This window comes from Bacillus sp. HMSC036E02 (assembly GCF_001836235.1).
GTDB lineage: Bacteria > Bacillota > Bacilli > Bacillales > Bacillaceae_G > Bacillus_A > Bacillus_A cereus.
Genome location: NZ_KV827857.1, coordinates 263730 through 305186, shown reverse-complemented (window position 1 = coordinate 305186; position 41457 = coordinate 263730). Strand labels below are relative to the sequence as shown.

The window sequence follows — 41457 nt, the reverse complement described above, 5'->3', positions numbered from 1 at the left end:
AGATCCTAATGGGATTACTTTCGGGTCAACAGCGATCATTTTCATGTTTGGATTCGCAGTTAAATCATGACCCATTGCAGTTAATACACGGCCGCCATATGTGCCACCGTTTTCGCTCGGGTGAGCTGTATATGCTGTAGCTACAACTGTTAACTCACGACCACCAGAAGGTGTGTTAGTTTCAGCAGCTTTTACAGCAGGCTTAGCAGCTGGTTTTGCTTGTGCTGCAGGTGCTTGAGCCTTAGCTGTTGCTTCAGCTTTAGCAGGAGCAGTTGTTTCTTGTTTCTCAATTACAGGTGCTGTACCTGTTAAGAAAGGAACATGAACATAAGCTGTTTTCCCGTTATATTCAAATTGTAACCACTCATTTTGTACTTGGTTCGTTGTTTCGATTACATCGTCTTTCTTCAACTTTCCAAGAACCTCTGAGTTTGTGTTCGCTTCAGCACGTACGTTTAATACGTTAGCTGTTACGTAGTAGATGCTTTTTGTGAACTCTGCACTTACGAATGCGTCTTTACCGTTTAAAGTAACTTTTGACCATCCGTTCTCTGTATTTTGTACATCTATTTTATTACCGTTTAGTAATTTACCGACAACTTTTGATTCCGTAGTAGGGTTTTCGCGTACGTTTAGTACATCTGTTGTTACAACAGTTTCTGCATTAGCAGATGATGTGAAAATCCCAAGACCAAAAACTGCTGCTGTTGCTATACCAATTAATTTTTTCATGATAGCCTCCATTGCGTTTGTTTTCGTGTCCTCATTATAGCAACAGATTTTTTCGGATTTGGGGAAAACACACAATTACAAACCATTCGTAATAAGTCGTTAATATCCTGTAATATAACAAAAAATATAGGAAAGCGTTTTTCATTCTATATGACTCATAGGTTTCTAGTTATATTCAAAATATTTAATACAACATGTTTTTTTCGACGTAAATAAAAATATTACAGGAATGTTACATGATGTTTACTAAACGATTACATTCCTTGAGTATTTTACCGTTTTATGGGTAATATAGTTATATAAACATAAACATTTTGTTTGTGAAGCTATAAACACGTGCTATATACTAGCAAAAAAACCGCATAATTGTTACAAAACGAAAGGGTTGCAAGGAAGAAATTTGCCCTTTTTTACATATGTAACACATCCTTTTTTAGGAAAATACATTCCTATCCGCGTTTTTCTCACACAATTTGACAGCAGTATTTCTAACTTGTAGCTCTTGCAGAGTGAAAAGGTTATACGAAAGGTAAGGCTGTCCATAAGAATTCGAATTGGTGAAGGTGAAAGTAAGAAAATCACCGCAAAATTATAGTTTTCTATCCGATTTTACATATCGGAATTTATGTTATTTACAAAAGCGAAACCTACGAAGGGGGATTTGATGAGGAAACTGACAAAAACATTCATCGTTTCATTAACATTATGTATTGCATTTACAATTTGGGGGATTATTCCCGAATCTATTATTGGAAAAGGTAGTTTAGGAAATGTAACAACCGCAATTCAAACTGCATTAGTTAGTAAGTTCGGCTGGTTTTATATTATTTCCGTTTCTATTATTTTAGGTGTGTCTATCTTTTTAATTGTTTCGAAATACGGTTCTATTCGTTTAGGTAAAGATGATGACGAACCTGATTATAGTTATATGACATGGTTTGCTATGCTATTTAGTGCTGGTATGGGTATCGGCTTAGTTTTTTGGGGCGTTGCTGAACCATTAAACCATTTATACGCACCTCCGTTTGGAGAAGGTGCAACTGAGGAAAGTGCGCGTCTTGCACTGCGTTTTTCATTTTTCCATTGGGGATTACATCCTTGGGGACTATATGCGTTTGTAGCGTTATGTATTGCTTACTTTACCTTTAGAAAAGGAAAAGCAAGTACGATTAGTGCGACAGTAGGTCCGTTATTTAAGGGCGGGGAACACGGGCGTATTGCTCATTCATTTGATGTGTTAGCTGTTTTTGCAACTGTGTTTGGTGTTGCAACGTCATTAGGTCTCGGTGCAAAACAAATTGCGGGTGGTGTTAGTTATTTAACATCTATCCCGAACTCATTAACGACACAGTTAGTTATTATTGCAATCGTAACAGTATTATTTATGTTATCTGCGCAAACAGGTCTGGATAAGGGAATTAAATATTTAAGTAATACGAACATTATTTTTGCGTTTGCACTTATGATTATTGTATTATTTGCGGGTCCAACAAACTTTATTATGAATTACTTCACTTCAACAATCGGTTCTTATATTCAGGAATTACCAAGCATGAGCTTCCGTTTAAGTCCATTAGACGAAGGTGGGAACCAATGGATTCAATCGTGGACAATTTTCTATTGGGCATGGTGGATTGCATGGTCACCGTTCGTAGGTACGTTTATTGCTCGTGTTTCACGAGGACGTACAATTCGTGAGTTTGTAATCGGTGTGTTACTTGTGCCGACCGTAATTGGTGCACTTTGGTTCTCTGTTTTCGGCGGAACAGGTATTCATATGGAGCTGTTTGGTGATGCACATATCTTCGAAAAAGTGAAAGAGATGGGAACAGAAGTAGGATTATTCGCTATGTTCGATCAGATGGGCAGCTTTGGATCAGCTTTATCAGTTTTAGGCATTTTACTTATTGCAACATTCTTTATTACATCTGCAGACTCTGCAACATTCGTTTTAGGGATGTTAACGACACATGGTAGTTTAAACCCACCAAATCGTATTAAAATGATTTGGGGTATCGTTCTAGCCGCGATAGCTTCTACGCTATTATATATTGGCGGATTAGAAGCATTACAAACGGCAGCTATCATTGCAGCATTCCCGTTCGTCTTTGTTATTTTCTTTATGATGGCAGCATTATTTAAAGAGTTACAAAAAGAAGGACGTATGAAGCGTCATTAATAATAGAAGGAAAAGAGCTGATTTCATATCAGCTCTTTTTTTATCCCTCTATTTGCTGAGCAGTAAGAACCCCACCTCAAAATTCAGCAAAAGCAAATAAATCGAGCTGCTTGTAAAAGCCCGATTGGTGATGGCTAATGAAAGTTTCACTTTATATAGAAGGAATTTGAAATGCGGGTAGGGGAAATAAAATACTTTACCATATAAGTAGTATGCCTTTTATACGAAGAAAAAACGATAGGTTTCGACAATATTCGATCCCTTACGAATTCTATTCATATTTTTGACAAAAAATTGTCGGAAATGTGTTGTCACGTTTATATATATGTGCTATATTATTTCCTGTAAGCGATTTCAAATAGTTTTAAAGCGCATTCAAGGGGGACATCTAGAATAATGAAACGTTACGAAAGAAAGTGGAAGCATATTTGTTTGAAACGTGTGGCACATCGTAGTGTCCAAGAAAGCACGGAACCTAAGACTGAAACGCGCAAAGAACAGCAAGAGAAGCAATTGGTTCTACAAAAATAGCAATCACTTTTTCGTATATAAATGAAGGTCGATCGTTCGTTGGGGGATGGACGTGAAATTACTTTCAGCTAAGGGGTATTGTCTGATATATAATTTATACGGCAATAAATAAGCACAGAGCATACGGCGCTCTGTGCTTATTTTTATTATTTATCTTTTTTGAATCGAACTGTTTTATCCCAGCCAATGACTTGTTTCTTGCTCTTTGCACGTAAGTATAAGATTAAGCTACGAATAAATAAGTACGTAAAGAGCTGTGCGTACGTAAAGTACATAATAACGCTAATAAAAATATTAGTCGGTGTAAAGGTTCGTTCGACACTCTGGGCACTAAATAATTGAGAAACATATGTAATATATGCGACATACCACATAAATAGTAGCGGAATGCTATATTGAATTTGGAATATCCCGAGTAGCCCAATTACAAACCAAACGTTCGAAATGATTAGGAATAGCCAAAATACAACATACACTAGAACTTGTTGTAAGGAATGAACAAGCAGCTTTCCTTTAAAGAAACTTAATGATGAGAACATTTTTTCTAAAATATATAAATTTCCTTGGAGCCAACGTGTACGTTGTTTAATAAGAATTTTTAAATGCTCTGGTTCTTGTTCCCAAGTAACTGATTCTGGGACGATTGGTAAGAGATAACCTTTTTGTGTAATTCGTAATGTTAATTCAGCATCTTCTGCAATTGCGTAAGGGTCATAGCCACCAAGCTCTTCTAGTGCGGAGCGACGAAGAAGCATGTTTGTTCCTGTCAGCGAGCCCGTTTGGAATAGTAACCAGCGTCCAGATTGCATAAGGAGCTGGAAGATTTGGAATTCTAGCGAAATCATTCGCGTTAACCAGTTTCTTTTTTCGTTTACTGTACGAACGTGTCCAACAGCTCCAACAGCATCTTCAGTTGTTTCAGCGTGTTCTACAAGCATTCGCAGTGCGTGTGGTTCAGGCTGGTTATCTGCATCGTAAACACAGAAGTACTCACCATCTGAAATACTAAGCCCATAGTTTAGTACACGTGATTTACCCTTCGGTTCACCGGGAGGAACACGAATATGACGAATATGAGCATAAGCTTTGTCGAAATCATCTCCGATTTCAGGTGTTTCATCTTGAGAGTTATCATTTAATAAATAAATAGTTAGCTTTCCTGGATATTCAATCTTTGCCATCGCCTCTAAAGTATCTTTAATAACGACGCCTTCATTATGGGCAGGTATGAAAATATCGACGCTCGGATAATGTTCTAGCGTACGATCTTTTCGTTTACTATTTCGGTGAATTAAGCCCGCGATTGTTAAGAAAGAGTAGTAAACGAGTAAGCCAGAGAATAGAAAAGCCGTAAAAATAAGTACATATTTAATTGAAAATGTGATACTAATCCAAAAAACGAGTACGCAAAACAGAAGGAATAAAAGAAGTATAACGAGAGTCATCATAACAGTGTCTGTCCTTTGTTTCCAATTTGCTCGCGTGAAATTTTTATATCTTTGATTGCTTCAGCAGCAAGCCATTGCTCCATTTTTGGTTTTAGGCGGTTCATTACAATGTCAGCACCAGCTTCATTTGTGTTTTGTAATAAAATAACTAGCGTATTATTATCATATTCAGCAGCAAGGTCAAAATCATTCCTTACCGTTTCAACTAATAAAGAAGCTACACGGTCCATAACACTTTCCTTTGTATATTTACTAAAGGAAGTGAAATCAAAGTAAACAATAATGCCTGTTTCATTACGACGATTCATTGCAGTCGTTAATAACGCTTGGCGTCTCTCGAATTCTTGTCTTGTTAGTAATTTGGATTCTCCAATATATTGTTCCAATGTTCTCACACGCTCAGTTAAAGCTTTATTTTCATGAATCACTTTTTTCAATAGGTGAGTTGTTATATATACAATGAAGAAGTTAGCTGCCATCAGGAAGTGGGTAATCATATATTGCCATTGATCTGATGTACTCCATAAGTGAAGCCATGCTTGATAGAACAAATAAAATACGGAAATAATGGTTCCTAGTATGAAGAAAATAAATGCTGTTTTGTCAGCTAAAAATAAGAATAGTACATTTACGATTACGTATATTAGTGTAAAAATGAGAGCATGCTCATATTTCGTCACATGTACAGTAGTAAAATAAAATACAATTTGTAAAATCCACATAGAGAGGATTTTATAGAACTTATCTTTCACAAAACTTTCCTCCTTAAAGCTATTTCATCAATAGATACTTGTAGTATGCGCAATTATTAAGAAATTGACCATGTCGTTAAACTCTTTTGAAGGGTAACAACAAGTAGTATCTCTATTTTCATAAGAAAAATAAAAAGACTTAAACATTATTGTATCATAATGTGCCTATATTTAGGATAAATTGATTAATAGATACATAAAAGACGTTTGGATTGCATGAAAAAAGTCTCCTCTTGTAGAAAGAGAAGACTCTATATAAGTTTATAGGAACATCATACCTGCAACTGCTGCGTTTAAGAAGTTCGCTAATGTACCAGCGATAACTGCTTTAATCCCTAATTGTGCAATTTGTTTACGGCGAGTAGGAGCTAACGTTCCTGTTACACCTAATTGAATTGCGATAGAAGAGAAGTTTGCAAATCCACAGATTGCAAATGTTAAAATTAGATTTGTTTTGTCAGAGAACTCTGCCATGTGTGGTCCTAAGTTTGCGTATGCAACGAATTCGTTGATTGCAAGTTTTTGACCGATAAAGCTTGCTGCTTGTATCGCTTCACCAGGAGAAACCCCGATTAAGATTGCGAATGGTGATAATAAGTAACCAAAGATTAAATCAAGGCTAAGTTTAATATCGAACAGAGAACCAACCCATCCTAATAATCCATTTAATAAAGCGATTAATGCGATGAAAGCCATTAACATTGCTGCTACGTTAATAACAAGTTGCATACCTTCAGATGCGCCGCGTGCAGCTGCATCAATAACATTTGCGTCTTCACGTTCTGTAGAAAGTTCAACGTTATTATCTACTTTTTCTGTCTCTGGCATGATTAGTTTCGCAATTAATAAGCTCGATGGAGCCGCCATAATTGCAGCTGCTAATAAGTGCTCTAACGGAATACCCATTGCTGCATAACCGACAAGAACGGATCCAGCAACAGCTGTCATACCGCTTACCATAATAGTGAAGAATTCACTATTTGTTAAGCGTGCTAAGTAAGGTTTAATTAAAATTGGAGCTTCAGTTTGTCCTAAAAATACAGTCGTTACTGAGTTTAGGCTTTCTGCTTTAGAAGTTCCAAGAAGTTTACTTAATGCACCACCAACGATGCTAACAAATTTCTGCATAATACCGAAATAATATAAGATTGCTACTAATGAACTAATAAATACGATTGGAAGTAGTGCTTGAATAAAGAATACAAATCCCCAAGGTCCCTTTGCGTTGACTAAATCCCCAGTAACGAACTTAATTCCCTCGTAAGAAAAATTAATTAATCCTTGAACACCGTCAGCAGCGTGTTTTAAACCTGCTTTACCAGCGTCCCATCGTAATACGATAAATGAAAATGACATTTGTAATGCTAGCGCAATTAAAATTGTGCGCCAATTAATAGCTTTGCGGTTGGAAGATAGTAAGAAAGCAATTGCTAATACTCCAATCACGCCGCCAATTCCCCATAAAAGATTCATGCAGTGTATGCTCCTTCCTCATAGTAAAAACAGTGTATAAACCAGTTGTCTATACGTTTGCGAATATAACATCTTTAGTAACTTATCATAATGGACATCGGAGGTCAAACGTCTAATGAAAAGTTTAAATAAAAAGAAAATTCTTCAAAAAAACACATATAAAATAAATAGACATGAAATAGGTTATGTTTTTTATGAAAATATATACATTATGATAACGTTATGCATTGTTTTTGTAGAATAAAGTGTATGAAATGGAAGAATGGATACATTATTTTTGTAGAGAGAAGGTAGGAGAAAGGGAGTAATATGTTGAACTCATAGCAAAAAAAGCCTTCTAGTAAACTAGAAGGCTTTGAAACTATTAATTAAGGTGCTTTCGTGTATCCTAAGAAGTGGCTCTTCCAATAAGAGTTACTTAATGAAGCGATCGCGACACCTTTATCTCCAGCTTGGATAAATGATCCGCCCCCAAGGTAAATACCCATGTGAGAAGGACCAGATTTATAAGTGTTTTGGAAATAAATTAAGTCACCAGGTTGTGGACTTGAAGTTTTTGGTAGGCTACTCCAATATCCTGCAACACTTTGGCGGCTAATGTTATGACCAAATTTCTTAAATACGTGGTAGATGTAGCCACTGCAGTCTACACCGTTAGCAGAAGTTCCGCCCCAAACGTACGGTACACCTTGCATTGATTTTGCATATGCAAGTACGGAAGAACTGTCGCCGCTATTGTTGCCTGTATTATTATTGTTGCTATTGTTTTGATTGTTATTTTGGTTATTGTTAGGCTTATTATCTACTGCGCCTCCAACTGGTGTTTTAGACAGGTAACGTGTTCCGATATAACCAGTTTGACCGTTGTAGTTAATTTTGCTCCATCCAGAGTTTTCAGAGATTACTTGAACCTTCTGTCCTTGTGGAAGTGCGCCTATGATTCTATAATTTGTACCTTCGCCGCTACGTACATTTAGTGCAGAAGCATTAATGTAGTAGTCGCCAATTGCACCTTGGTTAGGTTTTTCGGGTTGTTTTGGTTGCTCAGGAGTAGTAGTGCCACCTTTAACGAATTTTACAAATTCGCTACTAACAAAGCCTGTTTTTCCTTGGTAATTTACTTTAAACCAACCGTTTTCAGATCCAACTACGTTTAATGTTGTACCATTTAAAACGCCACCAATTACACTATGGTAAGCGGCAGGGCCTGTACGAACACGTAGAGATGTAGCGTTAACCACGTAAGAACCACCAGTTTGAATAGTTCCATTATTATTGTTTTGCTCTTGTTTGTTGCCTTCTGTAACGTTTTCGTTAGAACCGCCTTTTGTTACGTAGTCTTTGCTTACATAAGCAGTTTGTCCTGCGTAATTGATTTTGAACCAATCTTGAACTTCGCCAACAACTTGTACTACTTGTCCTTTTTTGACAGAACCTACAGTTGTATGAGAAGTGCTAGGACCTGTACGAACGCGAAGGGAAGATACATTTACTGTATAGTTTCCGCTTGCTGGTTTTACTTCTTGGTTGTTATTATTCGTATTGTTGTTTGAAGAACCTGCATTAGAAGAAACGCCAGATACGAATTCGCCACTTACATAACCTACTTGTCCATTATGGTTAATTTTCACCCAACCATTTTCTTGTCCAATTACGTTTAATGTTTGTCCTTCATATACACGCCCAGAAACAGAACTAGATGTGTTAGGAGCTGTACGTACACGTAATACATCAGCGGTAACTTTATTGTTTCCACCTGTACTTACATTGTTGTTTGCTGCGCCACTTTTTGATACAAATTCGCCACTAACAAAGCCTGTTTGTCCATTAATGTTAATTTTGAACCAACCGTTTTCTTCGCCAATCACGTTTAGTGATTGACCGTTATAAACGCGTGAGATGATGTCGTGAGAAGTGCTTGATCCCGCACGAACATGTAATACGCTCGCGTTTACCTTATAAGATGAGCTGTTTGATGCAGAAGCTTGGACAGCTGTAGCAGCTTTTTGTGTATTTTGTTCAGGTGCAGCTTGAACACTATCAAGTGTAGGTGCTGCTCCTCCTGCTACAGACACTGCCGCAAGACCGGCAAGATACTTTTTCATAATTTGTCGATTCCTTTCTGTCTGTAATGTAGTGAAGAAATATTTACCAACTGTTAAAAATTCTAAAGAGCATGTCGATTACTGTCAAGACTTATATAGGAATCTGAATATGACAAAAAGATTACAAGAAAAAAATCAAGGCATAAAATTACACCTTGATTTCCATTTAAATGCATATATTGAATATGAAAGGACAGAAATTATTCGTGTTTAAGAAGATGACATATTGGATTGTAATAAGATTTGATTAAAAGATTTTTGCAGTTTTTTGGTGATAGGCCCAACTTGCCCATCTTGAATCGCGGTCCCATCAAGGTGGGTCATTGGTAAAATTTCAATCGTTGTGCCTGTAAAAAAGCATTCATCTGCTTGATAAACGTCACGAACGCTGAAAAGTTCTTCCTGCACAGGAATGTGAAGAGTATTCGCTAAAGAAAGGACATATTGACGAATAATGCCATTTAAAATAAGGTGATTGGCTGGATGTGTGTAAAGCGTTCCGTTTTTAATTAAAAAGAAGTTGGAATGGCTTCCTTCCGTTACTATACCGTTCCTTACGAGAAGTGCCTCTTTACAGCCTTTCCGTTCAGCTTTCGTAGCAGCTAGTACGTTTGGTAATAAATTTAATGATTTAATGTCACAGCGTAGCCATCGAGTATCGGGTTCTGATATAGCGCGTATACCATATTCAATCCATAAAGCTGGTCGTTCTTTTTTTGTAATATAGGCATAAATTGTCGGAGGGTTGTCATATGAAAATACATGTGTGCGAGCTTGTACACCACGAGATACTTGCAAATAAATGGTGCCATCTTCGTGGAAATGGTTTCGTTCAATTAATTTGTAAAGTAAAGTGATGAGCTCAGCTTTTGAGAAAGGGAGCGATAATTCTACTTCTTCCATGGATCGATATAATCTCGTTATGTGCGGATCTAATAAATGAAAGTTCCCTTTATATAGGCGAATAACCTCATAGACACCATCTCCGAACTGCGAACCTCTTTCTTCAAGTTCTATGTACGTTTGTTGTTTTGTTGTATCAATAACTTCATCATTCCAAAGTACAAATTTTTCGTATGCCAATTTCCATCCCATCCTTTCATAAGTACGTAAGTAACGTGAAACTTTCATTCATGCGAGATAAAAATCACTATAGTAATTTTTATGTAAGCAATTCTCTACATATGACCGTATATGTATTTGTAAATCATAGAGAAGTAAGGATGGTTTACCCCGCATTAACGGGCAGTAAAACTCCTACTTAAAAATTCGGGTGGAGCAAAGAAGTGAATTGGGCGAATAACTGCCCGTAGCTGCCCGATTGGTGAGGGCTGATTAAAGTTTCACTTTACAGCATTTTGTATATACAAATTCGAAAATAAGAATGAGAATCCTGCTTTTAAATAAAAAAAGCAACATTCTTATGGAATGTTGCACAAGGAGGGTAGCTATCTTTCATAGGGACATTGTCTCGTTGAATGTTTTGTGTATGGAAACAAAACATGTTGAAAGACAATTATAAGAAAGTAGAAACAAAAGATTTACACATTTCTTTAAGGGATCTTACGAAAGATGAGAGATAAGAAATATGTAGAACCTCGTTTACATATTTTATTATAGAGATTCTTCATTAACACTATGTGAATATTTGGTAAAGGTTATGTAATTTTAAAGTTAATGAATATAAGTAGTTGTATGGAAGAAAATAAAAAAGAGGCTGAGATTACTCAGCGCTCTTCTTTTCTTCTTTAATAACTGTTTTTACTTCACCAGTTTTGATCTTATTACTTTCAGAGAAGCGAAGTAAGTCACCTTCAATGATTTTATCAGACATGTTCAATTCATTTTGGGCACGATCAATTAGTGGTTGAGATTCTTCTTTCGGTAATTGTACAACTTCGCCAGTAGCACGATCGTAGAATGTACTGTTTGTGTACATGTATTTATCTGTAACGAAGCTACCGTCACGAAGAACAACGAATCCTTTATTATCAGGTGAGAATACATCATGACCGAATCGAACGTCATTTGTAGAATCTACACCAAGTAAGTTTAGAATAGTTGGTTTAATGTCAATTTCACCAGTTGGTTTCGAAATTGTTTTACCTTCTTTTTGACCTGGAACGTGAATAAACATCGGTGTTTTTTGTAAGTTCATATGGTCAAATGCAGTGATTTCTTCTTTTCCTAAGAACTGTGCCATTGCACGGTTATGGTTTTCAGAAATACCGTAGTGGTCACCGTAGAATACGATTACTGAGTTGTCGTAAATACCTTCTGCTTTTAGACGCTCAATAAAGTGTTTCATTGCTTCGTCTAAGTAACGAGCAGTTACCATGTAACGGTCAAATACTCCATCACCAGAATTATATTCGTCGATTAATTTTGTACTGTCATCATAAGTGAATGGGTAATGATTCGTTAAAGTAAGGAAGCGAGTATAGAATGGTTGCTTCACTTGTTTTAACATATCAATAGATTGATCGAAGTATTCGATATCTTTTAATCCCCAATTTAATTTTGTTTCTGGCGTAATCTTGTAATCAAGCTCGTTGTAGTAACGATCATAACCAAGTGCTGGATACATAATGTTACGGTTCCAGAATGTTGCGTTGTTTGCGTGGAATACCGACGTGTGATACCCTTGCTGACGTAAAATTTCTGGAGTTGCTGTATATTCATTGTTACCGTGTGTAAAGAATACAGCACCGCGGTCTAGTGGATATAACGAAGTATCTACTAGGAATTCAGCATCAGATGTTTTACCTTGACCAGTTTGATGGAAGAAGTTATCAAAGTAATAACTTTCTTTCGTAAATTGGTTTAAGAATGGTGTAACTTCTTGTCCGTTAACTGTTGCACCAATTAAGAATGTTTGTAATGACTCAAGAGAGACAACAATTACGTTTTTCCCTTTTGCAGTACCGAACATATTTGGATCTGGTTTACTTTGTGTTGTTTTTACGTAGTTTTCTGTTTCTTGTAATTTACTACCGTCAGCGAAAGCTTTTTGTGAACTTGATTTTGCTTGTAAGCCAAGATCGTATACTTGATGTACATATAATCCTAAGTTTTTAACAAGCATAACGCGGTCGAATGAACGTGTTAATAGTTCTGGGCGTTCAGCTTCTGCAAGTCCTAAGTTTGCGAAGAAGATAGCAACTGTTGATACGAAGTATAGAGAACGCATCGGGCGTGCTACACGCTCTGTAGGTGCAAAGTTCTTCATTTTCTTTAATAGAACGAAGAAAACGATAATGTCTGCAAATGCAAGAATAATTTTGTAGTTAAATAATTCTTTCACACTAGAACCTAAACTTCCGAAGTTAGATGTTTGTCCTAGCACCGGTAATGTAACGAAGTCATTGTAGAATCCGTAGAACATTACGTTACCAACAAGAACGATTGTTAAGACAAAATTAATTCCAAGTGCTATATAGTTACGTTTTTTCCCTTTTGCAAATAATGCAAGACCAACAAGCAGTAATGATGCTGCTAATGGGCTAAGGAATAAAATGAATTCTTGCATGAAAGATTCAAGTTTTAAATCAAAGCTTGTGCGTGTAATAAGGTAAGTTTTCAGCCATAAGGCTAAAGCTACGAATACAGTGAAACGCACATTTTGAAATTGTGATTTCAAGGTTTCTTTCATTCATTTCCACCCTTTCTCTATCAGGCTTGGTCGATTTTGGAGCGAAAAATGCTAAAATAAAAAATACATAGTTTTCTTGGCCATAATTAAAGGTTCTATATTCACCCATATACGACTATAACTATGCATACCCTTTTGGTTTCTTTTGTTGCTCATAAGCATAACGTCATTTCTGTATTATACAACAAAATTCATTTCTGAGAAACACTATAACATTTTACATTTTTTGTATAAGATTTGTCACTACCAGAGAAAACTTTAACATTCGTTTATATGTCCGTCAACTAGAAAATATAACAAAGGTAGAGCAGAATGTTAAGTGGAAGTGAAAATTTTCTTTGTTGAGAAATAAGAAATGAAGATGGGTAAGGGTTATCTAGAAATCTATTATATGAAGGAAATAGTGTGAAAATTAACGAACACTTGTTCTTTTTTGGTTTGTTTGTTACAATAAAAGTTCATTGATAGGTTTTGTGTAATTTCCATGAACTTTTACTGATAACATATTGTAGCTTATTTCTTTTTAAAAATAGGGAGGCTTTTTACATGAAACAAAAATTTTCAGTTGAAGCGTTTTGGAAGAAAGGAAAACATGTTGCAAAGCAAGCAGGGCAATCGGTCATTTATGCAAGTTTATTACTGTTTTACGTTTTGCAAAGACCCGATGTTCCAAAACGAGTGAAAATTATTGTAATTGGAGCACTTGCTTATTTTATTGCACCGATTGATGCGATTCCAGATTTCATTGCTGGAATTGGCTATACGGATGATTTGGGGGCGTTAACGGCCGCACTAATACAGGTGTCGTTATACGTCAATGAAGATGTGAAAGATAAGGCACGAGTGAAGTTGGCAGAATGGTTTGGTTCGGATATAGACACAACATTTATCGATCAGAAATTAGGTCAATAGGTGAAACCTGTCATAAGGTGACAGGACGAACGTAAGCGAGGAAGTGCATTATGCCATCAGGAAGAACGCATACGAAAATAAACTTAATATCCCTTCCGGTTGTTTTGTTTTTGCTCTTTTCGTATGGATTAACAAATTTTGATTTTTTATTAACTTTTGCGATTGGTTTTTTAGTAGGTACTTCATTTTTAACACCAGATTTAGATACGTACAGTAATGCTTATAACAAATGGGGTTTCTTACGTATATTTTGGTATCCTTATAAGAAAGTAATGCCGCATCGATCTTTCTTTACACATACGATTATACTTGGTGATGTAATTCGTATTGCGTACATGTTAATCGTCTTTTCTCCATTTTTGTTACTATTAAATGTAATCGCACTGGATGGTAATTTAATAGAAATTGTGAAGAAGCATGAGGTTGAAATTGTAACGTTCTTAATGGGAATTGTTGTGGCAAGTACGCTCCACATTATAGCGGATAAAGTGAATACGCGCCGAAAGAAAATGATGAGAAAAAAGAAGAAACGCAGAAGATAAAGTGAACGAATTAGGAAAAGGGCCCCTTGCAAATTGCAAGGGGCCCTTTTTAAACAAACATTTGTTTAAAATTAAGCTTTCAGCACTTTAATTCCTTTTACAATGTTCCAGATGAAGTAGTATAAGCTGATGATTCCGCAAATAGCTAAGACAATCATTGATCCAATTCCAAGTGTTACATCTGGTTGATCAGATCCAAGGCCCATAATTCCTAGAATAGTTACGCCAATGAATGTAGCGATACTTGGAATGATGTGTGTCCATAGAGCACGTTTTGCATGTGGTTTTGTTTCAGCGTCTCCCACAATCCAAACGATAATAGGGAATAAGATAGGGGCAAATAGTACACTAAAGTATGATAACGCAGCTAATATTTTATTTCCGTTCATATATATCACCTCATGAATAATTTCTGTTGTTATACTATTATTATGCAATAATTTTGGCAAACTTCCTATCGATGAACATTACAAGAACGTGACGATTTTGTAAGATTTTCTATTAAATAATAAAATTTTCAAAAAAATCTTTTTTAATAGAAATTGTTATGGTACAGTATAAATGAAAGTTGTTGAAAACGTTTTCTTAAACGTTTTTTTATTTTAGGTTTAAAGGTATGATGACCTGATAGTCTATTGATGAGGTTATTCTATTTAAAAGGGGATTCTTTAGGGGGAGAGAACAATGAACACATGGACACAAGTTTATGATCCATTCGGAAACATTTGGATTTCGGCAGCGGTCGCACTTATTCCGATTATCTTTTTTTTCTTAGCTTTAGCAGTTTTCCGCATGAAGGGGTATGTGGCAGGATTTATTACAGTTGTACTTACAGTTTTAGTAGCGTTATTCGCTTATAAAATGCCGTTCACGATGGCAATGGCAGCAACCGGGTACGGTTTTTTGTACGGGTTATGGCCAATTGCTTGGATTATCATTATGTCCGTATTTTTATATAAAATTTCTGTGAAAACAGGTCAATTTGATGTGATTCGTGCATCGGTATTATCGATTACGAACGATCATCGTCTACTCGTTATTTTAATTGGATTTTCATTTGGAGCATTTTTAGAAGGAGCGGCAGGATTTGGGGCACCAGTAGCGATTACAGCAGCGCTTCTTGCGGGTCTTGGGTTAAATCCTTTATACGCAGCAGGTCTTTGTTTGATTGCAAATACTGCACCAGTGGCGTTCGGAGCGATGGGAATTCCGATTACAGTTGCTGGACAAGTAACAGGTATTGATCCACATAAAATTGGACAAATGGCTGGGCATCAATTACCGTTCCTATCATTATTTGTTCCATTCTTTATCGTATTTTTAATGGATGGATTTAAAGGGATAAGACAAACGTGGCCTGCGTTACTTGTAGCGGGTAGTTCATTTGCGATTACGCAGTTCATTACAGCGACATTTTTAGGACCGGAACTTCCGGATATTACATCGGCACTTGTAAGTTTAATTAGTTTAGCGCTGTTCTTAAAAGTTTGGCAGCCGAAAGAAACTTATCAATCTGGGCAAGCAAATAGTGAAGTAGCAGCAACAACGACAGTAGCATCGATGCCAAAATTAACGTTTGGAAAAGTAGTGAAGGCATGGTCCCCATTTATCGTATTAACGGTTATGGTAGTCATTTGGAGCCAAAGTTTCTTTAAGGCATTATTCGCTCCAGGAGGGGCTTTAGAAAGTCTTGTATTTAAGTTTGAAATTCCAGGTCTGCATAATTTAGTAATGAAAGCAGAGCCAATTGTAAATAAACCAACGCCTTACGAGGCAATTCTGAAGTTTGATGTATTATCGGCAACTGGAACAGCGATTTTAATTGCTTGTATCATTTCCATGTTTATTTTGAAAATGAATGTAAAAGATGCAGCAGTGACATTTAAAGAAACGTTAAGCGAATTAAAAATGCCAATTCTATCTATCGGATTTGTACTAGGGTTTGCATTTATCGCAAACTATTCTGGTCTATCTTCTACGTTAGCGTTAGCATTAGCCGGAACTGGCGGACTATTCCCGTTCTTCTCACCATTCTTAGGCTGGATTGGCGTATTCTTAACAGGGTCTGATACGTCTGCGAATGCACTGTTCTCAAATTTACAAGCCATTACAGCACAGCAAGTCGGCGTATCTGAAGTGCTTCTCGTTGCAGCAAATACAACAGGCGGTGTAACAGGGAAAATGATTTCCCCGCAGTCGATTGCGATCGCTTGTGCGGCGGTTGGTCTTGCTGGAAAAGAATCGGATTTGTTCCGTTTTACAGTGAAACATAGCTTGTTCTTCGTCATAATTGTGGGGATTATGACTTATGTTCAGGCATATTATTTAACTTGGATGATTCCGTAAAGTGCAAAAGAAATAAACTTTTCATTTTTCAGATTATCGTGTATGATGGGAAAGTATTGAAAATTAAATCAGTGATAAACTAGGGGTGCCTAACGTATGCGTAGGCTGAGAGAGAAGCGCGTGAACTTCTTAACCCTTTGGACCTGATCTGGCTCGTACCAGCGTAGGGAAGTTAACGGCTTTACATAATGATGTCTTTATGAGCCAGGTCCTTATTTTTTTATGGACCTGGCTCTTTTTATTTTGGCATGCGCTGGCCATATCTTGTCCTTGTCACGAACAGGGGGGCAACAAAAATTATGAAACAATCTGTTTCAGCTGAGCAAATTGAATTGAAGTCGAGTTTACCAGGGAGTAAGAAAGTATATGTGGATGGACCACGAGAAGGTATGAAAGTGCCGATGCGTGAGATTGAACAAAGCGAAACGAATGGCGTTCCAAATCCACCAATCCGTGTGTATGATACGAGCGGTCCTTATACAGATCCTGCGTATAAGGTCGAGTTGGAAAAAGGAATTCCAACGCCGCGCCACTCTTGGATTATGGGGCGTGGTGATGTAGAAGCATACGAAGGGCGTGAAGTGAAACCAGAGGATGACGGTGTGAAAGTAGCTTCGAAGCATACACCTGTTTTCCCGCAAATGGATCGCCAGCCGCTTAGAGCAAAGCAAGGTGCAAACGTTACGCAAATGCACTATGCACGTAATGGCATTATTACGTCTGAGATGGAATATGTTGCGATTCGTGAAGGGGTAGAGCCGGAGTTTGTTCGTAAGGAAATCGCAGAAGGCCGCGCTATTTTACCAGCGAATATTAATCATCCAGAAGCTGAACCGATGATCATCGGGCGTAATTTTCATGTGAAGGTAAACGCGAATATCGGAAACTCAGCTGTATCTTCTTCGATTGCAGAAGAAGTAGAGAAGATGACATGGGCAACGCGCTGGGGTGCGGATACGATTATGGATTTATCTACAGGTAAAAATATTCATACGACGCGTGAGTGGATTATTCGTAACGCGCCTGTACCAGTTGGAACTGTACCGATCTATCAAGCGCTGGAAAAAGTAAACGGAATTGCAGAAGATTTAACGTGGGAAGTATATCGTGATACGTTAATTGAGCAGGCGGAGCAAGGCGTTGATTACTTTACGATTCACGCTGGTGTATTGCTTCGTTATATTCCAATCACGGCAAAGCGTACGACAGGTATCGTTTCGCGCGGTGGTTCGATTATGGCACAGTGGTGTTTATTCCATCATAAAGAAAACTTCCTATATACTCACTTTGAAGAGATTTGTGAAATTATGAAGCAGTACGATGTTTCGTTCTCTCTTGGAGATGGATTACGTCCAGGGTCTATTGCAGATGCCAATGACGAAGCACAGTTTTCTGAGCTTGAAACACTTGGTGAATTAACCAAAATTGCTTGGAAACATGATGTGCAAGTTATGATTGAAGGACCTGGACACGTACCGATGCACTTAATTAAAGAGAATATGGAGAAAGAGCTTGATATTTGTCAGGGCGCGCCGTTTTACACACTTGGGCCACTAACGACAGATATTGCACCAGGTTATGACCATATTACATCTGCAATTGGAGCTGCGATGATTGGCTGGTTTGGAACAGCGATGCTTTGTTATGTAACGCCGAAAGAACATTTAGGTTTGCCAAACAAAGATGATGTACGCACGGGTGTTATTACGTACAAAATTGCAGCGCATGCGGCTGATCTTGCGAAAGGACATAAAACGGCTCATCAGCGTGATGATGCACTTTCAAAAGCACGCTTCGAATTCCGTTGGCGCGATCAATTTAATTTATCTTTAGATCCTGAACGTGCGATGGAATATCACGATGAAACGTTGCCTGCAGAAGGGGCAAAGACAGCTCACTTCTGTTCAATGTGTGGACCGAAGTTTTGTAGTATGAGAATTTCACATGATATTCGTGAATATGCAAAAGAAAATGATTTAGAAACGACAGAAGCAATTGAAAAAGGAATGAAAGAGAAAGCAGAAGAATTTAAAGAAGCTGGTAGTCATTTATATCAATAACATGTTACACCTCTTTACTTGATTGATCACACTATAGTACCTAACTTTATTATAGAAGAAGCCCCATTTGCTAAGACGGTAGCAAATGGGGCTTCTGTTGTTTATAAGGCGAAGAAGAGATGTACCCAGTAGAATAAGAGGAATAGTGTGACGACTGTTGTGAGCGGGATAACGATAAGGGATACACTTAAATAGTCTTTCCATTTTACTTTAATTTTGTTTTGTTTCAGAATATACATCCAAATGAGTGAAGCTAGCGTACCAATTGGTAGTAATAGTGAACCGATGTCACTACCAATGATGTTTGCAAGATAGATAGTTTTTAATGTGACTGGATCTAGTCCCATTTCTGTTAATGTGATTGTACCAATCATAAGGGCAGGATGGTTATTGAAGACGTTAGAGAGGATGGATACAAGTCCGCCCATTGCAAAGCTAGCATAGAGTAGATGCTGATTCACAACTGGCTCGAGCCATTGTACAAGTGCAGCTGTTAATCCTGCGTTGTGTAGTCCGTAAATAATGACGTACATAGAGAAGGCGAAAATTAAAATGTGCCACGGTGTCTTTTTCAAAATGTCGACAGGATTTGTTCGTAAGTAGTACCATCTCCAAATGAGCAGAACGAGTGAACCAAGTACCGCAACGATTTCAATTGGGATGGATAAGAAGGATGCAACGAATAGAAGACAGCGCATAAGGAAGACGAAACCTAATACTTTTAACATGAATCTTGTCCGTTTTTGTTTCGTATCAACAGAATTATTTCCTTTTAGTGGATGGAAGTTTTTCGTGAAGAAAATTTCTTCAATATCATATGAAGAAACAGGCAATTTTTTCGGAAGTTTTTTCTTCAAAACTGTATACATGAGCCATGACATAAATAATAAGCCTAATGTTGCAGGTACAAACATCATAGCAGTATGCATATAAAGAGTCATATTAACGATATTTAATGCGATTAAATTTACGATATTACTTACACCAATTGGTGCACTAGATGCCGTAGCGATTAAAGCACCACTTAATAAATAAGGAATTTGTTGATGTGGTTTTAATTGAAGGTTTTTTAGAAGAAGAATTAAAATGGGAGTTGTAATTAAAATACTACCGTCGTTATTAAATAAAAGAGTCATAAGAAAACATAATAATTGAATATACCAGTATAAGCGGTGCCCAGAACCCTTTGCTAAATTTGCTAGTTTCGCTGCGGACCAATGGAAGAAGCCGAAGCTTTCTAATATAACTGCCATAACAATAGTTGCTAATATTGTTATGGCAGCACCGCCAATTTTACTTATAATATCCATGATGTCTGGTTTTGATACAAGTCCAGTAATTATGATGATACCAGCTCCAATTGCTGCTGGCCACGCCTCATTTAAACCTCGAGGCCGCCAAAAGATAACAATCATTGTTAAGAAGAATACAATAATAGTAATCCATATTTCAATGCTCATATTTTGCCTACCTTTCTATTTTCCCTTAAACAGATGTAGCTTGTCTCAAGTTTATATTGGTAGTATATTCAGCAAAAAATAAGAAGAACTAGACGTATAACGAGATGAAGTGAATATGTGTTTTTCAAGCTAAAGGACAAGTGTCACGAATAGTGAAATAACTATTATGAGAGGAGTCTATAAATTATTGGGGCAGTAAGATAGTAAATGAAATTTATATGGGCGATTATTGAGATATATCGGCGCAAGTTAAAATATATCAGCGATTATTGAAATATATCGGCGCAACTCAAAATATATCAGCGATTTTTAAAATATATCGACTTATCGACAAAACATGAAAAAAGGAGCCCATCCCAAAATGCCTTTTGGAACAGACTCCAATGCTATATTATTTTTCTTTCAAAAAAGTACGATCTTTCAAGAATAAGTTCCAGAAGAAAATAAATCCTGGTAATAAAATTGCAATCCCAATTGCGTATAGAATGAGCAGTGCATAGAACGTTTCTTTCGTTGTAAAGCTTGTAAATACCGTTACGTCAGGATAAATAATATACGGTAAATGCGCGACCCCGTAAGCATAGCTTGCAAATGCATATTGAGCGACGACAGCTAAAACGGCAATGCGAGGGTATCCTAGTGTATTGTACTTTTTGTTTGTCCACCAAAGGGACGAGTATCCGATAACGAATAAAACAATAGAAACTGTAAACCATGGGAATTGCTTTATTAATCCTTGCATAAGCCAATGTGTTTCTGGATCCATTACAACGAGGGCAATAATTGCCGTAACGAGCGTTGCAGGACCAAGGATGATAGCATTTCTTCTATAAATTCTATACGTATCTTCTGAACTTTGTTCTCTCGAAAAATCAGCAAGAAAGAGAGAGGAGAGAAATAGTTCAGAAGTTAGTCCGAAGAGCATATAACAGTAGATAACTGGGCTAGAAAGAAGTTTTCCATATAGGAGTACTTCCTTTCCTTCAGACATTGTAATATAGGCTCCCTCTGTAACGGGTAAAACGGTAATTAATAGTGCTGGAATTAATAGACCAGTAATACCTGAAATAACCCGAAGAAGGTATTGATATTTTGGCAAGGAGTAAGCAAATACCATAAATGTACTACGTACTGCAATGAGCACTAAAATTAACATAACTGGTACGAACATTACTGTCGCAAGAGTAAAGGCCGCTTTCGGAAAGAAGCCGAGAAATGCGACAACGACGAAAACGAGAAACGTATTTGTTACTTCCCAAGTTGGTGATAAGTATCGATTCGCAAGTTTAGCAGCGAGCGTCGGATGTTTTGCGTATACCATGCCCCAAAAACCAGCGCCAAAATCAATGGACCCTAGTATACTGTATACGAAAATAAGGGCCCATAAGATGATGATTGCAATACTTTCCTCATACATGAGAATCGCCTCCTTGGTGTTGTAAATCATTCTTTAATGGATGTCTTCTAAAGAATGTCCGTAGAACAATGACTGTTAAAATAGCGAGTCCAATATACAAAATGATGAACAAAACAAATAAAGGACCGACGAAATCGGCGCGTGTAGATGCATCGACGGTACGTTGCATACCATAAATTGTCCATGGTTGACGACCGCTACAACTGAAAATCCATCCGAATTCAATACCGAGCATCATAATTGGTCCGCATGCGGCAGCCCCCCAAAGTAGCCACTTCGGTAGTTCTGTTCCCTTTTTTCGGTACACGAAATACCAATATAAGAGTGCAATTGTTGCAACAGCAAAGGTAAACGCAGCAGTTCCTACCATTAAGTTGAATAGTGTATGTGTATAAAATGGTGGCCATGTTTCTTGTGGGAATTCGTTTAGTCCTTTTACGACAGTGCTAGGGTCTAGTCCCACTAATAAGCTAAGCATGTTTGGAATTTCAAGTGCATAGTTTAGTTCAAGTGTATTAGGATCCACAACTCCGCCAATGGATAGCGGTGCGTGTGATGTCGTTTCAAATAAAGCTTCAGCAGATGCAAGTTTTTCAGGTGAGTGTTTATGTAAGGCAATCGCTGATTCATGTCCTGAAAGCCACATCGTAGCGCCTGTAATAAATGTAACGACAAGCCCTAATAGCAGCCCTTTTTTATGATAAGCAATTTCACGTGTACTTAAATTTTTCTTCAATAATTTAAATCCAGCAATAGAAGCAATGACAGCCGCACCGGTTGCATAAGCCGTAATAACGACATGAAATGCACTTGTGCCAAAACTTGGATTAAAGAAAGCTTTCCACGGATCAACGTTAAAAACAGATCCATCTGGATTCATTGAAAAGCCTGCTGGTGTATTCATCCATGTATTTGCTGATGTAATAAGCACGGCGGATGCCGTGGCACCAAGCATGACGAAAAATAGCGAGATTAATCTCATAAATGGAGGAAGTTTATCAGCTGCATATACGTAAATCGACATGAATAAAGCCTCCAAAAAGAAGGCGAAAATCTCAATTTGGAAGGGAACAGAAATAACTTGCCCAACAATTTTGGCGAAACCAGGCCAAAGAAGTGAGATTTGCACACCAACAATTGTTCCAGTTGGAATTGCTACACCGAGAAGAATAGCAAACGCCTTTGTCCATCTTTTCGCCATAATGGCATAGTCGGAGTCTTTCTTCCAGTGATAGAGTATTTCGCTTATAAAAATCATCAATGAAAGTCCGACGCCAAGTGTTGCAAAAATAATGTGGAATGCTAATGAAGAACCAAAAAATGCTCTTGCTAATGTTACCGTATCCATATGTAAACTCCTCTTCTTTTTTGCCATTATTTTCTGATTGAATTGGAAGATTTATTCAAAAAAACTACCAAAAATATATATGTATTTAAAAAGTGAATATGATAATATAATGTTGTAATATTTTGAATAGAAAGAAATAAATAGTTTCTCATGTTTTGTTTGTTTTTTTTACAGGAATCTTTTATAATCTTTTATGCGAACATAAGTTCTATTTTTTAAAAAGAAGAAGTTTATGTGAAATGGAGAGGGTGTTTTATGTATCCTGAAGTCATTAAAAAGATGGCATTTTCAAAAGAGCATAGAGATTTATTATTGAAGCTATATAATAAAGAGATTACACGTCGTGAATATGATCGGCTTGTACAATCGCTATATAAACCTTCTAAAGAGGTTTACGAGGGATAGAAATGGGGGAGACAATCTAGTGGATTGTCTTTTTTAAATTTATGTATGTTCTGATAAAATTAAGGTTAGCCTTACTAGGGAGGTGAAAAGATTGCGGAAACGTTTATATATAGGGATTGGAATTATCTTCTTGATCGCTTTAGGTGGAATTGTATTTTGGTCAGCTTTACAAGGAAACCGTACAGAAAATTTTATTTTAAGACATATGGTGAATGACAATGGAACGCTTGCCACGTACCGTTTAGTAGATACTAAGGCAGGTACGGGTGAAGCAAAGGGACGTGAAGCTTTATCAGAATCAGCGGGATTATGGTTACAATATACACTTGATAAAGATGATCAGGCGTTATTTGATGAGCAAGTAAAGGTTATTCAAGATAATTTCGTATATAAGAATCATATCGTTTTATGGAAACTCTCTGAAAAGGGAGAGAGGCAGTCAGCTACAAATGCACTTATAGATGATCTTCGTATTATAGAACAATTATATCGTGCTTATGAAATGTATAAGGAAGAGCGTTATAAAAACCTTGCCGATCAATTAAGTGATGCTGTACTTCGTTATAATAAAAAAGATAATTATTATGTTGATTATTATGATGCAGATGCAGGGAAACAAAATAATTTTGTAACAACATCATACATAAATCCACGTGCATTCTCCTATATGAAGAAGTACGACAAAGTTTCTGCTCAGCAATATCAGGAAGTCGTTCAATTTTTAGCGGACTATCCAAGGCATGGCTGGGCATTCCCGAAAGAGTATAAAGAAGATGGTACATTTACGTACGATAAAGAAGTGAATCTTATTGACCAATCATACGTTGCATATCATCGAAGTTTAGGTGGTCTTTCATCAACTGCTTATTTGGAATTTATAAAGAAGAAATTCCAGGAGGATGGAAAGCTATACGGTCGTTACAATTTAGAAACGGGAAAACAAACTGTGAATTATGAATCGCCAGCCGCATACGGATTAACGATTTTGTACGTACTACAAACAGGTGATAAAAAGTTTGCGAAAGAATTGTATGATCAGATGGCCACATTCCGAAATGATAACGTATTTAGTAGATATTACGGTGGATATGTAACAGGTGAAAATAATAATACGCATATTTTTGATAATGTACTACCACTTTTAGCTGAAATGGAACTAAAAAAGAGTGAACAATAAAAGTTGCCACCATATGAGGGTGGCAACTTTTATTTGTTGATATAATTTTACGTCCTAATGTTGGAGAAGTAATCAATCACGAATTCACGGAATTGCTGAGCTGTTTTTGATAAGTAGCGTTTTTTTGACCAACTTAATCCGATGGTTCGCTGACAATTGGGTTCAATAATACGCAACTTGCTTGATGCTAAAGTAGAGTTTTTTAATAAAGTTAAACTTGGAACAAAAGCGATGCCGAGACCTTGCTTAATGAGGTCGCTAATCACGGTCGGTTCATCTACTTCAAAAGCAATATGCGGAGTGAAACCAGCTTCTTTGCAAAATCCATCCGTTAAGTGTCGAAATCCATAGCCAGTGTTCATACTAATAAACGGTTCGTTTTTTACTTCATGCAGGTGGATATTTTCTCGGCCTGATAAACGATGGCCTGAAGGGACGACTAAGAAAATTTCTTCTGTAATAAGTGGTTCCCAAACAATCTCCTCACCTTCAATTGGCACAGAGGAGATACAAAAGTCAATTTCTATATTATCTAGTTGTCGTTTCATAGAAGGAGTGGATGCAAGAAATTGTTGGAATCGAACGTTACGATGTTCTAGTAAAAAAGAGCCAAGTAGTTCTGGTAATATTCTCGGAATAGAAACGGCCAGCGTAATAGAGCTTTGTTGTAATTCGGCTAAATCTTTAATTTCTCGCTGCCCTTCGCTTAATTCATGAAAAATACGTTCTACTCGTTTTAAAAATACTTTTCCGAAAGAATTTAAAGTAATCTGTCGGCCTTGGCGATCAAATAAAGGGACTCCTAAATCCTTTTCGAGTCTAGCGATTGTTTTGCTGAGTGAAGGTTGCGCGATATGTAATTCTTCAGCTGCCTTTGTCATGTGTTCTAGTCGTGCAACTGTCTGAAAGTATTTTAACTGAAGCAGTTCCATTTCGAGTCTCCTTTCTATAGACCAAAAGGAATGAATTAATAATTAAAGATGTATTATACAGTATGTAAAGTGACGTGTATAGTAAATCTGTTAAACCATTCGAAGGGTGTTAAATTAGAAGAGGAGTATGTTTCATGAAGGGAATTAAACTTATATTTAAAGATTGGAAAGCGATGTGGCACCATAAACATGGACGTATCGCTTTAATTTTTTTATTAATCGTTCCGTTAATTTATTCAGGATTCTTTTTAGCTGGATATTGGGATCCGTACGGAAAATTAGATAAATTACCTGTTGCGGTTGTGAATTTAGATAAGGGCGCTGCGATGGATGAAAAAACAATTCATGTAGGAGACGATTTTGTTAAAAATTTAAAAGAAAATAAGGAATTGGCTTTTCATTTCGTATCAGAAAAAAATGCGGATGAAGGGTTAAAAGAAGATAAATATTATATGGTTGTTACGATTCCGGAAGATTTCTCTAAAAAGGTAAGTACACTTATGAATGAGAAACCAGAGCCAGCAAAGTTGCAGTACAAAGTAAATCCAGGTAAAAACTTTGTAGCGGCTCAAATTGGAACGACAGCTGTTGAAAATATGAAAACAAAAATCTCAAACAGTATTACGAAATCATATACAGAAGGTGTTTTTTCAAAGTTTCAAGATTTGGCACAAGGGTTGAGTGATGCAAGTAATGGTGCTGAGAAGTTACATGAAGGAACGACCGATGCAAAAAATGGAGCGAATCAGCTTGCGAATGGTATTGATCGTTTAAGTGACGGGACATCGAAATTGAAAGAAGGAAGTGACAAGCTTGCGTCTAGCCAATCTGCCTTAACGGGGGGAGCAAATGAGCTGAGTCAAGGAGCGACATCACTTCATAGTGGTATGGAGTTATTAGCACAAGGTGAAAAAACGTTACAATCAGGAGTTAGTGAATTAAGTGCTGGTACAAATGAATGGGTGAATGGAAATGAAAAACTTGCTGAAGGGCAAGCGAAAGCGGACAATGCGGCAAATAGTGTAAAACAACAATTAGAAGAGTACGTGAAAAATCATCCAGAAGTGCAGCAAGATCCCGCTTTTCAAAAAATTGTTGCTACGTCTAATGGACTAGCTAAAGCAACAAGTACTTTAAATAATAGCCAACAACAATTGACACAAGGTGCGAAGAAGCTAACTGATGGTCAACATAAGATTGAAGAAGGCATGAATACATTCGGAGTTAAGTTAAATGAAGCTACTGCTGGAACGAAAAAGATAGCAGATGGTGCATCGAATTTGGCTGATGGATTTACGAAGTGGGGAAATGGATTTACATCATTGCAAGAAGGTGTAAACCAGCTTGCGAGTGGTGGAACGGAGCTGAATAACGGTGCTAGTAAATTAACAAATGGACTTGTTAAACTTGATGATGGTGCGAAAGAACTTTCTACGAAATTAGGAGAGGGCGCAGAGAAGATAGCGGATGTTCGTAATGATGATGCACGCAATACGATGTTCTCAGAGCCAGTTCAGTTAGTGAAGTCAACAGTTTCTGACGTTCCTAACTACGGCTCAGGCATTGCACCATATTTCTTATCACTTGCATTTTATGTTGGCGGAATTATGGCATCGAATATTTTACCTCTTGGCCGCAGACAAAACATGAAGGTAAGCGGAACGGTACATTTTATCAATAAACTAGGATTGGTATATTTAATTGGACTCATTCAAGCGCTACTCGTAGATGTAGTTGTGCTAGGAGTTATGAAATTAGAAGTTGCAAGTGTGCCACTTTTTGTTTTATCAAGTATTGTTATTTCCTTTACGTTCATGACATTTATTCTTATGTTAGTAACAGTATTTGGTCTTGTTGGAAAATTCTTAGCGGTAACGCTTCTTGTCCTGCAATTAGCGACGAGCGGAGGTACTTTCCCAGGAGAATTAAACATAGCTGTTCTTAGCAAAATTGGACAGTTTCTCCCAATGTCTCATTCTCTTAGAGGATTACAAGATGTTATTTCTTTAGGAGATTGGTCGCAATTACAAATGCAAATTTTAATATTGTTATGTTATCTCGTTGTTGCCGGTGGAATTGCTTGGATCACGAGCCATATACAGCATAGAGAAACGAATGCAGAACAAGTTTCTTAAAATGAAATAAGCTATCCGATTTTTCGGATAGCTTATTTTTTATTTGCGTTCCATTACTGCAAAGTAATTATTTTCATTATCAGCAAAGTTGAATGCTCTACCAGTAGGTAAATCTACAACCTGTCCAACTGTGACATTTTTCTCAGAAAGATCTTTATATAGACGGTCTAAGTCATTTGAGAAGAACATAAGTGAAGGTGTATTTAGGTTTAGTTCAGGTTGCATCTTCGCGATTAACGCTTTATCGTGAAGGACGATGCTTGTTCCTGCTTCTTTCGCCGGTGCAATTTCAATCCAGCGGAATCCGTTTCCGTTATTTTCTTCCGCAATGATTTGGAACCCTACTTTTTCTGTCCAAAATTGTACTGTTTCGTCTTGGTTATTTACATATAGCATAATTTGTCCAACTTGATTAATCATAGGTGTCTCTCGCTTTCTTTTTATATGCGTATTATTATATCAAATATATGGCTTGAATAGTTTTTTATGATTTTTTCGTAATACAACCTTCGTCCATTTCATCTTTGTTGTAGGAGAAGGCCCTGTAATCCAAGTATGAAATGGTATTGTGCTACAAATGACCATTGTTGAAATAGAGATAATGGCCGTTAACACAAATAGTAATAGGCTATATAATATAGTATTTTCTTGCAGTGTGAATAAGGAAAGAAGTTTTGTGCATAGTTGCAAGAAGAATAAATGAGCTAAATAAGCACCATACGTGTAATTACCAATGAAACGTAACGTTTTATATAAGAAACCCCGACGCTGTACTATCATAATAGATAACACATACAGTATGATAATTTCGCATACGATATATAAAAACATAGATGGTTTTAAATAGGTAGAAACAGTTAAATGAATAGAGTTTGCTCCGTAAAAACTAAACAACTCATAATTGATGAATAAAAATAAGATGAAAAATAATATTGTTATAAGCGGGATATGTTTCATGACGAATAGACGCCAAGTTTTTAGTGCTACAGCGGCAATGCCGCCCATAACGAAATAGAATGAGTAGAATAGAAATGATCGATCTGTATAATGTAAAATTGTTGAACTTGTTAATTTTTCTCCATTAAAAATATAGTGAGAAGAGAACCACATTAATAGAAAATATAGGCAAGCGAAAAAGGTCATATATTTATATATGTCTTTTTTATTTTCTGTTCGTTTTTGAAACCAATAAAAAAGTGTGCATAGTAAAGGGAACAATAAGTGAATTTGGAACATCATAATAACGTACCAAAGATGGGGCGCGGCTGTTCCGAGTAATAAACTTTTTATTCCGCTTTGTAATGTAATAAGATCGTTTGTTGTTAATAAGTAAAGAATAGACCAAAAGAAATACGGAATGAGTAAGTGTATCGCTTTTTCGGAAATATATTCTTTATATACTAATTGCTTTGTATAGTGACGAATTAAGTGAAATCCAACGATAAATATGAATGCTGGTGCTGAGAATTTTGCAAGATTAAATAGCATGCCCATAATGAGGGATTGCTCAAGTAAGACATTTCCTTGATTCATTGTATATAATAAGGAACTTTGCAAAACGACAGCGAGAAATGCAATGCTTTGCAAAACTTTAAATTCTGGTGCGCTTTGTGTCATTATTTCCATCTCCTGTTCCATACATGATTATAGTACGGAGAATGGATAATGGATGTGGAATATTTGTGAAGGTTTTAACAAATTTGTGGCGGAATGGATTAACAACAAAGAAAGAGGATGCTCGTTTGGAGCATCCTCTTTGTATTTATTAAGCAAATTTGTTTTTGATCCAGTTCTTACCTTCTACAAGGCGAGCTGTCATTACGGCACAAGCGTTATCTGCTGTTACGTTTAACATCGTTGCAGGAGGATCAATGATTGTACTAATTGCTGCGATAATTGGCAATGCTTCTGGCGGGAAGCCATATAAAGAAACGATTAACATTTCCCCAATCATACCGCCGCCTGGAATAGCGCCCATTACTGTTCCTACTAATAGAGAAACAACAAGTGCGATTGCTAATGTTTTCGGTCCTTCGAATTCCATATTGAAAATACCGAATAAGAAAGCGATCTTTAATACGCCGCCTAAAACAGAGCCATCTTTATGAAGAGTAGAACCAAGAAGGACAACTGTTTCACGAACGTCTGAAGAAATACCCATTTTCTTTGTTGCTTCTAAGTTTGCTGGAATACTTGCGGCACTACTACAAGTTGCAAGTGATGTAACTGTAGGAGAGACCATGTTCTTCCAAAATACTTGTACACCTTGTTTGCGACCTGCAAGGTATGCATAGAACGTGAAGAATACAAAGAAGTAAATGAGAGACGCTGGATAGTATACCATTGCAGCTCGGAAGTAAGTTCCAAGAAGTTGTGGTCCAAATTCGCCAACTAATGCTGCGAAGTAAGCAGCAAGTCCGATTGGAGCGTAGTACATAATGAAAGATACAACTTTCATTGAAATTTCTGCACCAGCTTGTAGGAATGTAGCAAATGGCTTTCCTTTTTCGCCAACTGCTGAAGTTGCAATCCCCATTAAGATAGAGAAGAAAATAAGAGCTAACATATTTTCACGAGATAGTAACTTCGAGAAGTCAGATACTGTTAAAATACCGACGATTTGATCTGCAACACTAACAGCTTTGCCGGCTTTGTCAGGTTGTGTTAGTTCTAGTACAACACCTTGTGCTGGCGGGAATACTTTCACGACAATAATCATAAAAATAGCAGCTAAAATACTTGTAAATAAGAAAGTCCCAGCCATACTAGACATAATTTTACCGAAACGTTTTAATCCATCCATATTAGCAATAGACGATGCGATGCTAAAGAACACTAGAGGTACAACAATCGTAAACATTAAGTTTAAGAAAATGTCACCAAGCGGCTTTAAAGCAACTGCATCGGCACCCATGAAATAACCAATGAAACCACCAATTAGGATAGAAGATAATAAAATAAGTGGAAAGCGATATGCCTTCATAAATATATCCTCCTATCAATTAAAAAAATCATACTGAATCATTATAGCGAGTTAGGGGCCCCTTTACTAGGAGAATACGGATAAATGGAATAGCGTGAAAATCAAGAAATTTTTGTTTTTAAGCTCGGCATACAGCAGGAAATCTAGACATATATATTTGTAACCTAGTGGTGGCAAGGAGTGCACCATAACTTAGGTAGAGAAAAAGGGGGAGGGAAGCGGGATGAATATTTTACTTTGCTGTGCAGCGGGAATGTCTTCCAGTTTGATTGTTACAAAGATGGAGAAAGCAGCAGAGGCAAGAGGGATAGAAGTAACAATCTGGGCAGTATCAGGTTCTGAAGTGAATAGTCATATTGATAAAGCTGATGTCCTTTTACTTGGACCGCAATTACGTTATTTATTACCGAAAATGAAAGAACTATGTAAGGATAAAGGGATACCTGTTGATGTCATTCAATCTGTTCATTACGGACTTTGTAATGGAGAAGCTATCTTGCAAGCAGCTTTGTTAATGAAACCATGAGGAGAGTGGGATAGATGATACGGTTTTTAGAGAAGTATGTGATGCCGGTAGCAGGGAAGGTTGCAGAGCAGAGGCATTTACAAGCAATTCGAGATGGAATTATTTTAACGATGCCTTTCTTAATTATTGGATCGTTTTTCCTCATTATTAGTGCACTGCCGATACCGGGATATAACGATTTTATGGCAGGTTTGTTTGGGGAGAATTGGCAGCGAGCTTTAGGGTATCCAGTTAGTGCAACTTTTAATATAATGGCTTTAATAGCTGTTTTTGGAATCGCTTACAGACTTGGAGAGTATTATAAAGTAGATGCTTTAGCATCCGGGGCATTGTCGCTTGTAACGTTTTTACTTGCGACTCCATTTCAAGTTGCATATATTATACCAAGTACAAAAGAAAGTGTACTTGTAGAAGGCGCTATCCCAGCTGCATTAATGGGAAGCCAAGGGTTATTTGTAGCAATGATTATTGCACTTATATCTACTGAACTTTATCGGTTTATTGTACAAAAAAAGATAATTATAAAAATGCCAGAGACAGTTCCACCAGCTGTCACGCGTTCATTTGCAGCACTTGTTCCAGGATTTATTGTTGTAACAGTTATTTGGATTTTGCGCTTAATTATAGAAAATACTTCTTTTGGCAGTATCCATAATATTGTAGGACAAATTTTACAGGAACCGCTTAGTGTACTTGGCGCTAGTCTTTGGGGCGCAATAATAGCAGTTATTCTCGTTCATGTTCTTTGGTCTTGTGGAATTCATGGTGCTACTATTGTTGGTGGTGTAATGAGCCCCGTTTGGTTGTCGTTAATGGATCAAAACCGAGTTGCTTTTCAAGCTGGGCAAGATGTACCAAATACGATTACGGCACAGTTTTTTGACTTATGGATTTATATGGGCGGTTCTGGTGCAACGCTTGCTCTAGTTGTCGGAATGTTACTATTTGCACGAAGTCAACAATTAAAAAGTTTAGGGAGATTGTCAATTGCACCTGGTATATTTAATATTAATGAGATGGTAACTTTTGGTATGCCGATTGTGATGAACCCACTTTTACTAATTCCATTTATATTAGTTCCAGTCGTGCTAACAATTGTTTCTTACTTTGCAATGGAATGGGGATGGGTTGCACGTCCGAGTGGGGCCGCTGTACCTTGGACGACACCTATTCTTTTTAGTGGATATTTAGGATCGGGCGGGAAAATTTCAGGTGTTATTTTGCAACTTGTTAACTTTGCGCTAGCATTCTTCATTTATTTACCGTTCTTAAAAATATGGGATAAACAAAAACTGGCGGAAGAAAAGGGGGAGTAAAGAACTACAATGGATACGATAGAGACGAAAGCTTTTCATTTAATCTTGCATGGGGGAAACGCGAGAAGTTGTTCAATGGAAGCAATTGATTGTGCGAAGCGTGGGGAGTTTACAGAAGCTGAAGCTAAATTACAAGAAGCACTAGAGGAATTAAAGGAGGCGCACCGCGTACAAACGGAGCTTATCCAGAAAGAGGCTGGTGGCGAAAAGACCGAAGTTACTCTTTTAATGGTACACGCGCAAGACCATTTAATGAATGCAATTACGGTGAAAGAATTAGCGAGTGAGTTTGTAGAGTTATATAGGAAGATGTCGGTGGATGAATGAACCTTGCTTATGCAAGGTTTTTTTATTTCACTAAATAGTGGGTTAAAATAATGAATTATTTTTCATTGAAAAAGTTTTTTTAGTGTTTTTTCATATTAAACACAACTAGACGACTAAACACTAATCTATTTTCATACAGTTATGTGTTAAAAGCGTGTTGTTTTATAACACACTGTGTGTTTTTTGGACGACACACTAATTGAAAGCGTTAACACACAAAGAAAATGCTCGAAAAAGCACTGATTTTAGTGGTTTTAAAAAATTGGCACGCTAATTGCATTAATAAATAGCGTAAAGAAAAATAAATAAACATAAATTTTTTATACTACACAAGGGGGATTTTCAAATGAATATTTTATTATGTTGTTCAGCAGGGATGTCTACAAGTTTACTAGTTACAAAAATGGAAGCGGCTGCAAAAGCTCGCGGTCTAGAAGGAAAGATTTGGGCTGTATCTGGGGATGCAGTAAAAAACAATATCGACCAAGCAGATGTATTATTACTAGGACCACAAGTTCGTTATATGCTCTCTTCAATGAAAACGCTTGCTGACGAGAAAAACGTTGGAATCGACGTTATTAATCCAATGCACTACGGCATGATGAATGGAGAAGCAGTTTTAGATCACGCATTAACACTTAAAAAATAATTAGGGGGGAAGCGAAATGCAAAAGTTTATTGCATTTATGGAGAAATATATTGTTCCTGTCGCTGGTAAAATCGGATCGCAACGTCACTTAGCTGCGATCCGTGACGGATTTATTGCAGTTATGCCACTTATTTTAGTTGGTGCACTGGCATCACTAATTAATGGTTTTCCATCTGAAGTTTTCCAAGATTTCATGAAAGGTTTGTTTGGTGAAACGTGGAAACAAGTCGGCGGCGGAATGTGGACTGGTTCTTTCGCGATTCTAGCACTAATCATAGCATTTACAACAAGTTATAACTTAGCAAAATCTTACGGCGTTGATGGTTTGTCAGCAGGTATTATTTCATTTGGTGCGTTAATTATTCTTACACCAACAACACCGAAAGAAGGCGGATTGAACTTAGCTTGGACAGGTGCACAAGGGTTATTCGTAGCAATTATTGTGGCACTCCTTGTTACTGAAGTATTCCGTTTCTTTGTACAAAGAAACATTACTTTTAAAATGCCTGATGGAGTACCACCAGCAGTTTTAAGATCTTTCGCAGCTATAGTTCCAGCATTTGTTATCTTAACAGTAGTTGCAGGTATTCAATTAGCAGTGAAATTATCTGGTACAAGTGTTCATGAATTTATTTTTAATACGATTCAATCACCACTGCAAAGTTTAGCAGGGACATTACCAAGTGCAATTATCATTGTAATCCTTGTTCATCTTCTTTGGTTCTTCGGTTTACATGGGCCAAATATCGTTGGTGGTATTATTGAGCCATTATACTTACCGGCATTAGAGAAAAATATGAATTTATTTAAAGGTGGTACATCTGCATTTGATGTTCCAAATATTATTACAAAACCATTCTTTGATACTTTCGTATACCTTGGTGGTTCTGGTGCGACATTAGCATTTTTAGTAGTGGTATTACTCGTAGCAAAAAGTGCACAATTACGTGGTGTATCTCGCTTATCAATTGGACCTGGTGCATTTAACATTAACGAACCAGTAATATTTGGTACACCAATTATTTTAAATCCAATTTTATTCTTACCTTTTATCCTAACACCAATTGTATTAGTAATTACTTCTTATACAGCTATATCTATGGGGTGGGTACCAAAAACAGTTGTGATGATTCCATGGGCAACACCACCAATTATTAGTGGTTATCTTGTAACAGGTGGACATATTTCTGGTGCAATTCTACAGTTATTCAACTTTGTAATTGCAATGGTAATTTATTATCCATTCGTTGTGTTATGTGACCGTTCAGTTGTTCGTACTGAAAAAGCAGCAGCGCAAGGTAATAGTAATTCTTTACCTATGTAACATAGTAATTGTTCTCATAGACAACGATACCTGTGAGAACAATTACCTTTATATCATGTTCAAAAAGATGATACTCATCTACAAGAACACCAAACTATCATTCATAAAATAATAATTTAATAGACATGTTCAAACTGAAGGGGTATTTAAATCGGTTGAACCTTATAGAGAGGGCGGTAATTATGATGACTACAGCAGAACAAATTCCATTCCAATTGATTTTAAATAGTGGTAACGCACGAAGCTTTGCGATGGAGGCACTTCAATTTGCCAAACAGGGGAAAATGGTAGAAGCAGATGAAGCGATGGTAAAGGCGAAAGAAGCGATTAATGAAGCGCATCATTTCCAAACAGAGCTCATACAATCAGAAGCAAGAGGAGAAAAAACAGAGGTTAGTGTTCTTTTAATTCACGCACAAGATCATTTAATGAATGCGATTACAGTGAAAGAATTAGCAGCAGAGTTTATCGATCTTTATAAAAAGCTTGAAGCGAAAGGGGAATAAAGCATGACTGGAATTAAAATTGCTACAATCGGCGGTGGATCTAGTTATACACCAGAGTTAATTGAAGGATTTATTAAGCGTTATGATGAGCTTCCTGTTCGTGAAATTTGGTTAGTAGATATTGAGGCAGGAAAAGAAAAGTTGGAAATAGTTGGTAACTTAGCGAAACGTATGGTGAAAAAATCAGGTTTACCAATCGAGGTACATTTAACACTTGATCGCCGTGAGGCATTAAAAGATGCAGACTTCGTAACAACACAACTTCGCGTTGGTTTATTAGAAGCACGTGCAAAAGATGAAGCAATCCCATTAAAATATGATGTAATCGGTCAGGAAACAAATGGTCCTGGTGGTTTATTTAAAGCGTTGAGAACGATTCCTGTTATTTTAGATATTTGTAAAGATATGGAGGAGCTCTGTCCGAATGCATGGTTAATTAACTTTGCAAATCCAGCTGGTATGGTAACAGAGGCAGTTCTTCGTTATACAAATATTCAAAGAGTAGTTGGTCTATGTAACGTTCCAATCGGAATTCGTATGGGTCTTGCAAGATTACTTGAAGTAGATGCGAGTCGTGTTCACGTTGATTTCGCAGGTTTAAATCATATGGTATACGGACTAGATGTATACTTAGATGGCGTAAGTGTAATGGACCGTGTGTTAGAGCTTGTGACAGATCCAGAAAAACAAATTACGATGGAAAATATCGCAGCGCTTAACTGGGAGCCAGACTTTATTCGAGGACTTCGTGCGATTCCATGTCCATACCATCGTTACTACTACAAAACACGTGAAATGTTAGAAGAAGAAAAAGAAGCTTCTGTTGAAAAAGGTACACGTGCAGAAGTAGTAAAACAATTAGAAAATGATTTATTTGAGTTATATAAAGACCCGAATTTAGATATTAAACCACCACAATTAGAAAAACGTGGCGGAGCTTATTATAGTGATGCAGCATGTAGCTTAATTACGTCTATTTACAATAATAAAGGTGATATCCAGCCTGTTAATACACGAAACAACGGAACAATTGCAAGCTTACCACATGATTCAGCTGTTGAAGTGAACTGTATTATTACGAAAGAAGGCCCAAAACCAATTGCAGTTGGAGATCTTCCAGTACCAGTTCGCGGTTTAGTACAACAAATTAAATCATTCGAGCGCACAACAATTGAAGCTGCTGTTACAGGGGATTATCATAAGGCGCTGCTTGCTATGACAATCAATCCGCTTGTACCATCAGATAAAGTTGCAAAACAAATTTTAGATGAAATGTTGGAAGCACATAAAGAGTATCTTCCACAGTTCTTTAAAAAGGTAGAGAAGTAAAAGCGGCGCTATTTAGCCCGCTTTTTTTATTCTATTAGGAGGTATTATGATGATTAAGTTAATTGTAAATGCAGATGATTTCGGTCTTACAGAAGGTACAAATTACGGCATTATTGATGGTCATATAAATGGACTTGTAAATTCAACGACGATGATGATGAATATGCCAGGAACAGAGCATGCGGTACGCTTAGCGAAAGAGTATAACCTACTCGGAGTAGGCGTACATCTCGTATTAACAGCAGGGGAGCCACTTCTTGGAGACGTACCATCACTTGTAGGTAGCGACGGATCGTTTCATAAACAAAGTGTTGTAAGGGAAGGGAATATAAATCCAGAAGAAGTTGAGAGAGAGTGGACTGCTCAAATTGAGAAATTCCTATCTTACGGATTAACACCAACTCATTTAGATAGTCATCATCATGTACACGGATTACCGATCTTACACGATGTTCTTGAGAGATTAGCAGCTAAATATAATGTTCCAATTCGTCGTTGTGGGGAAGATAGAGCGGTGCATCCATTTTCTGATGTATTTTACAGTGACTTTTATGCGGATGGTGTGACGGAAGATTACTTTGTGAAGTTAAAAGAAAGAGTACAAGGTGAACAAACGGTAGAAATTATGGTTCATCCAGCTTATATTGATCCAGAGCTTGTGAAGCGTTCTTCTTACGTAATGGATCGTGTGAAGGAATTGCGTATTTTAACAGAGAGTGAGTTGCCTGAAGGGATAGAACTTGTGAAGTTTTAATAGAAAAACGACGGCTACATCATGCCGTCGTTTTTTATTTACAAAATGGATAGAATATATCCGCCAAAAGCTCCAAGTATAACGATAACCCAAGGTGGTGTTTTCCAAAAAGCTAGTAAGCAAAAAAGAAGCGAAGCGAAAACGAAATCTGAAGCATTTATAATTGTACTCGTCCAAATGGGATCGTAAAAAGCGGCAATTAAAATACCGACAACAGCGGCATTGACTCCAAGTAGTGCGCCTTGTATGAATGATATTTTTCTCACGCTGTTCCAAAATGGTAAAACACCAATAACGAGTAAGAAAGCAGGGAGGAAAATTGCAATTGTTGCGATTGTTGCCCCAAGCGTCCCGTTTAACACTGCTCCTATATAAGAGGCGAATGTAAATAGTGGTCCTGGTACTGCTTGTGTTAATCCGTATCCAGCTAGGAACTGTTCTTTCGTCATCATGCCGTTTTGTACGAACTCACCTTCAAGAAGGGGCAGCACGACGTGTCCTCCTCCAAATACAAGTGCGCCAGAGCGATAGAAACTATCAAATAAAGCGATGTAATAAGAGAACGGTCTTAATATTGGTAGCAGTAGTAATAGTCCAAAGAATAAGACGAGGCAAGAAACTGCTATCTTTTTTGAAATAGGTACTCTTATATTTTGAGATTGGCTAATTGGTTGGTTGCGATATAAAAACCAACCGATAAAGCCACATATTATAATAAGGATGACTTGTGTCCAACTACTTGGCCATAATAAGGCGATTGCGGCAGTTACAATCGCAATCGTTGCACGATTTCGATCTGGAGTTAACTTTCGCGCCATTCCCCATATGGCATGAGCGACAATAGCGACTGCTACAAGTTTTAGTCCATGAATCCAGCCAGCACTTCCAAGATCGAACTGATTAAGGAATGAGGCGAAGAAAACTAAAACAAGGACAGACGGTAAAGTGAATCCAATCCATGAAATAATAGCTCCTAAAAGCCCGCCCCTTAATAATCCAACCCCCATACCGACTTGACTGCTGGCAGGACCAGGAAGGAATTGACATAGCGCTACTAAATCTCCATAGCTTCGTTCATCCATCCATTTTCTTTTTTGCACGTATTCGTGGTGGAAATAGCCGAGATGAGCGACAGGACCGCCGAATGAAGTAAGTCCTAATTTAAATGAGACGAGAAAAATCTCTAATAATGTATGAAAAGTGTATTTGTTAGTTTTCAATGGAACCTCCTATAATGTTTTTCTATGTGCATTATACAAGAGACTTTCAATCTACAGGAACAATCACAATGTAAAGATTTTGTGAATCTTTTCTTTGTAATTAAAATTGAAAAAGTCATAAATGATTATGTTTAAACCATAAAGTAGTAGAAGTAGTGCTGGGAAATTTATATAAGGAGAATGCCTTATGACAACACATTTCTTTGCCAGGTTAACAGGTAAGAGGGAAGTGCCTCCTGTAAATACAGAAGCTTTTGGGGTAGCAGAGTTTATTTTTAGTGATGATTTAACGAAATTGCATTACAGAGTAATACTAAAAAATATAGAAAAGGTTACATCTTGTCAAATTCATTTAGGGAAGTCTACTCAAATTGGTCCTGTTGTTTTATATTTGTATGGTCCACTGGAGCAAGGGATTAGCTTGAACGAGGGAAGTATTACTGGTGTAGTGAATGTAGAGGATTTTGAGGGACCTTTACAAGGGAAATCATTCGTACATTTACTTCAAGAAATTATTCAGGCAAATGTATATGTTAATGTCCATACGAAATCACAAAAAAGAGGAGAAATAAGAGGGCGAGTTAGAAAAGTAAAGAAATAGAGGCAAAGGCTGTCCATATGTTGGAACAGCCTTTTCTCATTATATAAGGTGCTAGTTTTAGCAATTATTGTCGGTAAATCGATATATTTTGAAAATCGCTGATATAATCTGAGTTGCGCCGATATATTTCAATAATCGCTGATATAACTCACGTTACGGTCGATATTTTTAAAAACGGCCTCGATTAATTTTTCACAGGCTGATTTTTAATAAAGAAGTCCATAACATAAAATACTTCGTCATCAGGTATTTGTATTTCAAATGTATTTTCAATTGGTTGCAACGCTTTTTTTACTTTCATATACATCCAGTACTCATCTTGTCTTCTTTTCTCTTTATCAGGGTGAGGAAGAAGGCTTTCTCCTTTTTGAAGACGGTCAACCATACAGCTCATATGCAGAATAACACCCATTAAGCTATCAGGAGTTAGCTGTAAGGAAATTAATTCCTGAATTGTATTTAATGCGTAACGAATTGTTTTGATAAGTAATGCTCCATCGTTACGCTGCATTTGTTGTTCAAGAATATCCGCCATTTTTGCATATGTTTCTTCATACGTAATTAATTCTTGAATTGGCTGAATCGCTGTGTAGTTTACGATGTCTTGGAAATGATATGTTAAGCATGGTACTTGCACATCGAAATTCGTGACGATACAAATGATGTTACGCTCTTTTTTTATGTTCTCAATCATTTTAGTTAAATCTTTTTCATGGACGATACTAATTGGAATAATTTCAATTAAGTCTTTATCAAATCGTAAATAGTTCTCTAACATTTTTTGAATAGCTAAAGCACTTCCTTCACCAGTTAAGCAAGCTGTTAAAATAACAGATTTCATTGGAGAGAGAGGTTTTTTCTTTTCTTCTTGTACGTTTAAGTAAAATGGTGTTAAATTTTTTACTGTTTCATACAGCGCATCTAATGAATAACCGAGCTGAGCTTTTCGAGCTGCTTCTAGTGCGTGTGGTGTGCTCGTCATCGAGAGAACACGTACAGGGATTTTGAACTCCGTTTCTAATATGTCACCGATATAAGCAAGTGACCCCATATCGACAAGTAAGAGAAGCCCATTTACATTTTGTAGTGTTTTCATATACACTTTCACACGTTCCAAGAAATCTTTCGGTGATTCGTGTAACGGCATATCAATACCGGTTACTTCCTCAATGCCGAGAAGTTCGTTTGCGACGTTTGCCATTTCAGTTGCGATGCCATTACCGTGTGCTAATATTAATACTTTTACTTCTGTTTGTGAGGCAGGAATTGGATCAACAACGAAGAACATTGTTAAAAAGCCAGCTTCATCAATAGGCATTGTTATTTGTAATTCTTCCTCCAGTAGTTGAATGCATTGCATAGCTACGGAAAAAGCTTCTTTATATTTCGTACGAATTTGATTTAATTGTGGGTGATGTATTTGTTTTCCGCTTTGTAAACGTTGTAGAGTTGTCTGTACATGTAAACTTAAAGCGAGAAATACTTTTTCATCAAACGTCTTAGATAAATGCTTTTCAGCAAGTTCCGCTATTTTTTCACATACGGAAACGATATTACGATCCACAATTTTAAAAACATTTTCATGGCTTGTTTTTTTTGATATTTGGTTAAAATATTGTACGAAAAAGCTTTGAACATCATTTTCTATTAGTAATTCTAATTCTTCTTCTTCAATACCACGTGCTTGAAGTTCTTCGTATTTATAATCAATATAATCGTAAATAGAAGAGCGTTTTTCATCTTCTGTTTTATGATTACTCCAACCTTCCTCACCTGTAAATACAAATGTTTCATTTGGTATTTGGTATAAGTGACGGCTCTTCCTTTCAATGAACAACCCTTCTTTCATATACCAAGGTAAATCTGTACTTGAAACATAGACAGAATCACGTTTCTTTGTGACCAAATCAGAATAGGCTTTCGCACAGGCAATTTGAACATCTGTTTTTAATTGACCAATGTTATTGGGACAATTGTAAAAGACGAAAGCACGCATTGCATTTGGGCTAACGTGAATGTCTTTTCGTAGACGAATTGCTTCATTTGTGAAAAATAGCTGTAGTAAAGCAAAGCGCTCTTTATGTGTACGCTCACGAAGTGGTGGCAGCGTAACAGTCATTGGTATACGTCTTGTAAATGTTTTTAATAAAAATGAATTTGGTTCTTCTGTTGTTGCAGTAATGATTAATACTTGTGCTTTACGTTCGTTCTCTGTTTCTCCAAGGCGGCGGTATACTCCGCGGTCAATAAAGGTGAAAAGCATTTCTTGTCCCTCTGGAGGCAGGCGATGTACTTCATCTAAGAAAAGAATTCCTT

General features: G+C 37.0%; 34 protein-coding genes and 1 riboswitch (1 of these 35 cut by a window edge). Of the genes, 17 read left to right on the top strand and 17 right to left on the bottom strand.

Annotated elements, in window-relative coordinates; translation table 11 throughout:
* Positions 1-732: SH3 domain-containing protein (locus HMPREF2590_RS22690; protein ID WP_070861533.1), on the bottom strand; the 732-nt coding region annotated here is incomplete at its 3' end.
* Positions 733-1396: 664 nt separating this feature from the next.
* Between HMPREF2590_RS22690 and opuD the strand changes: the two genes are divergently transcribed.
* A complete protein-coding gene (gene opuD / locus HMPREF2590_RS22685) occupies positions 1397-2911 on the top strand; it encodes a glycine betaine transporter OpuD (RefSeq protein WP_001230117.1) in 1515 nt (504 codons plus the stop codon).
* A 677-nt stretch (positions 2912-3588) separates the two neighbouring features.
* Here opuD and HMPREF2590_RS22675 read toward each other — a convergent pair.
* The 6 genes from HMPREF2590_RS22675 to HMPREF2590_RS22650 all read right to left on the bottom strand — a co-directional run bounded on the left by HMPREF2590_RS22675 (position 3589) and on the right by HMPREF2590_RS22650 (position 12872).
* On the bottom strand, positions 3589-4890 hold the full coding sequence (locus tag HMPREF2590_RS22675; RefSeq protein ID WP_000988751.1) for a glycosyltransferase family 2 protein: 1302 nt from the start codon (positions 4888-4890) through the stop codon (positions 3589-3591).
* Positions 4887-5642, bottom strand: a complete 756-nt coding sequence (locus tag HMPREF2590_RS22670; protein WP_000653224.1) for a nucleotidyl cyclase domain-containing protein — start codon at positions 5640-5642, stop codon at positions 4887-4889. Before HMPREF2590_RS22670 ends, HMPREF2590_RS22675 begins: the two co-directional genes overlap by 4 nt.
* A gap of 261 nt (positions 5643-5903) precedes the next feature.
* Positions 5904-7115, bottom strand: coding sequence for a NupC/NupG family nucleoside CNT transporter (locus HMPREF2590_RS22665; protein WP_001051029.1), 1212 nt, complete (start codon positions 7113-7115; stop codon positions 5904-5906).
* A gap of 368 nt (positions 7116-7483) precedes the next feature.
* Positions 7484-9220 (bottom strand): C40 family peptidase, encoded by a 1737-nt coding sequence (locus HMPREF2590_RS22660; protein WP_000760245.1) that lies wholly within the window; start codon positions 9218-9220, stop codon positions 7484-7486.
* Positions 9221-9430: 210 nt separating this feature from the next.
* Positions 9431-10315 carry a D-amino-acid transaminase gene (locus HMPREF2590_RS22655; protein ID WP_080014664.1) on the bottom strand — a complete coding sequence of 295 codons (885 nt, stop codon included), beginning with the start codon at positions 10313-10315 and terminating at the stop codon, positions 9431-9433.
* Between the two features lie 628 nt (positions 10316-10943).
* Positions 10944-12872, bottom strand: coding sequence for an LTA synthase family protein (locus HMPREF2590_RS22650; protein ID WP_000665358.1), 1929 nt, complete (start codon positions 12870-12872; stop codon positions 10944-10946).
* A 546-nt stretch (positions 12873-13418) separates the two neighbouring features.
* On the opposite strand from HMPREF2590_RS22650, the gene HMPREF2590_RS22645 reads away from it, so the two are divergent.
* Together HMPREF2590_RS22645 and HMPREF2590_RS22640 are read left to right on the top strand one after the other, a co-directional pair.
* Positions 13419-13784, top strand: coding sequence for a YkvA family protein (locus HMPREF2590_RS22645; RefSeq protein ID WP_000810364.1), 366 nt, complete (start codon positions 13419-13421; stop codon positions 13782-13784).
* A 50-nt stretch (positions 13785-13834) separates the two neighbouring features.
* Complete coding sequence (locus HMPREF2590_RS22640; RefSeq protein WP_001139062.1) at positions 13835-14326, top strand: metal-binding protein; 492 nt, start codon at positions 13835-13837, stop codon at positions 14324-14326.
* A gap of 71 nt (positions 14327-14397) precedes the next feature.
* Here the strand turns inward: HMPREF2590_RS22640 and HMPREF2590_RS22635 are convergent, their stop codons facing one another.
* On the bottom strand, positions 14398-14715 hold the full coding sequence (locus HMPREF2590_RS22635) for a magnetosome magnetite crystal formation protein family (protein ID WP_001014099.1): 318 nt from the start codon (positions 14713-14715) through the stop codon (positions 14398-14400).
* Positions 14716-15010: 295 nt separating this feature from the next.
* Here HMPREF2590_RS22635 and lldP point away from each other — a divergent pair, with 295 nt between their 5' ends.
* Together lldP and thiC are read left to right on the top strand one after the other, a co-directional pair.
* On the top strand, positions 15011-16672 hold the full coding sequence (lldP, locus tag HMPREF2590_RS22630) for an L-lactate permease (RefSeq protein ID WP_001099341.1): 1662 nt from the start codon (positions 15011-15013) through the stop codon (positions 16670-16672).
* Between the two features lie 71 nt (positions 16673-16743).
* Positions 16744-16859, top strand: a riboswitch (TPP riboswitch).
* A gap of 112 nt (positions 16860-16971) precedes the next feature.
* Positions 16972-18732, top strand: a complete 1761-nt coding sequence (thiC, locus tag HMPREF2590_RS22625) for a phosphomethylpyrimidine synthase ThiC (RefSeq protein ID WP_000814479.1) — start codon at positions 16972-16974, stop codon at positions 18730-18732.
* Between the two features lie 101 nt (positions 18733-18833).
* Here thiC and HMPREF2590_RS22620 read toward each other — a convergent pair whose 3' ends face one another.
* The 3 genes from HMPREF2590_RS22620 to cydA all read right to left on the bottom strand — a co-directional run bounded on the left by HMPREF2590_RS22620 (position 18834) and on the right by cydA (position 22957).
* Positions 18834-20192 carry an arsenic transporter gene (locus tag HMPREF2590_RS22620; protein ID WP_000021118.1) on the bottom strand — a complete coding sequence of 453 codons (1359 nt, stop codon included), beginning with the start codon at positions 20190-20192 and terminating at the stop codon, positions 18834-18836.
* Between the two features lie 391 nt (positions 20193-20583).
* A complete protein-coding gene (locus HMPREF2590_RS22615) occupies positions 20584-21609 on the bottom strand; it encodes a cytochrome d ubiquinol oxidase subunit II (RefSeq protein ID WP_000272787.1) in 1026 nt (341 codons plus the stop codon).
* A complete protein-coding gene (gene cydA / locus HMPREF2590_RS22610) occupies positions 21602-22957 on the bottom strand; it encodes a cytochrome ubiquinol oxidase subunit I (RefSeq protein WP_000381987.1) in 1356 nt (451 codons plus the stop codon). The genes HMPREF2590_RS22615 and cydA overlap by 8 nt, the downstream gene beginning before the upstream one ends.
* A 255-nt stretch (positions 22958-23212) precedes the next feature.
* On the opposite strand from cydA, the gene HMPREF2590_RS30470 reads away from it, so the two are divergent.
* Together HMPREF2590_RS30470 and HMPREF2590_RS22600 are read left to right on the top strand one after the other, a co-directional pair.
* On the top strand, positions 23213-23362 hold the full coding sequence (locus tag HMPREF2590_RS30470; protein WP_000283181.1) for a hypothetical protein: 150 nt from the start codon (positions 23213-23215) through the stop codon (positions 23360-23362).
* A 91-nt stretch (positions 23363-23453) separates the two neighbouring features.
* Positions 23454-24539: a hypothetical protein gene (locus HMPREF2590_RS22600; protein WP_001231655.1), complete on the top strand. Its 1086-nt coding sequence runs from the start codon at positions 23454-23456 to the stop codon at positions 24537-24539.
* Between the two features lie 47 nt (positions 24540-24586).
* Here the strand turns inward: HMPREF2590_RS22600 and HMPREF2590_RS22595 are convergent, their stop codons facing one another.
* The gene (locus tag HMPREF2590_RS22595) at positions 24587-25471 is read right to left on the bottom strand and encodes a LysR family transcriptional regulator (protein ID WP_000421942.1); all 885 of its coding nucleotides are present in this window, start codon (positions 25469-25471) and stop codon (positions 24587-24589) included.
* A 134-nt stretch (positions 25472-25605) separates the two neighbouring features.
* On the opposite strand from HMPREF2590_RS22595, the gene HMPREF2590_RS22590 reads away from it, so the two are divergent.
* Positions 25606-27606 carry a YhgE/Pip domain-containing protein gene (locus tag HMPREF2590_RS22590; protein ID WP_000676217.1) on the top strand — a complete coding sequence of 667 codons (2001 nt, stop codon included), beginning with the start codon at positions 25606-25608 and terminating at the stop codon, positions 27604-27606.
* Between the two features lie 39 nt (positions 27607-27645).
* Here the strand turns inward: HMPREF2590_RS22590 and HMPREF2590_RS22585 are convergent, their stop codons facing one another.
* The 3 genes from HMPREF2590_RS22585 to HMPREF2590_RS22575 form a co-directional block, all read right to left on the bottom strand.
* Positions 27646-28026, bottom strand: a complete 381-nt coding sequence (locus HMPREF2590_RS22585; RefSeq protein WP_000610162.1) for a VOC family protein — start codon at positions 28024-28026, stop codon at positions 27646-27648.
* Positions 28027-28065: 39 nt separating this feature from the next.
* The gene (locus HMPREF2590_RS22580; RefSeq protein WP_000194318.1) at positions 28066-29223 is read right to left on the bottom strand and encodes an acyltransferase; all 1158 of its coding nucleotides are present in this window, start codon (positions 29221-29223) and stop codon (positions 28066-28068) included.
* A gap of 148 nt (positions 29224-29371) precedes the next feature.
* Positions 29372-30589 carry a dicarboxylate/amino acid:cation symporter gene (locus HMPREF2590_RS22575; RefSeq protein WP_000649376.1) on the bottom strand — a complete coding sequence of 406 codons (1218 nt, stop codon included), beginning with the start codon at positions 30587-30589 and terminating at the stop codon, positions 29372-29374.
* A 223-nt stretch (positions 30590-30812) separates the two neighbouring features.
* Here HMPREF2590_RS22575 and HMPREF2590_RS22570 point away from each other — a divergent pair, with 223 nt between their 5' ends.
* The 8 genes from HMPREF2590_RS22570 (at position 30813) to chbG (ending at position 37320) form a co-directional block, all read left to right on the top strand.
* Positions 30813-31115 (top strand): PTS sugar transporter subunit IIB, encoded by a 303-nt coding sequence (locus HMPREF2590_RS22570; RefSeq protein ID WP_001023553.1) that lies wholly within the window; start codon positions 30813-30815, stop codon positions 31113-31115.
* A gap of 14 nt (positions 31116-31129) precedes the next feature.
* Positions 31130-32431 (top strand): PTS cellobiose transporter subunit IIC, encoded by a 1302-nt coding sequence (gene celB, locus HMPREF2590_RS22565; protein WP_000617782.1) that lies wholly within the window; start codon positions 31130-31132, stop codon positions 32429-32431.
* A gap of 9 nt (positions 32432-32440) precedes the next feature.
* The gene (locus HMPREF2590_RS22560) at positions 32441-32758 is read left to right on the top strand and encodes a PTS sugar transporter subunit IIA (protein ID WP_000379645.1); all 318 of its coding nucleotides are present in this window, start codon (positions 32441-32443) and stop codon (positions 32756-32758) included.
* Positions 32759-33104: 346 nt separating this feature from the next.
* On the top strand, positions 33105-33407 hold the full coding sequence (locus HMPREF2590_RS22555; protein ID WP_001023563.1) for a PTS sugar transporter subunit IIB: 303 nt from the start codon (positions 33105-33107) through the stop codon (positions 33405-33407).
* A 16-nt stretch (positions 33408-33423) separates the two neighbouring features.
* Positions 33424-34731 carry a PTS cellobiose transporter subunit IIC gene (gene celB, locus HMPREF2590_RS22550; RefSeq protein WP_001168837.1) on the top strand — a complete coding sequence of 436 codons (1308 nt, stop codon included), beginning with the start codon at positions 33424-33426 and terminating at the stop codon, positions 34729-34731.
* A 182-nt stretch (positions 34732-34913) separates the two neighbouring features.
* Entirely contained in the window at positions 34914-35237 is a 324-nt protein-coding gene (locus tag HMPREF2590_RS22545; RefSeq protein ID WP_000989059.1) for a PTS lactose/cellobiose transporter subunit IIA, read from the top strand.
* A 3-nt stretch (positions 35238-35240) separates the two neighbouring features.
* Positions 35241-36566, top strand: a complete 1326-nt coding sequence (gene celF / locus HMPREF2590_RS22540) for a 6-phospho-beta-glucosidase (RefSeq protein ID WP_000145762.1) — start codon at positions 35241-35243, stop codon at positions 36564-36566.
* Positions 36567-36615: 49 nt separating this feature from the next.
* Positions 36616-37320 (top strand): chitin disaccharide deacetylase, encoded by a 705-nt coding sequence (gene chbG, locus HMPREF2590_RS22535; RefSeq protein WP_000593488.1) that lies wholly within the window; start codon positions 36616-36618, stop codon positions 37318-37320.
* 38 nt (positions 37321-37358) lie between these two features.
* Here the strand turns inward: chbG and HMPREF2590_RS22530 are convergent, their stop codons facing one another.
* The gene (locus HMPREF2590_RS22530) at positions 37359-38540 is read right to left on the bottom strand and encodes a chromate transporter (protein ID WP_050822172.1); all 1182 of its coding nucleotides are present in this window, start codon (positions 38538-38540) and stop codon (positions 37359-37361) included.
* Positions 38541-38727: 187 nt separating this feature from the next.
* On the opposite strand from HMPREF2590_RS22530, the gene exsM reads away from it, so the two are divergent.
* Entirely contained in the window at positions 38728-39141 is a 414-nt protein-coding gene (gene exsM, locus HMPREF2590_RS22525; RefSeq protein WP_000207046.1) for an exosporium regulatory protein ExsM, read from the top strand.
* A gap of 184 nt (positions 39142-39325) precedes the next feature.
* On the opposite strand, the gene HMPREF2590_RS22520 is transcribed toward exsM, so the two are convergent.
* Positions 39326-41457, bottom strand: the 3' portion of a protein-coding gene (locus tag HMPREF2590_RS22520; protein WP_000820974.1) for a sigma-54-dependent transcriptional regulator. Its footprint extends 544 nt past the window's final position; the window shows 2132 of its 2676 coding nt (coding positions 545-2676); its start codon lies off the right edge, out of view; it ends in the stop codon at positions 39326-39328.

Bases quoted from the DNA above. Each gene is read 5' to 3' on its own strand.
- HMPREF2590_RS22620 (WP_000021118.1), bottom strand. From the start codon at position 20,192: ATGAGCATTGAAATATGGATTACTATTATTGTATTCTTCTTAACAATG.
- celF (WP_000145762.1), top strand. From the start codon at position 35,241: ATGACTGGAATTAAAATTGCTACAATCGGCGGTGGATCTAGTTATACA.
- HMPREF2590_RS22615 (WP_000272787.1), bottom strand. From the start codon at position 21,609: ATGTATGAGGAAAGTATTGCAATCATCATCTTATGGGCCCTTATTTTC.
- HMPREF2590_RS22660 (WP_000760245.1), bottom strand. From the start codon at position 9,220: ATGAAAAAGTATCTTGCCGGTCTTGCGGCAGTGTCTGTAGCAGGAGGA.
- HMPREF2590_RS22570 (WP_001023553.1), top strand. From the start codon at position 30,813: ATGAATATTTTACTTTGCTGTGCAGCGGGAATGTCTTCCAGTTTGATT.
- HMPREF2590_RS22575 (WP_000649376.1), bottom strand. From the start codon at position 30,589: ATGAAGGCATATCGCTTTCCACTTATTTTATTATCTTCTATCCTAATT.
- exsM (WP_000207046.1), top strand. From the start codon at position 38,728: ATGACAACACATTTCTTTGCCAGGTTAACAGGTAAGAGGGAAGTGCCT.
- HMPREF2590_RS22555 (WP_001023563.1), top strand. From the start codon at position 33,105: ATGAATATTTTATTATGTTGTTCAGCAGGGATGTCTACAAGTTTACTA.
- cydA (WP_000381987.1), bottom strand. From the start codon at position 22,957: ATGGATACGGTAACATTAGCAAGAGCATTTTTTGGTTCTTCATTAGCA.
- lldP (WP_001099341.1), top strand. From the start codon at position 15,011: ATGAACACATGGACACAAGTTTATGATCCATTCGGAAACATTTGGATT.
- chbG (WP_000593488.1), top strand. From the start codon at position 36,616: ATGATTAAGTTAATTGTAAATGCAGATGATTTCGGTCTTACAGAAGGT.
- HMPREF2590_RS22675 (WP_000988751.1), bottom strand. From the start codon at position 4,890: ATGATGACTCTCGTTATACTTCTTTTATTCCTTCTGTTTTGCGTACTC.
- HMPREF2590_RS22665 (WP_001051029.1), bottom strand. From the start codon at position 7,115: ATGAATCTTTTATGGGGAATTGGCGGCGTGATTGGAGTATTAGCAATT.
- opuD (WP_001230117.1), top strand. From the start codon at position 1,397: ATGAGGAAACTGACAAAAACATTCATCGTTTCATTAACATTATGTATT.
- thiC (WP_000814479.1), top strand. From the start codon at position 16,972: ATGAAACAATCTGTTTCAGCTGAGCAAATTGAATTGAAGTCGAGTTTA.
- HMPREF2590_RS22595 (WP_000421942.1), bottom strand. From the start codon at position 25,471: ATGGAACTGCTTCAGTTAAAATACTTTCAGACAGTTGCACGACTAGAA.
- HMPREF2590_RS22650 (WP_000665358.1), bottom strand. From the start codon at position 12,872: ATGAAAGAAACCTTGAAATCACAATTTCAAAATGTGCGTTTCACTGTA.
- HMPREF2590_RS22590 (WP_000676217.1), top strand. From the start codon at position 25,606: ATGAAGGGAATTAAACTTATATTTAAAGATTGGAAAGCGATGTGGCAC.
- HMPREF2590_RS22655 (WP_080014664.1), bottom strand. From the start codon at position 10,315: ATGGGATGGAAATTGGCATACGAAAAATTTGTACTTTGGAATGATGAA.
- HMPREF2590_RS22635 (WP_001014099.1), bottom strand. From the start codon at position 14,715: ATGAACGGAAATAAAATATTAGCTGCGTTATCATACTTTAGTGTACTA.
- HMPREF2590_RS22645 (WP_000810364.1), top strand. From the start codon at position 13,419: ATGAAACAAAAATTTTCAGTTGAAGCGTTTTGGAAGAAAGGAAAACAT.
- HMPREF2590_RS22640 (WP_001139062.1), top strand. From the start codon at position 13,835: ATGCCATCAGGAAGAACGCATACGAAAATAAACTTAATATCCCTTCCG.
- HMPREF2590_RS22545 (WP_000989059.1), top strand. From the start codon at position 34,914: ATGATGACTACAGCAGAACAAATTCCATTCCAATTGATTTTAAATAGT.
- HMPREF2590_RS22560 (WP_000379645.1), top strand. From the start codon at position 32,441: ATGGATACGATAGAGACGAAAGCTTTTCATTTAATCTTGCATGGGGGA.
- celB (WP_001168837.1), top strand. From the start codon at position 33,424: ATGCAAAAGTTTATTGCATTTATGGAGAAATATATTGTTCCTGTCGCT.
- HMPREF2590_RS22580 (WP_000194318.1), bottom strand. From the start codon at position 29,223: ATGACACAAAGCGCACCAGAATTTAAAGTTTTGCAAAGCATTGCATTT.
- HMPREF2590_RS30470 (WP_000283181.1), top strand. From the start codon at position 23,213: ATGTATCCTGAAGTCATTAAAAAGATGGCATTTTCAAAAGAGCATAGA.
- celB (WP_000617782.1), top strand. From the start codon at position 31,130: ATGATACGGTTTTTAGAGAAGTATGTGATGCCGGTAGCAGGGAAGGTT.
- HMPREF2590_RS22585 (WP_000610162.1), bottom strand. From the start codon at position 28,026: ATGATTAATCAAGTTGGACAAATTATGCTATATGTAAATAACCAAGAC.